The sequence below is a fragment of the Lysobacter tyrosinilyticus genome (assembly GCF_054779815.1).
Window position 1 is genome coordinate 506,745 of sequence record NZ_BAAGXN010000004.1, and the last position, 45,710, is coordinate 552,454.

General features: G+C 62.2%; 22 protein-coding genes (1 of these 22 only partly in view). 9 read left to right on the forward strand and 13 right to left on the reverse strand.

All coding sequences use genetic code 11. The features are described 5' to 3' along the window. The 4 genes from ACYVGK_RS13145 to ACYVGK_RS13160 form a co-directional block, all read right to left on the reverse strand. Positions 1 to 906, reverse strand: partial view of an XrtA system polysaccharide chain length determinant gene (locus tag ACYVGK_RS13145; protein ID WP_460734367.1) — the 5' portion only. 615 nt of this gene lie to the left of the window's left edge; the window shows 906 of its 1,521 coding nt (coding positions 1-906); it begins with the start codon at positions 904 to 906; its stop codon lies beyond the left edge, outside the window. Between the two features lie 65 nt (positions 907 to 971). Next, complete coding sequence (locus ACYVGK_RS13150) at positions 972 to 1,586, reverse strand: XrtA/PEP-CTERM system exopolysaccharide export protein (protein WP_460734369.1); 615 nt, start codon at positions 1,584 to 1,586, stop codon at positions 972 to 974. 83 nt (positions 1,587 to 1,669) lie between these two features. Next, entirely contained in the window at positions 1,670 to 2,680 is a 1,011-nt protein-coding gene (locus tag ACYVGK_RS13155; protein ID WP_460734371.1) for an NAD-dependent epimerase, read from the reverse strand. Continuing rightward, complete coding sequence (locus ACYVGK_RS13160; protein ID WP_460734454.1) at positions 2,680 to 3,957, reverse strand: nucleotide sugar dehydrogenase; 1,278 nt, start codon at positions 3,955 to 3,957, stop codon at positions 2,680 to 2,682. The genes ACYVGK_RS13155 and ACYVGK_RS13160 overlap by 1 nt, the downstream gene beginning before the upstream one ends. Positions 3,958 to 4,175: 218 nt before the next feature. On the opposite strand from ACYVGK_RS13160, the gene galE reads away from it, so the two are divergent. Further along, positions 4,176 to 5,270 (forward strand): UDP-glucose 4-epimerase GalE, encoded by a 1,095-nt coding sequence (galE, locus tag ACYVGK_RS13165; protein WP_460734456.1) that lies wholly within the window; start codon positions 4,176 to 4,178, stop codon positions 5,268 to 5,270. Positions 5,271 to 5,454: 184 nt separating this feature from the next. On the opposite strand, the gene ACYVGK_RS13170 is transcribed toward galE, so the two are convergent. From ACYVGK_RS13170 to ACYVGK_RS13210, 9 genes are all read right to left on the reverse strand, one after another. Then, positions 5,455 to 6,480, reverse strand: a complete 1,026-nt coding sequence (locus ACYVGK_RS13170; RefSeq protein WP_460734373.1) for a GGDEF domain-containing response regulator — start codon at positions 6,478 to 6,480, stop codon at positions 5,455 to 5,457. Next, positions 6,477 to 7,496, reverse strand: a complete 1,020-nt coding sequence (gene cheB, locus ACYVGK_RS13175) for a chemotaxis-specific protein-glutamate methyltransferase CheB (RefSeq protein ID WP_460734375.1) — start codon at positions 7,494 to 7,496, stop codon at positions 6,477 to 6,479. Before cheB ends, ACYVGK_RS13170 begins: the two co-directional genes overlap by 4 nt. Continuing rightward, complete coding sequence (locus ACYVGK_RS13180; protein WP_460734377.1) at positions 7,493 to 9,724, reverse strand: hybrid sensor histidine kinase/response regulator; 2,232 nt, start codon at positions 9,722 to 9,724, stop codon at positions 7,493 to 7,495. Before ACYVGK_RS13180 ends, cheB begins: the two co-directional genes overlap by 4 nt. Further along, positions 9,721 to 10,308: a chemotaxis protein CheW gene (locus ACYVGK_RS13185; protein ID WP_460734379.1), complete on the reverse strand. Its 588-nt coding sequence runs from the start codon at positions 10,306 to 10,308 to the stop codon at positions 9,721 to 9,723. Before ACYVGK_RS13185 ends, ACYVGK_RS13180 begins: the two co-directional genes overlap by 4 nt. A 1-nt stretch (position 10,309) precedes the next feature. Continuing rightward, a complete protein-coding gene (locus tag ACYVGK_RS13190) occupies positions 10,310 to 11,575 on the reverse strand; it encodes a CheR family methyltransferase (RefSeq protein ID WP_460734381.1) in 1,266 nt (421 codons plus the stop codon). Next, on the reverse strand, positions 11,575 to 12,039 hold the full coding sequence (locus ACYVGK_RS13195) for a chemotaxis protein CheW (protein ID WP_460734383.1): 465 nt from the start codon (positions 12,037 to 12,039) through the stop codon (positions 11,575 to 11,577). Before ACYVGK_RS13195 ends, ACYVGK_RS13190 begins: the two co-directional genes overlap by 1 nt. Positions 12,040 to 12,095: 56 nt before the next feature. Continuing rightward, entirely contained in the window at positions 12,096 to 13,715 is a 1,620-nt protein-coding gene (locus ACYVGK_RS13200; RefSeq protein ID WP_460734385.1) for a methyl-accepting chemotaxis protein, read from the reverse strand. Positions 13,716 to 14,233: 518 nt separating this feature from the next. Then, on the reverse strand, positions 14,234 to 15,964 hold the full coding sequence (locus ACYVGK_RS13205) for a cyclic peptide export ABC transporter (RefSeq protein WP_460734387.1): 1,731 nt from the start codon (positions 15,962 to 15,964) through the stop codon (positions 14,234 to 14,236). Then, positions 15,961 to 18,438 carry a penicillin acylase family protein gene (locus ACYVGK_RS13210; RefSeq protein WP_460734458.1) on the reverse strand — a complete coding sequence of 826 codons (2,478 nt, stop codon included), beginning with the start codon at positions 18,436 to 18,438 and terminating at the stop codon, positions 15,961 to 15,963. Before ACYVGK_RS13210 ends, ACYVGK_RS13205 begins: the two co-directional genes overlap by 4 nt. Before the next feature lie 970 nt (positions 18,439 to 19,408). Here ACYVGK_RS13210 and ACYVGK_RS13215 point away from each other — a divergent pair. The 8 genes from ACYVGK_RS13215 to ACYVGK_RS13250 form a co-directional block, all read left to right on the forward strand. Further along, positions 19,409 to 21,058: a fatty acyl-AMP ligase gene (locus tag ACYVGK_RS13215; RefSeq protein ID WP_460734389.1), complete on the forward strand. Its 1,650-nt coding sequence runs from the start codon at positions 19,409 to 19,411 to the stop codon at positions 21,056 to 21,058. A gap of 108 nt (positions 21,059 to 21,166) precedes the next feature. Beyond that, the gene (locus tag ACYVGK_RS13220; RefSeq protein ID WP_460734391.1) at positions 21,167 to 21,430 is read left to right on the forward strand and encodes an acyl carrier protein; all 264 of its coding nucleotides are present in this window, start codon (positions 21,167 to 21,169) and stop codon (positions 21,428 to 21,430) included. A 132-nt stretch (positions 21,431 to 21,562) separates the two neighbouring features. Then, positions 21,563 to 22,693, forward strand: a complete 1,131-nt coding sequence (gene metX, locus ACYVGK_RS13225; RefSeq protein WP_460734393.1) for a homoserine O-acetyltransferase MetX — start codon at positions 21,563 to 21,565, stop codon at positions 22,691 to 22,693. Continuing rightward, positions 22,683 to 23,804, forward strand: coding sequence for a homoserine dehydrogenase family protein (locus ACYVGK_RS13230; protein WP_460734395.1), 1,122 nt, complete (start codon positions 22,683 to 22,685; stop codon positions 23,802 to 23,804). Before metX ends, ACYVGK_RS13230 begins: the two co-directional genes overlap by 11 nt. Before the next feature lie 33 nt (positions 23,805 to 23,837). Beyond that, a complete protein-coding gene (locus ACYVGK_RS13235) occupies positions 23,838 to 30,251 on the forward strand; it encodes an amino acid adenylation domain-containing protein (protein WP_460734397.1) in 6,414 nt (2,137 codons plus the stop codon). A gap of 56 nt (positions 30,252 to 30,307) precedes the next feature. Further along, on the forward strand, positions 30,308 to 31,912 hold the full coding sequence (locus ACYVGK_RS13240; RefSeq protein ID WP_460734399.1) for an MBL fold metallo-hydrolase: 1,605 nt from the start codon (positions 30,308 to 30,310) through the stop codon (positions 31,910 to 31,912). An 89-nt stretch (positions 31,913 to 32,001) separates the two neighbouring features. Beyond that, a complete protein-coding gene (locus ACYVGK_RS13245) occupies positions 32,002 to 42,864 on the forward strand; it encodes an amino acid adenylation domain-containing protein (RefSeq protein ID WP_460734401.1) in 10,863 nt (3,620 codons plus the stop codon). Then, positions 42,861 to 45,710, forward strand: a 2,850-nt coding sequence (locus ACYVGK_RS13250; protein WP_460734403.1) for a non-ribosomal peptide synthetase, incomplete at its 3' end; no start/stop codon positions are given. The genes ACYVGK_RS13245 and ACYVGK_RS13250, both read left to right, overlap by 4 nt.

The window sequence follows — 45,710 nt, forward strand, 5'->3', positions numbered from 1 at the left end:
GCCGGTGACGCTACCGCTTCGCATCTGTCGCTGCAGATCCTGGATCTGGTTGCGAACCCGAACGACATCCGGGTGCTGGTCGGTGTAGCTCAACAACAAGCGACTGTATTCCGCCTGCAGACTGCCGAGCTGTACATTGGCCTGGCTGGCACGCGAGATCGTCGTGATCTGGCTCTCTCTCGACAGCATGCCAATCAGCTGATGCTCCTGAGCCCCCACGTCAGCCAGATCCATGCTGGCGTTGTCGGCGGTCCTGCGCAGCTCCGCGATGCGGGCAGCAACATCGGTATCTACGCCGGAAACTGCATCGGGATTGGCGATCTGATACTGCTGGAGTTTCCGGTCGGCTTCCGCGAGGGCCTTCTGATATTGGTCGACCTGGGCGTCAATGAATTGATAGGCGGACTGGCTCGCGCGTGCGCGTGAATCCAGGACCTGTTCGATCAGCGCCTCCGAATAGCGCTTGGTGATCTCATACGCCCGCTTGGGGTCGGAGTCGGTGTAGTTGATCTTCACCAGGCTCAACTTGGGATCCGATGAGCGCACCTGAGTACGCTCGGTGACCGTGATTTCCGTGCGATCCATGATCCCGTTTAGCAACTTTTCCTTCTGCAGCGGGCTGAGATCAGAAGGTGACCAACCACCTGCCTTCAGCACCTCCTCCATGACCCGGTGACCGAAAAGCACGTCGCGCGCGATCACCGCACGAGATGCGTCGTTCGGTGCAGCGGTCCGGCCCTCCATCAGCGGGGTGATCGTTGCGTTGTCTTGCACGAGCACGGTCGCGGATGACTCGTACGTCGGCGGGGTCAGCAACCCCCAAACCAGGAAGATGATCGCGATGGCTGCGAAGGTCGTTGCCAGCGGCAACAGGTAGCGACGGAACTCCTTCCGCGCAATGCCCAACAGCGAGAGCGTCGGCAGACGGTCCGCTGCTGGGCCTGGCAGACTGAGTTGCCGATACGAGCTATTCACAGGACGCGCTCCGGCACCGTGATCACGTCACCGGGTGCGACCTTGTAGTTGGTGCTGAGGTTGCCGTTCACGAGGATGTCATTGAGCTGGACCCCATAGGCCTCCGCGCCGCCTGTCGACTTGCGATGCAGGCTGGAGCGATTGGGTGCCGCGAACTCGGTCACCCCTCCGGCAGCGAGTACGGCGTCGAGCACGGTCATACCCTGGCGGTAGGGAATCGAGACCGGCTGGCGTACGGCTCCGGTGACCCGGACGCGCGACAGGTACTCGTGGCTGCGCAGTTCAGTCAGGATTACCGTGACCTGGGCATCGCGCACGTAGGCGCCGAGTTTTTCCTGCAGGTCCTTGGCGACCGCGTCAGGCGTGCGGCCACCGGCCACGACGTCGCCGACGAGCGGCACCGAAATCTTGCCGTCAGGACGCACGGGCGCGGTGATACCCAGCTCGGGATTTCGCCATACCGACACCTGGACCATGTCGTCGACGCCGATCAGGTAGTCCTCGGCCGGTGCCGGGGCGGGCGGATCGCCCGATGCGACGGTGCCTGACGAAGCGCAACCGGCGAACAGCAGGGGTAGGCACAAAGCCCGAAGGACAGATGCGAAGCGCATGGCGATTCTCCAATTGACCCCTCTTGAACAACGCCGTGTGCCCGGGCACCCGGCCATGAAATAGGCCTCGCAGCGCGGGCGATTCAGCTGCCGTGGTACTGCAGGTACCAGTCGACAAAACGCGCAACGCCCACCTCGATCGGTGTCGATGGCGAATAGCCGACATCCCGGCTCAGGGCCGCCACATCAGCCCAGGTATCAGGCACGTCGCCGGGCTGCATCGGCAGCAAACGGCGCTCGGATTTGCGCCCCAGGCAGTCCTCGAGCACCTCGATGTAGCGCAGCAGCTGCACCGGCTGGTGATTGCCGATGTTGTAGAGCCGGTAGGGCGCCCGCGACGTCGCGGGTGACAGCTCGGCCGAGCTTTCGTCATCGTCGGCAGGCGCGGGAATGCGGTCGAGCGTGCGCATCACGCCCTCGACGATGTCGTCGATGTACGTGAAGTCGCGGCTGTGCTGGCCATGATTGAAGACTTCGATCGGCTGCCCGGCCAGGATCCGGCGCGTGAACAGGAAGAGCGCCATATCTGGCCTTCCCCAAGGTCCATACACCGTGAAGAAGCGCAAGCCGGTCGTGGGCAGTCCGAACAGATGGCTGTACGTATGGGCCATCAGTTCGTTGGCCTTCTTGGTCGCGGCGTACAGGCTCACCGGGTGGTCGACGTTGTCATCCACCGAGAACGGCAGCTTGCGATTGGCGCCATAGACCGAACTCGAGGATGCGTAGACAAGATGTTCGACATTGCGATGGCGACACTCTTCCAGGATGTTCAGGAACCCGGTGATGTTGCTGTCGACATATGCATGCGGGTTGTCCAACGAGTAACGGACGCCGGCCTGCGCGGCGAGGTTGACCACTCGTTGCGGAACGAACGTTGCAAAGGCCTCGCCCAGCGCTGCTCGATCTTCGAGTGAACCCTGGACGAAACTGAAATTGGAGTAGGGCATCAGTCGCGCCAGGCGCGCCTGCTTCAACCTTGGGTCGTAGTAGGCGTTGAGGTTGTCGAAACCACAGACCTCATCCCCGCGCGCGAGCAGGACTTCGGAAAGCCTCGCGCCGATGAATCCCGCTGCACCGGTCACCAGGACGCGCATCACAGACAGCCGTCGACGGCGGCACGAGGTAATGCACGCTTTACGTCGAAAAGGATGGCATCCGGTACGCCGAACCCGCGAATCCGCTCGGCGCCCATGTCCACGAATTCCCGGTGCGCAACAGCAAGGACGACTGCGTCGTAGTTCCCGGAATCGGGCTTTTCGATCAGTTCGACGCCGTATTCTGAAAAGGCGTGGGCGGGACTGACCCAAGGGTCATGCACGTCAACGTGGGTGTTGTAGCAGCGCAATTCACGGATGATGTCGACCACTTTGGTGTTGCGCAGATCCGGGCAGTTCTCCTTGAAGGCAAGACCAAGGATCAGGACGCGGGAACGCGTCATGTCCTGGTTTCGCTTCCGCATCAGCTTCACCACACGACGCGCGACATGGCTGCCCATCCCGTCGTTGATGCGCCGTCCCGCCAGGATCATGTCCGCATGAAAGCCGATCTGCTGAGCTTTGTGCGTGAGGTAGTACGGATCCACACCTATGCAGTGGCCTCCGACCAAGCCGGGACGGAACGGCAGGAAGTTCCACTTGGTGCCTGCGGCCTCGAGCACTTCATGGGTGTCGATGTCGAGTCGGTGGAAGATCAGCGCCAGCTCGTTGATCAGGGCAATGTTGACATCACGCTGGATGTTCTCGATGACCTTGGCGGCTTCGGCTACGCGAATGCTGGATGCCTTGTGCGTGCCGGCCTTGATGATCTCGCCGTACAACGCGTCGACCAGCGCGGCCGCTTCAGGCGTCGAGCCGGAAGTCACCTTGGTGATCGTTTCGAGTCGATGGTGCGGATCGCCGGGATTGATGCGCTCAGGACTGTAGCCGGCGTAGAAATCCTGGTTGAAAGTCAGCTTCGACTCGCGCTCCACGATGGGCACGCAGACTTCCTCGGTCGCACCGGGGTACACGGTGGATTCGTACACGACCAGGCCGCCGGTTCGTATCGCGCGCCCGACGGTCCGGCTGGCGGATTCGAGCGGACGCAGGTCGGGGCGTTTGTACTCATCGATGGGTGTGGGCACGGTGACGATGAAAACATTGCACCCAACCAGTGCCGCGGGGTCGTGGCTGAATTCCAGCAGGTTCGCCTCGCGCAGCGCCTCGGACGATACTTCGCGGGTGTGATCGTGATGGGCCCTGAGTTCGGCCACTCGCGTCGCGTCGATATCGAAGCCGACGGTCGGAAAACGCTTGCCGAATGCGGCAGCCAAAGGGAGTCCGACATAGCCCAGGCCGAGGATCGCGACGCGGACCTGATCCAGCGCGGACAACGGGGCAGTGGTTGCCAAAGCAGACCTCCCTCTGGTCTTGAGCGATGCACTCTCCTGGCATCGACTCAATGGCTAACGCCAACCGCTTGAAATCGAGGACAAATCGCCGCGGGGAGGGCGTAAGGAGGGAAATGGACGCTCAAGGCTTCATTCCGCGTTCTCCTTGAAACTAGGCCACAGGCTCGGAGACGACGGCTGATATGACGGTGCCGGCTTCCATGTCCATCCTCGTGTGCGGTGGCGCCGGTTATATCGGCAGCCATACCTGTGTCGCTCTCTGCGAGCAGGGCCATCGTGTCGTCATTGCAGACAATTTCACCAACAGTTCACAGCGCGTGCTACTGCGGCTGCAGCGCATTACCGGTGCCCCCGTGGAATGCGAGCGGGTGGATTTGCGAAGCAAGACCGGGCTTGCCCGGCTATTCGTTCGGCATCGTTTCGATGCTGTCGTCCATTTCGCGGCTCTGAAGGCGGTGGGCGAGTCCTGCGCAAAGCCGCTGGCCTATTTCGACAACAACATCTGCGGGACGATCAACCTGCTACGGGCCATGCAGGAAGCTGGGATCAACCACCTCGTCTTCAGCTCGTCGGCCACCGTGTATGGCGACCCAACCTCCATTCCGGTAGATGAACAGGCACCTCTGCACGCAACAAACCCGTATGGCCGCACCAAGCTGGTCATGGAGCAGGTCATCGACGACGTGTGCCGGGCGCATCCTTCGTTCCACGCGGCCAACCTGCGCTACTTCAATCCGGTCGGCGCGCATCCGTCGGGACTTATCGGTGAAGATCCAACCGGCGTTCCGAACAATCTGATGCCCTACATCTGTCAGGTCGCCGCGGGGCGGCGCGACAAGCTGAATGTCTTTGGCGGTGACTATCCCACGCCCGATGGCACCGGCGTGCGGGACTACATCCATGTAACCGATCTCGCCCAGGCCCATGTGGTCGCGCTGGAGTATCTGGTGCGTGAAGGTGCGAACCTCACAGTGAATCTGGGTACCGGGCGCGGCACCAGCGTGCTGGAATTGCTGCGTGCGTTCGAAGCGGCGTCCGGGCAAAGCATTCCGTACGAAATCGTGGCGCGCCGTCCAGGCGACGCGGCCCAGGTCTATGCGGATCCCGCACTCGCGCAGCGGTTGCTCGGCTGGAGGGCCCGACTCGGCGTGGATGCGATGTGTCGGGACGCCTGGCGGTGGCAGTCGATGAATCCAAACGGGTACGAGCGCGGGAGGCTGCAGGTGCAGCCTCGCAGCCGCCCCGCAGCCCAAGCCCAATGGCATCGCCCGGGTTCGGTGCCGCCCCCTCCGTAGGAAGCCCAACTCAGCTTTGTGAAGCCGGACACCGCCGTTCCTGGAGCGGTTAACCCCATGTCGGCGGGTCGATCCAGTTGCGCCTGCTTCTCGCCGCCGCCCTCGTGTTCACAGTCCGCCGAGGAGCCGGAATCGGACGCCACTGCGCACCATGAACACAACCTTCCGCGCGAAGAAAAACGGCTCAGTCCTGGTCACTCAGGCGATAGGCTGAGCGGTTCTTGCCTGCGCGCTTGGCCTCGTAAAGAGCCTCATCCGCGATCGCCAGAAGCGGAGCATAGGAAGTGCCCCGGCAGGGTGTCGCGGTTGCGACGCCGATGCTGACAGTGACGCACACGGCCTTGGTTCCCTGGCGCGGAATGGCAAGCTCACGGACATTCGTGCAGATCTGATCGGCTACGCGTTGCGCGCCTTCCGGTGACGTGGCGGGAAGCACCAGGAGGAATTCCTCGCCGCCATAACGCGCCGCGACGTCTGCCGGACGTTGCGCACTGTGCTGGATGACCCGGGCTACGGAGCGCAGGACTTCATCGCCGGCGAGATGTCCATAGTTGTCGTTATAGAGCTTGAAATCGTCGACATCGATCATGAGGAGCGAAAAATCGGTCTGTTCTCTTACCGCGCGACGCCACTCCGCATCCATGTAGGCATCGACATAGCGGCGATTGTTCAACCCGGTAAGGCCGTCGACGTCGCTGAGGCGTCGCAGGGCTTCATTCATCTCGACCAGCTGCTTCTGCTGTTCGCTCAAGGCGCGGTACGCGGCGTCTCTCTCGACCATGTTCAGATATGACTGCGAATGATGGCGAATGCGCGCGACCAGTTCGATCGGCTCCGGAAGCTTCACCAGATAGTCGGCGGCACCGGTAGCAAACGCCTGGCTCTTGACCGCGGCATCCTCCTTGCTGGAAAGAACCAGGACCGGGACATCGCGCAGCACGGGGTTTGTCCTGTACAGATGCACCAGGGTCATGCCGTCGACATCCGGCATGATCAGGTCTTGCATGATCACCGTAGGCCGTAACGCTTCCGCCATGGGAATGGCTTCGCCGGCCACGCTGCAATAGTGGAATTCGATGTCGCTCTGATTGGCGAGGGAGCGCCGTACCGCCTCGCCGATGATCGGCTGATCATCGACCAGCAGAACGACAAGTCGGCGTTCGCCGAACAGATCCGGAGGAAGGGCGCTAGCAGAGAGGGGCTTGATCATGAGGAGATGTTCCTGATATCGCCGACCAGAACCTGGAGCCGCGATGCGATGCGGCCAATTGGAAGAATATCTATCGCCGCCCCCAGCTCCGCAGCGGCCTTGGGCATTCCGTAGACAGCACTGGTCGCCTTATCCTGGGCGATCGTGTGGTGGCCCTTCTGCCTGAGTGTATGCAGGCCGGCGGCGCCGTCGCGTCCCATGCCGGTCAGCAATACGCCAACTATCTGGCCTGACCATGCTTTGGTAATGCTCTCGAAGAACACGTCGACGGAAGGGCGATAGGAGAGTTCGACCGGCTCTTCCGTGTAATCCAGATCGCCATCTGGTTTCATCACGAGATGCTCGTTGGTGGCGGCCAGGAGAACCGTGCCCGCCAAGGGTCGATCCCCGGGCTTGGCGACATGCACGGGAACGTGCGAGTACCGATTCAACCAGTCGGCCATGCTGCCGGCGAATTTCTCGTCGATGTGCTGGACCACCACGATTGCCGCAGGAAACGACACGGGCAAGCCGCTGAGAACCTGCGCGATGGCCGCGGGACCGCCGGCGGACGCGCCTATCGCCACCAGGCCCCTCGCCGTGGCATGCCGCACTGGGAGTCTTCGTATGTGCTTGAGGCCGGAGGTGTTGATCAGTCGTTCGATCAGATCGATCTTGTCGAGCAGCTCCGAGATTCCATCGCTGGTGTTGGAGCCGAGAGCGGGAACGTCGGTTGCGTCGATCGCGCCGTAACCCATGGCTTCGAACACGAGCGAAGCGTTGCTTCCTACGCTCGCGGTAACGACCAGCACCGCGCACGGATTCCTGTCCATGATCTGACGGGTCGCCTCGACACCATCCATCACCGGCATCAGCAGATCCATCAATATCAGGTCCGGCGTTTCGTTCGCACAGCGGGCCACGGCGTCCCTGCCATTGGCGGCGGTCCAGATCACCTTGTGCTCAGGGCGCTGGCTCAACGCGCGGCGCAGGGCTTCCACCGCGATAGCGAGATCGTTGACGATTCCGATCTTCATGCGGGAGCCTCGCCGATGAGGTCGATCACGGCCTGTAGCAGCGCTTCCTCATGGAAGCCGCCTTTGGTCAGATAGAAATCGGCACCCGCGTCCAGGCCACGACGGCGGTCCTCCTCGCGGTCCTTGTAGGAAACGATCATCACGGGAAGGGAGCGCAATCGCGCATCGCCTTTGATGAGGGATACGAGCTCGATCCCGTTCATGCGCGGCATATCGATGTCGGTCACTACCAGGTCAAACTGCCCAAGGCGCACGGCATTCCATCCATCCATTCCATCCACGGCGACCTCCACGGCGTAGCCGCCGCTCTCGATCAGCTTGCGTTCGAGCTCCCGCACGGTCAATGAGTCGTCCACTACCAGGACTCGCTTGCGAGCTGCCACTTCCTTGCCATCGTCGTAGCGAACCTGAGCAAGGCGACCAGTGGAGACAAGACGTTCGACCGAACGCAGCATGTCCTCGACATCGATGATCAGGAGTGGAGCGCCATCGTCGAGCAGCGCCCCAGCGCTGATGTCCTTGACCTTGCCCAGGCGCGGATCCAGCGGTTGCACGACGAGTTCGCTTACGCCGCGAAAGCGATCGATGGCCAGGGCATATTCATGGCTCCGGTCATGGTCGCTCACTACGACGACGTGCAGTTGTTCGGGTGCCGTCATTGCGTCGGAGCCCTCGAGCACCTGCTGGGCGGACACCAGTCCAACCTGACGTCCGTTCAGGTCGAAGTGCTGGCGGCCCTCCAGCCAACGGACATCGTCACGCGGCACGGTTGTAGTGCACACGATGTGTGCGAGGGGAAACGCGTATGACTCGCCGCCAATGTCAACGATGAGTGCGCGCAGCACCGACGTCGTCAGCGGTAGGTGCAACTGGAACCTGGTGCCTTGTCCCCGTTTCGAATAGATCCGAACGCTGCCGCGCAGCTGCTTGACCATGTTCTGCACGGCGTCGAGTCCAACGCCGCGGCCGGATATCTCCGTGACGACGCGGCGCCCGGTGAATCCGGGAAGGAACAGGAACTCCAGCAGCTCCGCTTCGGTGAAGCGCTGAGCGGTCTGGTCGTCGGACAATCCCCGCGACACCACGATCTGGCGAATTTGCTCCAGATCGATGCCTTGACCGTCGTCTTCGATGTTGACTTCGAGGAGTCCTGATACGTGATGGGCCTCGACGCGGATCGTGCCCTCGGCGGGCTTACTGGCCGCGATGCGTTGGATTGGAGGCTCAATGCCATGGTCGATGGCATTGCGCAGCAAATGGCCCAGTGGAGCTTCCAGCTTCGCGAGGACATCGCGATCCACTGGGGTCTTGGCGCCAACGATTTCCAGCTTCACATCCTTGCCCAGTTCACGAGCCAGGTCGCGAACCATTCTCTTGGCGCCACGCGTGCCGTCGCCGAAGGGACGCATGTGACTGGTAAGCACTTCCTGGTAGAGGCGGTGCGCAACTCCTGCTATCCGGCGCTCGAACATGTCCAGTTGTGAAACACGATCGTTGAACAGCTGCTGCCCTTCAGCGATCGCCGCCCGAGCCTGGCCAAGCAGTTCGGCGGCTTGATGGTCGCTCGCGAGTGCGGGCACGTGCTCGGACAGCCTGTCCAACGCTTTCATGGAGCGACGCTGCAACACCTTCATATTGGCAAGCGACCGCACGAAGGGATCCAACCAACGCGATTCGACCAGCGATTCGCCGGCAAGACCCAATAGCCGGTTCAGGCTGCTCGCCGCGATGCGTAGGACGCGCTCTTCGCCATCGACAGTTTCGTTCGCGGTCGTATCGCCTACGGCTTGTGGTATCGCATCGGCGGCGGGCGTCGCTCCGTTTGCAAGTGCGGCTGCCAGCGCCGCACGGAAGCTTGCGCTCTCAGGCGCGTCATCGCGCATCCACTCCGCGGCGTCGGCGGCCGGGGTTTCCGCTATGCGACTAAGCAGGTCCACGCCGCTCAGCAGGACGTCGACAATCGAGTTGCTTAGGATGATGCGCCCGTGTTGCGCGTCCACAAGACAGTCTTCCATCGCATGCGCAATCGCAACGGCTGCGGTCAGCCCTACGATGCGCGCAGCACCCTTGAGCGAATGCGCGGCGCGCATGCACGACTCGAGTTCGGCGGCTGACGTGGGTTCTCGTTCCAACACCAGCAAACCATCGGTAAACGACGGTCGCTGCCCCTCGACTTCCATCCGGAACAGGTCATGCAGGGAAAAGTCGTGGAGGTTCTCGGTGCTCATCCCAGTCGCCTGTTGATGGCATGGACGACAAGCTCGCCATCGAGCAGGCCCACGCGGTGGTCACCCCACGCCAGTACGCCCGTGGTGAAGGTGGATATCGAGTGGGCGACGGTTGAAGGCACCTGCTTCACGGCTTTCGGGTCGTAGCGATGCGATCCATGCACCTCATCGACTTCGAAGGCGAGCCGTTGACCTTGGGACGCGATGACCACCAGGCGCCGGCCGAGCGGACCTGCGTGACCACGCACCGGCTTGGCGGCTTCGAGTTGGAACAGCGGCTCCAGGGCGATGCATATCGTCAATTGGCCCGTCACGTTCACCAGTCCGCGCACTACACCTTCGCGCCGGTGCGGCAGCGAATGGAGCGGGCGACGTTCAACCACTTCGTCGATCAGGCTCGTCGCCAAGCCGAGCCATTCCGCTCCGAGCCGAAAGATGAATGTGGACGCGCTCAACAGCGCCAGGTCGGGAGCCTTGCGTGCAACCTGCGCAGTGGTACTGCGCAGGTCCGATGCGTCCATCGCGCGATCCAGCAACGCGGCGACCGCGGTGGCTGCCTTGACGGGAGAATTGGATTTGTCCATGTCAGACCGCCTTGCTGCGTCGACGCTGGGCACGCATCCGAAGCACGCGTCCACCCGCGGTGTCACCCTTGGTTTCCAACAGCAGCGCCAGGTGCATCAAGGCCTCCTCGTGATCGGGTTCCAGATACAACGCCTTGCGGAAGTAGTCCTCGGCGCGATTCCGCCTGCCGGTTGCTCCATGGATGAGCCCCATGAGATAGAGGGCTTGTGAGGTGGGGCCGTGAGTCTTCAGATGCGCCTCGCAGGCAACCGCGGCCTCATCGAACGAGCCCACGTCCGCCTTCTGTCGTGCAATCTCCAACAAGGCCTGTTCCGATGCAGGTGCGGGTGTGGAAGTGGGCGAGGTAACAGCAGCTTTGGCCTGCTGGGGTGGTAGCGGCTTGGGTTTGATCGGCTTGGGAATCTCTTGCTTGACCTTGGAATGGCTCGTGGCTCGGGGTTTCGCGCCGACGGGAGAAAGCGCTGCTGGAGCATCTGAACGCGGCTTGAGGAATGCGAATGCCATAGGCATCTGCGCGGAAACGTAGTTGAGCGAAAGCATCAGGCCGGACTCGGCTGGTCCGACGAACAGCAAGCCATCGGGGCGAAGCAGGCGGGCGAGCGCGTTGACGACGCGCACCTGCGTATCCTGGTCGAAATAGATCAGCAGATTGCGACAGAAGATCGCGTCGTAGGACTCTGCAGCGAGGAGGCCGGTATCGAGTACGTTTCCCCGGCGAAACCCAACTCGACTGCGGATGGCATCGGACAACTGCCAACCTCCGTGCACCTTGTGGAAGTGGCGATCGCGGTATTGCAGGTCGCGTCCACGGAACGAATGGCCGCCATAGACGGCGCGACGCGCCTTGGCCAAGGCGCGTTCGCTGATATCCACGGCATCTATGGTCAGGTGTTCCGTCGGGAAACCTGCATCCAGCAATGCCATGGCCATCGTGTAGGGCTCCTCGCCGGTGGAGCAGGGCAGGCTGAGCAGATGCAGTCGTCGTCCCGGGCGCGATGCCAACCAGTTCAGGTCATAGGTGCGGATCAAGGCTTCGAATACCTCCGCATCGCGGAAGAATGAGGTTTCGGGGACGACGACAGCCTCGATCAGTTCCTGCTGCTCCACCGGGGATGCGCGCAGTTGTTGCCAATACTCGACCAGGTTTCTGCACGAGCAGAACGTCATCCTGGCTTCGATGGCGCGATCGACGACATTCGGGCCAAGGGTGGCGGCATCCAATCCCATGGTGTCCTTGAGCCATTGCTTGAAGCCGTCAGCCTCCATCAGCAGCTCTCGATGGTTTCCTGGAAGAGGAGATCGCGGACCGTATCCGGAAGCAGATGTTCGATCTGCACCCACTGGATCAGCCCATCCGGGTCGGAAGCCACCGGTCCAAGGTAGGAGGCTTCCTTGTTGCTGATGCCGCTGGCGACGAAAGCCTCGGGGACAAGTCGCATGGTTTCGACCACCTGTTCCGCGATCATGCCGAGCTTGCGCGTCGAGCCATCGGGTAACGGGTAGTGCGTCACGATGATGCGGGTGCTCAATTGGCGACGCGCGGACCGGCCAAGCGTCAGCCGGCTGAGGTCTACAAGAGGTATGGCTTCGCCATGAAGCGTGAATGCACCGGCGATCGCCGCGGGAGCGTGCGGAATTTTCTTGGCCGTTACCAAAGGTAATACCGAAGAAACCTTCTCGGCTTCTATCGCATACCTGTCGTCATCCAGTTTGAAGAGAAGGAAAAGCACGTCTGTTGCTCTCCCATGCTGTCTATCGACGGATTTCTGCGGCGACTACGCTTCGTTTAAGCAAGCAGCTTGAATTTGGACACGCCATCACGTAACCCGGCACTGACGTGGTGAAGCTCGTCGATGGCCTGGTTCGATTGCTTGAGTGCGTCGACAGTCTGCTGCGCCGCTTCGCTAAGCTGGGTCAGCGCCAGGTTGATCTGCTCGGCGCCGGCCGACTGGGCCTGAACACCCTCATTGGCTGCTTCGAAGCGTGGGACCATGGCCTGGACGTGATCGATTACCTGCGACAACTGCGCGCCCACCAGCTGCACATCGTTCGTTCCGCGGCGAACTTCCTCGGAGAATTTGTCCATTCCCATCACGCCAGCGGAAACCGCTGACTGGATCTCGCGAACCATCTGCTCGATATCGAGCGTGGCTATGGCGGTCTGGTCAGCCAGGCGGCGAATCTCGACGGCGACCACCGAGAACCCACGGCCGTACTCGCCGGCCTTTTCCGCCTCTATCGCCGCGTTGAGGGAAAGCAGGTTCGTCTGGTCGGCAACCTTCGTGATGGTCGTGACGACCTGGCTGATGTTGTCGGCCTTCTCGGCCAGAACCGCGAGCTTCGCGCTGATGGCAGCCGTCGCATCGATCATCCGATGCATGGTTTCTTCCATCTGCACCAGACCCGTTTGTCCACTTCCGGCGAGTGTTCCGGTCTGCTCCGCCGTGCTGGCCACACTGTCCATGGTGCGTGCCAGCTCCTTGGAGGTGGCGGCGATTTCCCTGGAGGTCGCGCCGATTTCCGTCGTCGTCGCCGCGATCTGTGCGGCTGTCGCCTGTTGTTCGCGCAGCGTCGCGGTGATTTCGTTGATCGAGGAGTTGACCTGGATTCCCGAGGTCTGGACCTGGCCGACCAGTTCTGAAAGATCGTCGGTCATGCGGTCGTACCCTTGCGCCAGCGTGCCGAACTCATCGGCGCGTGCGAATGCGAGTCGCTGGCTGAAATCTCCCTTGGCCATCGTCTCCACGGCACGCGCCAGGCGCTGCAAGGGGTGGGTGATGGCTCGCAACAAAAGGAAGCCCGCCAGTCCTGCAAGCGCCAGTGCGCCGACGAAGGTCACCGCGATGCCGATCTTCGCCGCTACGACGGCCTCGGCAATGCGTCTCCCGCTTTCCACTGCGTTGGCATGGTTGTGATCGACGATGACCACGATGGCTTGCTGGGCCTTCTCGAAGGCCGGATCCACACGCGTTCGAAGGTACTGCGCATTCGCTCGGGAGTCGGAAGCCTCCGGGCGGACCAACTCGGATTCAAGGGTGAAGTATTGCTGGCTCAGGCGCTTCACCGTCTCCAGGTTCTCCCGGTCCGCGCTTGTTCGCACGGTGGCTTCATAAGCCGTCAGGGTCTTCTCGAATTCTGCCCGGCGCGTGCGAAGCTGCGTCTGGGCTCCGGCGATTCCGGCTGCGTCGGTCGCTGTCAGCGCATGCAGGGCGACATAGTTTGCGTGCCATGCCGATTCCATCCGGCCGGAGACATACATGCCGGGCAGGGCATCCAGACGCAGGCGATCCTCTTCGGCCTGGATATGGAACAAGCGCTGTAGCGCGATTCCCCCCATCAGAAGCATGACCACGATGATCACGGCAAAGCTGAGCAAGATGCGCTGACGAATCGTAATGTTGTTCATGCCATTACCCCTGAAAAGGTGGCCATGCATTGATCGACAACTCGCGGGCGTGCGAACTCGCGCCTGGGTCGCAGACAGGCGGAAGAAGTAAGTAAGGGGATGGGAGCGCTGGGTGTAACGACAGAGGTGCCGGACCGAGCCGGTCGGCCATGTGTGCGAATTCCATGCGATTCCAAGCGCATATTCGCTCCGATTTCTTCCGTGAGACGTCGACTCGATGCTTCAGGCAGTCATTGCGAACCGGCCGGCGTCCAAGCTGAATGTACACCTAGATAGGTGTCGGAGTGATGGCGATTGCAGGATCTCGTGCGCCTGGTGATCCCCACTGGCTATTCACCGTTTGGCTCCGCGCAGGGACAAATTGAATCAATCGTCTGACGTCGGCTGCGCCTATTGCCCTAATTTAATCAATGGGTTACGAAGAAATTGCAGCCGCCAGCGTCCCTCGAGAGCATCGGTGCAGCCCGGTAAGTGCCGGGCTCTGGGGCCAGATAAGCGGAGACCCGCGGGTCAGACCGTCAGGCGATCATCAAGAAGTCGTCCGTCTTCGCCCGGCCCGCCGCGTGCTCGGTCGCCGCTGCGGACCGGCGTTCGATCTTCGCGATCCGGCCCTCTTCCAGCACGATCAACTGGTCCGCGAGATCGAAATAGCGGTCGTCATGAGTGATCGCGATGATCGCCTTGTTCCTGGCCCGCAACGACGGAAGGATCTCGTTGTAGAAGACGGCCTTGAAGGTCGGGTCCTGGTCGGCAGCCCACTCGTCGAACAAATAGAGCTCCTTGTCGTCGATGATGGCGGCCAGCAGCGCCATGCGTCGGCGCTGACCATCCGACAGGGCGAGCGTCGAGAACTTCCCGTCCTTGTAGGTGACCTTGCGGTCGAGGTGCAGCGCGGACAGGTAGTGATTGACCGCTTCGTCAACGTGTTCGTGATGCGCGCCAAGCAACTGATCGAAGAGATGGTAATCGGAGTAAATGGCGCTGATCGATTGCCGATAGGTACCTATGGTCTGCTCGGTGATCGCTTCGCTCCCAAAATAGATCTGTCCGGCAGCCGCGGGATAGTGGAGCGTCAGTAGCTTGCTCAGGGTGGACTTGCCAGAACCGTTGCCGCCGATGATGAAGGTGATCTCGCCCTTCCTGATCTCGAGATCAACCGGCCCGACACTGAAGCTGTCGTCTTTTCCGCCCTTATTGTGGTGGCGATAGCAGACTTGCTCGAACCGCACCGCGTTCCAGGGCAATGCAGGCTTCTGCGCACTGTCCATGGCTTCCGCCGGGATCTCGTTCAGCAACGTGGCGACGCGCTGCATCGAAACCCGCGATACCGAAATCATGGGCAGAACATGCAACAAGGCAGAGATCGGGCCCGAGATGTACAACAGGGCCATGATGATGCCGACGAGCTCCTGGTTGCTGATCACCCGATAGTTGACGACGATGAACACTATCGAGCCGATCACGAAGAAGCTCAGCAACTCCCCGTAATTGTTGGCAGCCTGAATGATCGTGTGTCCGGCCTTCTCGTTGCCCTGCACTGATTTTTCGTGATGCATCAAAACGGAGTCGAAGAAGGCGGCGCGCTTGGCGTCGTTCAACTTCAGCTCCTTGATGCCGTGGATCAATCCCTGGATCGAGGCTTGCAGGTCGTCGAAGTGCGAGCGGGCGCGCTGGAAAAATCGGCGGCCGGCCATCATTGGCAGCTGGAAGCTCACTACGCCGAAAGCGATGCATCCGAGAACGAACCAGAAGACGTCCGAGTTCAGTATCAGAAGGAATCCCAGCATGCCGATCAGCATGACAAGGTTGACCAGGGCGTCGGGCAGCGTGCGGGCGCCTTGCACGATCCTCGGGACGTCGGAAGTGAGTGCGGCGATCAGCCGTGCAGAACCGATACGTTCAAGAGAGGACAGGGGCGCATTGGCAATTCGCGCATACATCTGCGTTCGCAGGTTCGAAGCCACATCGATGGCGACGCGCGTCAAGAATATCTGGGACAGGGTTCTGGTCGTCAGAACCAGCAGGCACACGACGGTAAACACCAGCGCCAAGGGCGCATTGGCGATTTCGAGCGAAAAAAGGTAGGTCGGGGCAACCGCGACTGTTTTCAGGTTTGGGTTGCCCTCATCCAGGACCGACAGCACCAGCGGGATCAACAAGGAATACAGAACGCCGGATACGCCGCCGAGCACGATGGATACCGCGACCTTGTTGGGTGCGCGCTGCGAAAACTGGGAGAACAGATTCATTGCGCCACTCCGCCATGGCCGGTTGCGGCATGGGATACGGTTGGTCTGCGACCGCCGGGTGCGTGGTCGTAGGATGCTTCCAGCGGGTAGTACGTCACGTTCCGGAACGGTTCGACCATGTCGTCGTAGTGCGGGCTGAAGATGTTTCCGGACTGTCCCGTCGAATTCATGTAGATGTGTCGGATCCCATCCGGCTTCAGTGAGAACACCTGACGGAAGCCGGCGCCGAAGCTCTGCAGATAGCCTTCCGACCCAGCGTACTTGGACGCGGCGACGCTGATGGAGTTTGCGGATCCGCCGTTGCCGATTCGCCTTTCGAAGATCTTCGCAAGGGCCTTGGACTGACTGAAGGGCACGTGTTCATATAGGGTGGCCTGCATCGTTCCCCAACCCCAGCTCTCCATGCTCCAGTCGCCCTTGAGCTTGTGCAGTTCCCACAGAGCGCTCTCCAGAGACGATGCCAGCAACGCGTCGCAGTTTTCGACCGATGTCGTATTGCGGTCGTCACACCAGCGCTGATCATCCTTCTGCGCAATGGCAAGCAATTGGTCCGTCTCGACGCTGTCGGTCAACGATTCCATCAGCTCGGTGGCCTGTTCGTTTCCCCAGTTCGAGCGCAGGCGGTTGCTGAATATGGCCTGCCTGAAATGACGCATCCAGGTGTGGAAGATCGCGGCAGCCTGGCTGTCTGCGCGCATGTCGCCGTCCCAGGACTTGAGGTATCGCGCCGCCGTGGATTGATGCTCGCCCTTCGGCAATCGCGTCCGCAGGAACCGCATCATCGCAGCGGCCTGCAGGTCGATGGTGTCGCCCTGCATGCGTTGAATGTCTTCGATCGTGAGACGCTTGCCGTCTGCGATGGAGCGATTCAGTAGTTGTTCGATCCGTTGCGCACGGGCGGGCGGGGCCCAGTCATCGGAAATGAAGTATTGGTAGGACGGCCCGACCACCTTGTTGTTGGCCGTGACGATGTAGCCCGAGGGTGGGTTGTATGTCTGGGGCCACTCGCTGGGCGGAACATATCCAGACCAGCCGTATGCGTCATCCCATCCGGGCGAGGGCAGGGTGCCCTGGCCCTGCTTTCGAATGGGAAGGCGGCCTGCGCCGATATAGCCGATATTTCCCTGGCGATCGGCATAGACGATATTCATGGCCGGCGCGACATGCCGCTGAAGTGCTTCGGAGAATTCCGTCCAGTTGCGCGCGTAGTCGAGCCGGAAGAAGGATTCGTAACTCGTATCGTTCGAGTCCAGACCCGTCCATCGCAGCGCGACAGGTTGGTTGAACACGCCATATCGATCGCTGATCACGGGGCCATGGCGGGTCGATCGAACCTGCAACTTGATCGGTGCGTATTGCTTTCGCAGAGTCTGCGGGAAGTCGGCTCGAACCTGGATGACTTCCTCCCGCGTCTGGAATCGCTCCCAGCGGCCATTGATTTCATAGCGCTGGCCGGTTTCATCGACTCTTTCGAAGAAGAGGTCCTGGGTATCGGCCATCATGTTGGTGCCGCCCCACGCGATGCTCTCGTTTCTTCCGAGCACGACGAGAGGTAATCCGACCAGTCCCATGCCGGAGGTTTTCAGTCGGGGCGTTTCGATGCTTATGGCATACCAAAGCGATGGAATCTTCAGGCCCAGGTGCGGATCGTTCGCCAGCAGGGCGGCGCCATCCCGGGTGTGTCGTCCCGACACCACCCAGGCATTGCTTCCTGTCCGTGGCATCGCCAAACCGTAGTCGCGCTGCAGCTGATCCTGTAGCTCCAGCAGTGATGCGAGCGGGGCTGTATTAAAGGGGTGCCCTGGTTCGATCGTGGTTGGCGCATCGCTCGGATAGGTCGGGAAGAAAGCGGAAAGCTGTGTGTCCGACAGCGACTGCCTGGCGATGTAGTGGCGCATTTCCTTGCTGAAGTTTCCGCCCAGGTCCAGTGCGAACATCTTGACCCAAGCCAGGGAATCCCGCTCCGTCCAGCGAGCGGGCGAGATGTGCAGAATCCGGAACTCGATGGGGAGCTCATGCCCTTCGGCGATCCAGGCATTGATGCCGGCGGTGTATGCGGTGAGCGATTGCTGCGCCTGCGGAGTCAGCGATTGCCATGCAGAGGCGGTCGATTCGTATATGCCCAGCGTGCGCAACCAGGCATCGGTGTTGATGGTCTTGTCGCCGAATACCTCGCTCAGGCGACCGCGGGCAATGCGGCGTTGTAATTCGAGCTGCCACAGGCGGTCCTGCGCATGGGCGTAGCCGACCGCGAAGAAGGCATCGGCATCGGTGCTTGCCCGGATATGGGCCACTCCCTGTGCATCGCGCCGGATGGTTGCCGGCGCCGACACACCATCGTTGTGCAGGGTAATGGTGCCTTCTGGAGGAAGGCTGGCTCGAAGAATGCCGTGCAGCCAGATCGCAAGCGCGATTACCGGAACCAGGACGACTACCACCAGGCGCTTCGTTAGCGGAAACGAACGTTGTGCCATCAGTGGCACCGGCTGGATCGGAGGGACGAGGTCAATTCCATGTGGTTCGCCTGATGCATTGCGTTGGCGCAATGCCTAGTGTTGTTTGGCCGGGTAGCGGGCATGCACGCATCGAACCGATCGGAGTGCGATCGGTTTGAATTAGGAGTCGCGGTGCGAGCGACGGCATTGCCGCAACGGGCAACGCGCGCAGTAACGGATTCCGCTCGACTTACACGAATAAAGGGGGCTTATCAGGCCGCGCTGCTGGATGCGAAAAACTCGTCGTTCCAGGGCCTATGCGCGCGATGCAATGAAGGTTCGCGATTGGCGATCCGCTGCTCCTTAGCAATAAAAATCCATTCCATGGGTGTGCTGCGCTGCGGAATCTATCGGGTGAATGCTACCCGCCGGTTACCGCGAAACCGGCCGGAGGCTAGATGAGCTGAAATATCCTGTCAAGAAGTCTGAAACATCCGGCTTGCACAGTACCAGTGAAGGGCTCACGGCAATAAAGCCCTACATACCCGGTCGTATCGAAAGTTTGCTGCTGACTTCTCATTTCAAAAAAATGAACGGCTGTTGACTTTTGTGAAGAAAGTGTTGAGCCTGTCCCTGTTGGAATTGACAGTCGCGGCTTCGATGTAACTGTGATAGCGCCGCAAGGCGCGATTTCGCGGACGAAGAACGACGCATGCTGATTCGACGCGTTCGTGGCCAGGTCAAGTTGTCCAGATTCATGAAGCTGCTGGGACTGCAGTTGACTGCACGGCCGCGTCATTGATCCAGCTCCCGGAAGGCTGCCCTTCGAAAGATTGGCCGCCACGGGTGTCTGTTGACGTAATGGTTTGAACGATGGTGTTCAGGAGGCCATGCAGGCTTCTGGTAGTGCTGCAGAGCGCGCGTAGAAAGTCGCGATCGCACTGCATATGGAGTTGTAAGTCGATGCGTGAAAGACCGCATTTGTGCTGGGACTACGGAAGGGATAGGGATGTCGAGCTTCGCCGAACTGATGGTGAGTCGTGCGCAATCCACGCCAAACAAGATTGCCTGTCGCTTTTTCAAAGGCGCGTTGCTCCAGCCGGAAGATCTGACTTTCGGCGAGCTATATGCGCGGGCGAAGATCCTTGCGGCGCACATGGATGCGCTCGGGCTTCGGGACAGCCGCGTATTGCTGATCTGCAAATCGCAGAAGACTTTCGTCATCGCGTTCTACGCCTGCCTGCTGGCAGGAGTCGTTGCCGTACCCACGGCGCCGCCGCGCCGACAGATCATGCAGGCACGTCTGCAGGTCATCGTCGGCGATGCACTGGCCAGCGGAATCCTGTTCGACGCGGATGAGTTGGTGGACGTCGAGCTCGATGGCGCAAACGGCTCGATGACCAAACTCGATCTGCGTGAATTCTTCGAGAAGAGCGAACTGCAGGCGCTTGCCGAAAGCTGGCAGCCCGCTTTCCCGCAGCTCTCCGCGCCTGCCTTCCTGCAGTACACGTCGGGTTCGACGGGCGATCCCAAAGGGGTGGTGGTCAGTCACGGCAACCTGGTGCACAACTGTGCGGCAATCCAGGAGGCGATGGAGATCGACGGCGATTCGGTGCTCTTCACGGCGCTGCCGCTGTTCCATGACATGGGACTGGTCGGCGGGGTCCTGCAACTTATGTATTCAGGGTGCACCGCCGGATTCCTGTCGCCGTCGGAGTTCGTCCAGTACCCGGAACGCTGGTTGCAGATCATTTCGCGCTATGGGGTGACTGTCAGCGGCGGCCCGAACTTCATGTACGACCTTGCCGCCAGAGCAATCAAACCTGAGCAGATCGAGAGCGTTGATCTTTCCTCCTGGCGGGTTGCATTCAGCGGTGCCGAGCCGATTCGTTCGGATACGGTCCAAAGATTCGCCGAACGTTTCGCCGAGCATGGTTTTCGGGGCGAAGCGTTCTATCCGTGCTATGGCATGGCCGAGTCCACCTTGTTCATTACGGGTACCCAGTGCGGCGTCCAGTACAAGGTGCATCGTCAGGAATCCAGCAACGTTGTCGGGTGCGGTAAACCCCGGCGCGATACGCGTGTGGAAATCGTGGACCCGGAAGCACGCCGTCGCGTCCCTGAAGGAACGGTGGGCGAAATCTGGGTTCGCGGATCCAGCGTTGCGCAGGGCTACTGGATGCGTCCGGAAGTAACCGAGCGCGTCTTCCGCGCGCGTATCGAAGGCAGCGAGGGCGAGTACCTCAGGACCGGAGATCTCGGCTTCGTTCAGGACGGCCAGCTGTACGTGAGTGGGCGTCTCAAGGACCTCATCGTGGTGAATGGGCGGAAGTACGCGCCCCAGGACATCGAGAACGAATGCGAGCAAAGCCACGTTGCCCTGCGACAGGCTTCAGGTGCCGCCTTCGATGTCGACGATGCCGATAACCGGCGGCTTGTCGTGGTTTTCGAGCTCAAGCGCGAATGGCTGCGTCGCCACCCGGAATGGGACGACGTGATCGGCTCGATGCGCGCCTCGGTCAGTGCAGCCTACGGGCTGCCGGTGTCCGACGTGGTGCTCATCAGGCCCGGTTCGCTACCTCGTACCTCCAGCGGAAAGGTGCGGAGGAGCCAGTGCAGGGCGGACTACCTTGCCGGGGCATTGGAGCGGGCCGGCTAGTGAAGTTGGAAACGGGTTTGGAATGCCCGTAACACCGAGAAATCGGTAGCAGATGATTGCGCAGTGATCATGACGATCGAAGCACACGGAGTTGCAGGAGCAAGTGCAGTGAGCAAGCGTGAAATTTGGCTGGCAGCAGCCCTGGCAGAAGTCCTTGAAGTGGATGCATCGCAAATCTCGGCGACGGAGACCTTCGCCCAGATCGGCGTCGATTCGCTATTGGGCCTGCGTCTGACCCGCAAGCTGGAAGACCAGCTCGGCGTCGAAGTCGAGCTCGAGTGGGTCTTCGACCATCCAAGCATCCGTGAGTTGGCCGGATTCCTTGATGGCCGTTTCGGCGAGATGACAGGTTCCGTTCAAGCAGTCTGTTGACGACAGCCTTTGCCTGAAGACGCTGCGCTTCACGGGCGGCGTTGGATATCACTTTGTCAGAAGTACCTGAAGTTCATGCATGCGGGGATTGCCAGACATGGCAGTCGCTGCAGATCAAGGATGCGAAATGCTATGAGCGATTATCCGATTTCCCCGGTTACCCGATTCTGGACGAGCGAAGCGCCGCTGGCATTGGAGCTTGGTGGCGAGTTGCCGGCGTACACACTTGCGTTTCGAACTTGGGGCGAGCTTTCCGCTCAGGGCGACAACGCAGTAATCGTCTGCCATGCACTGACAGGATCCGCCGATGCCGAGACATGGTGGGCGGATCTGTTTGGCGCGGGCAAGGCAATCGACCCAACGCAGGATTTCGTGATCTGCAGCAATACGCTGGGTAGCTGCTATGGCAGCACCGGACCCACGTCGTCGGATCCTTCTGGTCGACGTTGGGGTGCACGGTTTCCCCGTCTGACGATTCGTGATCAGGTGCGAGCGCAAATGGCACTGGCCGATGCGCTTGGCGTGCGCCGAATCAAGCTTGTGATCGGTGGCTCGATGGGTGGCTTGCAGACGCTGGAGTGGGCGTTGTCGGATGCGACCCGGGTCGAGTCAATCGTCGTAGTCGCCGCCAGCGCCTCCCATTCCGCCTGGTGCGTCACCTGGAGCGAGACACAGCGGATGGCCATTCGCTGCGATCCAAAATTCCGTGATGGTGACTACCCGCAGCACGACGCGCCGCATGACGGTCTCGGGGTTGCCCGCGCCATTGCGATGGCCACGTACCGTAGCGCCGGTGCGCTGGAGCGAAGGTACGGGCGAAACAACGGTGCACAAGTATTCGGCTCGCAGGCGAAGGCTCCCGAGCAGTTCGCGGTGCAGAACTGGGTTTCGCACCACGCGGACAGCTTCGTTCGGCGATTCGACGCGAACAGCTACATCGCTCTGATCAATGCCATGGACCAGCACGATGTCGGGCGTGGTCGCGGTGGAATCGAAGCGGCGCTGGGGAGCATTACCCAACCTGCATTGGTCGTCTCGATATCGAGCGACGCGCTCTATGTTCCGGCCGAGCAGGAATATCTCTTCGACATGCTGCCCAACGCGCGACTCGTGGAAGTCGCGTCCCCGCACGGGCACGACGGATTCCTGATCGATGCAGTGCACATGGAATCGAGCATCCGCGAGTTTCGCGGTACCCCGATGGCAGGACAGCACCACGCCATCCTCAACAACGTCGCCGAGGTCGCCACTTATGCTGAATAACACCGCGACGGCACGAATCGATGCCCGATTCGCGCCCGCCCAGGCCCAACGGGTCGACCTGATTCTGATCGGCGCGCGAGGAAAGGTCGGAACCGCATTCCGTCAATTGCTTGCACGTCGCCAGGAAGCGCTGCTTGCGGAAGCCAATCTTGACTTGCGGCTCCTCGCCAGCTTCGACCGGCGCGGCTTTGCCTTCGATGCGCATGGACTGTCCCCGGAAGCCATCGACCAGCACATCCCCGAACGTAACACCAGCGATTTCGACAATCTTCTGGCATTCGTTTCCGGGCGCGACGGCGCGCGTACGCTCGCGGTCGACTGCACCGCCAGCGAAGAAGTTGCGGATTGCTACCCGCAGCTCCTAATGAACGGAATGGGTATTGTCGCCGCGAACAAGCGGGCCAATGCGCGCAGTCTCGCCCACTACCACAACCTGCAGCGCACATCGCGCGACCAGGGCGTTCCGTATCGCTACGAAACGACCGTGGGTTCGGCGATCCCGTTGCTGGGACCCCTCCGCGATTTGCGCCTGCGCGGTGAGGAAGTGATTTCCATCCAGGGCGTGCTCTCCGGTTCGCTCAGCTACATCCTGCATCGCATGCATGAAGGCTGCGCCTTCTCGGCCGCCGTGGCCGAGGCACGCATGCTGGGATACACCGAGCCGGATCCGATGGAGGATCTGCGCGCCATCGACCTGAGTCGAAAGCTGCTTGTGCTGGCTCGCGAAGCGGGCTTCAGCCTCGGGCTGGACGAGCTGGTGATCGAGCCGCTGGCGGACCTGGATATCGATACGGACGATCTCGTGTCCACGCTGCAGTCGGTCGATGCCGGCTGGAAGGCGCGCATCGACGCGGCGCTGGCGCGCGGTGAGCGCTGGGTGGTGCTGGCCGAGGCCTCGCACCATGGCGGAAAAATCAGTCTCCATTCCGTGCCCGCGCATTCCGCGTTCGCGCAGCTCGAGCCGGGCCAGAACCATATCGAGATCCGTACCCGGTTGCAGGATCGGATGCCGCTCAAGGTAAGCGGCCCAGGAGCCGGTGTGGAAATCACGGCCGCTGGTGTGCTTAGCGATGTCGTCACCGCGGCCACGCACTGGCCAAGTCGCACCTGATTCGCGTTCCAGACCCAAGCAGGATGCTTAACGATGAGTCTTGATCACGCTGCCGAAGCCTGGTTTCCACTGTCTGCTTCGCAGCATGCACGCTGGTTCCTGTATCACTTCGCGCCGGAAGGGCGGGGGAGCCACAACAACGTTTTCTGCGTCGGACTTCGTGGAGAAGTTGATCCGGCGATGTTGTCGCGTGCGCTCGACCGGCTTGCCGAGCGGCATCCGATGCTGCGTGTACAAATCCGAGCCCTGGATGGCCGCGTGCCGGAGCAACGCGTGCTCGATAACGTGCGCGTGCCATTCATCGAACACGATGCGATCGGGTTGGACGACCTGGTGCTGCGAGAGCGGATCGGCAAGGATGCGTGGGCTCCATTCGAGTCCGCGCAATCGCCGTTGATCCGGGCAGGGTTGTATCGCCGTCATGAGCGCGAAGCCGTGCTCCTGCTCGTGCTTGATCACCTGATCTGCGATGGCTGGTCCTACTGGCTGTTGCTGGACGAATTGTCGGCCCTGATGCGCGGGGACACCGATCTGCCGGAGCCGCAGGCCGACGCGCGGTGCTACCGCGACTACGTTGCGTGGCAGCAGGACTGGTTGGAAGGCGCGCAGGCGGAAAAGCAGTTCCAGTACTGGAACGGAGTCTTTGGTGGCGAGACATCGCTCCTCAGTCTTCCAATCGATCGCCCCAGGTCGCTCGAATCCACCGGCGCGCAGGGCGTAGTTTCAGTCGATATCGCCCATGGAATGCTGGCGGGGCTCCACACGCGCGCGAAGGAGAACGCCGGCACGCTGTTCACGACGCTGCTGACGGCATTCCAAATCCTGCTCCACCGCTACTCGGGCCAGACCGACATCGCGGTCGGTTCGCCGATGCCGGGTCGAACCGACGAGCGCTGGAGCCAGATCGCCGGCGACTTCGTGAACATGGTGACGCTGCGGGCGGACTTCAGCGCCGATCCGAGCGTCGCCGAAGCCATGCGCCAGGTGCGCAATATCGCGCTTCGCGGCATGGCCAACCAGGACTACCCGTTCGCGCGCGTGGTCGACCGGCTGCACGCGCCGCAGGCGCTCGGCGAGCACCCGTTCTTCCAGGCGACCTTCGTATTCCAGAACGCGCGTAACTCCGTCGCAATGCGCGATCTGTGGCGCACCGGCTCGTGCAGCACCGTTGGACACTGGGGTGCGATTGAGCTCGTGCCTTTCTCGATTCCGGCGAAGGTGGCGACCGATCGCGTTCCGCTGACCCTGCAGGTCCTTGAGTTCAGCGACAGCCTGCGTTGCGACTTCCACTACGACGCAGATCTTTTCGACACCGCGACCATTGAGCGGATGGTCGACAGCTTCCGGCTTCTGCTGCAGGGGATGACCGACGATGTTTCAGCGCCGATCAGCCGATTGCCAATGCTGAGCGACGAGGCGCGTTCCCGCGTACTCACCGGATTCAACGATACCGGCCTCGATTACGCGCGCGACGTCCTGCTTCACCAGTCCTTTGAAAACCAGGTAAGGCGACAGCCGGATGCGATAGCGCTGCGCGATGGCGATCTGGTGCTCAGTTATGCGCAGCTGAATCGTCGCGCCAATCGCATTGCGCATCAGCTGATCGCGCTTGGCGTGCGCCCCGATGACCGTGTCGGGGTGTGCATGACACGCGGTGCCGCGATGGTGGCAGGTGTACTTGGCATCCTCAAAGCGGGCGGCGCCTATGTGCCGCTCGATCCCAAGTACCCATCCGATCGTCTCGCCTACATGCTGGCGGACAGCGAGCCGAAGGCTTTGCTGACCCAGTCGTCGCTGCATGTGTTGCCCGAATCGGACGTGCCGGCGCTGTACCTGGACCATGAAAGCACGTGGGGTCATCAGGAGGAGGGTGATCCTTCGCCGGTCGGCCTGAGAAGCGAGCACCTCGCCTATGTGATCTATACGTCCGGTTCGACCGGGCAGCCCAAGGGTGTGGCGATCGAGCATCGTAACGCCGCGAACTTCATCGCCTGGGCGACCGCCAACTTCGGCCGTGAGGAACTGGACAACACGTTGTTCGCCACTTCGATCAACTTCGATCTGGCGGTCTATGAAATCTTCGCTCCCCTGGCCGCTGGAGCCACCATCACCATCGTGGCGGATGTGCTCGCGGCGGATCGGAACACTCTGGTCTCCCTGATCAACACCGTGCCCTCGGGCATCCAGGCACTGGTGCAGGCTGGTGGTGTCTCCGAATCGGTGCGCACCATCAACCTCGCCGGCGAACCACTGAAGCGTGCGCTGGTGGAGCGCATCTTTGCCGAGACCGGAGTGGCTAGCGTCGCCAACCTCTATGGTCCGACCGAAACTACGACCTATTCGACCTGGGTGCGGATGCCGCGCGAGCGCTCCTTCGTCGCGCACATCGGACGTCCTATCGCCAACACCCAGGTCTACGTGCTGGACAAGCACCTCCAACCGGTGCCGGTTGGAGTCGTAGGTGAGTTGTACATCGCTGGCGAAGGCGTCGCGCGCGGTTATCTGAATCGCGACGAGCTGACGGCAGAGCGATTTCTTTCCGATCCGTTTGCCGCCGCGTCCGGCGCACGGATGTACAAGACCGGCGACCTGGGGCGCTGGCGTTCCGATGGCAACATCGAATATCTCGGACGCAATGATTTCCAGGTAAAGATCCGCGGTTTCCGGATCGAACTCGGCGAAATCGAGGCCAGGCTCGCCGGTTGTTCGGGCGTTGCCGAAGCCGTAGTGGTCGCACGGGAATCCGCAGCCGGCGATCAGCGTCTGGTCGCATACGTCGTGCCTAAGCCCGGCGTCGCACTCTCAATCGCGGGATTGCGCGAAGCATTGGCAAAGACGCTGGCCGAATACATGGTTCCCAGCGCCTTCGTGATCCTTGAAGCATTACCGCTGACGCCTAACGGAAAGCTGGATCGAAAGGCGCTGCCGGCCCCCGATGATTCCGCGGTCATTGCCCGCGAGTACGCGGCGCCGGAAAATGAAATCGAACGCGCGATTTCCACGATCTGGCAGGAGCTGCTGGGCCTGAAGCGCGTCGGTCGCAACGATCACTTCTTCGAGCTCGGCGGAAACTCGCTGATCGCTTTGCAGCTGGTATCGCGTCTTCGCCAGGTGTGCGGCGTCGAGATCAGCCTGAGGGATCTGTTCGCGCGGCCGATCGTGGCGGCGCTCGCCGAGCTGGTCCAGATGGGCCAACGGTTGGACGACGTTCCGCTTGCCGCACGGGATCGTGACGGCCCGCTGGAGCTTTCCTTTGCACAGCGACGCCTGTGGTTTCTCGATCAGCTGGATCATGCGGCGGGCGCGGCCTATCACATGCCCGCAGCCATGCATATCCAGGGCGCGCTGGACCGACAGGCGTTGCGGGCGACGCTGGATCGAATCGTTGCGCGCCATGAAGTGTTGCGGACGTGCTTTGTCAGCGAACGGGGCGAGCCAGTCCAGGTAGTCGCACCGCACGCCGAGTTCCATTTGAGCGAACACGACCTGCGCGGGCTGGAGCCCGGCGCGCGTGCCATCGCCATTGCCGAGCTCAGTGCCACCGAAGCGGCGGCTCCATTTGATCTCGCGACCGGGCCGCTGATCCGTGGTCGCTTGCTTCAGCTGGATGCGGACGACCACATCCTACTGATCACCAAGCATCACATCATTTCCGACGGCTGGTCTGTTGGTGTGTTGTTGCGTGAGTTTTCAGCGCTGTACGCGGCTTTCAGCCAACAGCAAGATGATCCGTTGCCGCCGTTAGCGGTGCAGTACGCCGACTACGCCGGCTGGCAGCGGGAGCGGCTGCAGGGAGACTTCGCGCAAACCCAGATCGAATTCTGGCGCTCGCATCTGACCGGTGCACCTGCATTGCTCGAGTTGCCGACGGACCGGCCGCGTCCGCCGGTGCAGAGCTATTCCGGCGCCTGCTTGCCGGTGGAAATCCCGGGCGAATTGGTACGTGAGCTGCGAGCTCTGTCGCAGCGTCACCAGACCACGTTGTTCATGACCCTGCTGGCGGGCTGGTCGGTCACGCTGGCGAGGCTGAGCGGGCAGGACGAAGTAGTCGTCGGCACCCCTGTCGCGAATCGCCTGCGCCCCGAGATCGAGTCCCTGATCGGACTGTTCGTCAACACGCTGGCCATTCGCACGCACGTTCCAGCCGATCAGACTGTTCGCGAGCTGCTGGCGAAAACCCGCGCCACTGTTCTGGAAGCCTTCGATCATCAGGAGCTGCCCTTCGAGCAGGTCGTGGATGCGGTTCAGCCGACCCGCAGCCTGGGCCACAGCCCGCTGTGCCAGACGCTGCTGACGCTGGACAACACTCCGAATAGCGATGCACTGGCGCTGCCGGGGCTGGCGATGTCGCCATTGCCCGTCCCCCAGGACAGCACTCGCTACGACATCGCGCTTTCCCTGCGCGACACTGGTAACACGCTCGGCGGTGAGCTTGAATACGCCACTGACCTGTTCGATCAGGCCACGGTCGAACGATACTTCGGACACTTCCTGACCATGCTCGAAGGCATGGTTGCCAACGAAGCTTGCAGGCTCGGCGAGCTTGCACTGATGACGGGCGAGCAGCGCGAAGAAGTCCTGTCCGGGTTCAATCCGCCGGCGAGCGGTGAGTTGCCCGAACAACTGGTTCATCGTCGCTTCGAGCAGCAGGTCGCAACGCGACCGTATGCAGTGGCGGTAATTGCGGAGGACGAGTCCGCGACCTATGCGGAGCTGAACTGTCGCGCCAACCAGATCGCACACCGCCTGCTTGAACTCGGCGTCAAGCCCGAAGATCGCGTTGCGATCAGCGTGGAGCGGGGCATCGGGCTCATTGCCGCGGCATTGGGTGTGCTCAAGGCCGGCGCCGCCTACGTGCCGCTGGATCCGAGCTACCCGCCGGAACGGCTCGCGTACATGCTGTCCGATAGCCGGCCTGCAGCGCTGGTGACGACCACCGGTTCGAATCTGTTGGGCACCGCGGCGCACAAGCTTCCTCCGGTGGTCCTGCTGCAGGACGTCGAGCTCCTGACGCAGCCCGACGGCAATCCTGAGCCGCAGGCGATCGGCTTGCGACCGGATCATCTGGCGCAGGTGATCTATACCTCCGGTTCGACGGGAATGCCCAAGGGCGTGATGGTCGAGCACGCGAACATCGCCCAGCTGGTCGAAAACCACATCGCGCAGTGCGGCCTCGAGCCGGGCGATCGCATGTTGCAATTCGCTTCGTTCTCGTTCGACAGCTCGGTTGTCGAGATCTTTCCGACACTGGCGGCGGGCGCGACGCTGGTGCTGCGCCCCGTGCAACTGGTAGCGCCCGATCAGGCGTTCGCGGAATTCATCACGGCCCATCGGATCACCATTGCCGACTTGCCGACGGCGTTCCTGCATCTGTGGGCGCAGGAAGTCAGCGAAGGCCGCAGCCTGCCTGGCGATAGCCTACGTTTGGTGGTCGTGGGAGGTGAGGCACTGGAACGTCGCCATCTGGCTACGTGGCTGGAAACGCCGCGCGGCCGCAGCATTCCCGTCTTGAATACATATGGCCCGACCGAAGCGGCCGTGTATGCAACGGCCGCACTATTCGACGATGCGAATCGGCTTGGTCCCGGTGAGCTGTCGATCGGCCGTCCGGTTCCTAACAGCCGCGTCTATCTCTTGGATAAGGCGGGGCAGCCGGTACCGCCAGGCATCACCGGTGAGATCTGCATCGCCGGCGCGCAGGTCGCACGGGGCTATTTCATGCGCCCGGATCTGACCGCGGAGCGATTCGCCAGCGACCCCTTCCATGTGCCCGCGTCGCGAATCTATCGCACCGGCGACCTGGGGCGTTGGCGTCTGGATGGAACGATCGAGTACCAGGGCCGAAACGATTTCCAGGTAAAGATTCGCGGCTTCCGCATCGAGCTCGGTGAGATCGAAGCCAGGCTCGCTGACTGCGACGGGGTGAAGGAAGCGGTTGTCCTGGCGCGCGCCGATGCGATGGGTGAGAAGCGTCTGGTCGCCTACGTGGTTCCGCATCCGGGTGTGGAGATATCCGCGCCGGTACTGCGCGACGCGCTGGCGGAAACGCTCACGGATTTCATGATCCCCGGTGCTTTCGTCAGTCTGCCGGCAATGCCATTGACACCCAACGGCAAGATCGACCGCAAAGCATTGCCTGAGCCGGATATGTCGGCCTTGTCGCTCCGGGAATACGTCGCGCCGGTCGGTGAGTACGAAGAACGCATGGCCCGTGTCTGGCAGGAACTGCTTGGCCTGGAGCGCGTCGGTCGCAACGACCACTTCTTCGAAGTCGGTGGCAATTCGCTGGCGATTACCCGGCTCAGCTTCGCCGTCAAGGAACATTTCGGCGTCGTTGCAAACGTGAGCCAGCTCTATGGCAGACCGTCCTTGCGGGAGATGGCTGCCTTCCTCGAGGAACAGGCCGAGCGATCGGCTGCGGAAACCACTGTCGTCCTCGAGTTCTAGCCGGGCTATCCACCCGGCATGTTCAAACCTTCTTATTCAGTACGAGAGATCAACCAATGACCACGGACAATGTCAGCTACTACCTGAAAGAGAATGCCTACTTCGAACCGCTCATTCTCAAGTGGTATGCCTGGCCATACCTGTTGCCGCCCGTAAGCGCGGCGATGAATCTCACCGGTCGCAGCATGCGCCTGATGAAGTCCTTCGTGGCCAACCATCAGCTGCACCTCGCGGCGAGCCAGAACTCGGAACTTTCCGGTGGCGACTTCGTGAATTGCAGCGCCGATCAGGTCGATACGGTACGCAAGCTGATCGAAGAACTGCAGACTCATCATCAGGACTACATGGAGCTGCGCAAGGCCGTCGCGCATTTGAATGAAATGCTGGAGCAGTGCAAGGGCCTGTCGCTGGAGTCGCTCTACGACTCGATTCCGGAGCCGCTTCGCGGCCTGGTCGAGTTGACCTACGACATGAACCATAACGCCTCGTTCCGTCTGATCGAAGGACTGATCTACGAAAGCAGCCTGTACAAGCCCGACGCGCAGAGCGTGTCGCTCGGATTGCTTGGCGACAAGGTGAAGGAGCGTCCGTTTGTGCTCAGCTCGCCGCGTCTCCCCGACGAGAACCACATGCACCTGACGGTTCCGTTCACCGACTCCTTCATCGACAAGTTGTTTGCCGCCCGCACACAGCCGATCACGCGCGAGGCGATCGATGCCTTGTTCGAAGGTGTAACCACCGAGGGCGGACTGAGCGTGGACGAACTGTTCACCACGCAGGCGCCGAAGCGCGTCCGCCAGGAGCTCGAGGGCGGATTGCGGGTCAGCTACCTCGGTCATGCCGGTCTGCTCATCGAAAGTGCCAAGACCAGCATCCTGGTCGACCCTGTGATCGCAGTGCGCGACGAGTCGTATGGCGACAAGGTGATCAGCTTCAGCGAGCTGCCCGACGTTATCGACTACATCTGTCTGACCCACACCCACATGGACCACATCTGCGTGGAGACGCTGCTGCAGCTGCGCCACAAGACCCGCATGGTCCTGGTTCCGAAAAATGGCAGCGGCAGCATCGTTGACCCGTCCGTGAAGCTGATGCTTCGCAAGATCGGCTTCGATGTGATGGAGTTCGAAGACATGGAGACGATCCAGTGCGCCGATGGCCTGATTCGCGCCATCCCGTTCCTGGGTGAGCACGCGGACCTGCATATCCGTTCGAAGAGCGCTTGGTACTTTGAGTTCGCCGGCAAGAAGATCTTCTCCGGCGCGGACTCTTCCAGCCTCGACGAGCGCATGTACGAGCGCATCCACCGCATTACCGGTGACGTCGACCTGCTGTTTATCGGCATGGAATGCGTCGGTGCGCCGATGAGTTGGCTGTACGGATCGCTTTTCACCAAGCCGATTCCGCGCGACATCAACGAGTCGCGTCGCTTCAACGGTTCCGACTGCGCTTCGGCGCGGAAGATCGTGGACATCTTCAAGCCGTCGCAGCTCTACATCTACGCACTCGGCCTGGAGCCGTGGTTCAAGTACTTCATGGGCATGGACTACACCGAAGACGCCAGGCAGATCCAGGAGTCGGGCCAGCTCCTGCAGATCTGCGCCGACAAGCAATTGCATGCGGAGCGTCTCTTCGCGAAGCACGTCTGGAACTTCGCCTAACACGCCCATTCACTTCGCAGGAATGCGGTGCCCAAGCAAGCGGGGCGGGGCACCGCTGCACCCTCATAAAGACAGGCAGGAAAGCCGGAATGTTTCTTTTTGAACTCGTCCAATACTTTGAACAGCATGGAATCGGCGTCGAAGTCGACAACGGAAAGTTGCGCGTCACCGGCGACCAGTCGAAGCTGACCGCCGAGGTCACCGATGCCATCAGGCGTTACAAAGGCGAACTCACGGCGCAGGTCGCGCGCGAGTCCGGAAGGATCATTCCGCAGGGCGGTTCGAACAGCTATCCGCTGTCGTATGCGCAGCAGCGCCTGTACTTCCTGTATCAGTACGACCCGAGTGTCACCAGCTTCATCCTCCCGCTCGAGCTGGAACTAAAGGGCGCGCTCGACGCCGAGGCTTTCCGCCGCGCCATCGTGACGGCGGTGCACCGGCATGCCATCTATCGCACGACCTACTTCACCGAGGGCGGCGTGGCCCGTCAGCGCGTCGAATCCGACCGCACGTTCGAGGTCGAATGGCTGGACATGTCGGGTCAGGCGGAGGCTGAGCGGGCGGCGATGCTGGCCCGCAAGCGTGATGAAATCTCGCAGCGCCCCTTCGATCTGCAGCGCGATCTCCCACTTCGCGTCTGCCTGGTTCGCCAGGGAGAGGATTCCCACCGGCTGATGGTGGGCATCCACCATATTGCAACGGACGAATGGTCGATCCAGCAGTTCGTTCGCGAAGTTTCCGAGGCATATCGGAATGGATCGACCAACAACGAGGCGCCAGCGCTCTCGTACCCCGATTACGCGGCATGGCAGGTTGCGCAGTACGAGCAGGGCGGGTACGAGGTTTCGCGTTCCTATTGGAAGACGAATCTCGACGGCATCAAGGGCGTGCTTGAGCTGCCGCTGGATGCGCCGCGTCCGGCAATCCAGAGCTTCAACGGCGCCACGGTACGCCGCCGCCTGTCGGCCGTGGCCGAGTCGGTCGCCGCCGCCTCCCGGCAAATGCGCATCTCGGAATTCACGTTCTACCTGGGCGTGTTCAACGTGCTGACGAGCAAGCTCACCGGCGATCGCGACATCGTGGTCGGCACCGACGTGTTCGGTCGCGATCACGCCGATCTGGAGGCAATGGCCGGCTTCTTCGTCAATCAGGTCGCCTTGCGCAGCCAGGTGGATCCTGAGCAGTCGATTGCCGAATACATGGCTCACCTGGGCGAGTCCACGCTGGCCTCGTTGCGTTATCAGGACATGCCGTTCGACAAGGTGGTGGAAGCGCTGAATATCGAGCGCGACACGGCCTATTCGCCGGTATTCCAGGTCAAGTTCCTGTATGACCGGACTCCGCATGGTATCGATCTGTTCGACTCGATCGACGTGAGCGAGGGGCATGTTTTTCCGACCAGGTCGCAGTACGACATCACGCTGAAGATCGAGGGCGAAGACGCTGTCTTCTACTTCAACACCGACCTGTTCAAGACGGAAACCATCGAGCGCTGGGCCGACCTCTACCTGTCGCTGACCTCCAAGGCCATCGAGGACACGCAGGTCCCCATATCGACGGTTCTGCAGGACGAGTTGAAGGTACAGCTGGCGCAGTACACCCAGGGCGAAGAGCAGGAAGTCCGCGCCGGCGAAATGTTCGCCCAGATCGATCGCGCGGCGAAGTCGACGCCCGACGCCATTGCCGTTCGCACCGGTGACGCGCAGATCTCCTACGCCGACCTCAACGACCGCGTTGGTCAGATCGCCACCCGGCTGATGAGTCTTGGGGTGAAGAAGGGCGACAAGGTTGCCGTTTACCTCGAGCGATCGATCGCGATGGTGGCGGCGATCGTCGCCGTCATGCGTTGCGGCGCCGTATTCGTCCCCCTGGATTCCAGTTATCCACGCGAACATATCGATTACACGCTGTCCGACAGCGAGGCGACGATCGTCATCAGCGACAGCAGCCTGTCGGAAACGTTGTCGGAGTTCTACGGCTTCGTTCTCGACATCGAAAGTATTCCGGCGAAATCGGGCGCTGAACAGCCGTCATATCCGGCAGTTGACGGAAGTGACCTGGCCTATCTGCTGTACACCTCGGGATCGACCGGGCGCCCCAAGGGTGCACTGATCTCCCACGCCGCGTTCTCCAATCTCTGCGACTGGTACGTGCGCTTCTGCGGGTTGAATGCCAGCAGCAACGTGCTGTTGATGATCCCGATCGGCTTCGATGCGTCGATCAAGAACATCCTGTGCCCGCTCATGGTCGGCGGCACCGTGGTCCTGGCAAAGCCGGGCATGTTCGATCCGGACGGATTGCTGCAGCTGATCGCGCAAGCGGGTGTTTCGCTGATCAATTGCGCTCCGAGCGCGTTCAACGCGCTGGTGAAGACCGACGCAAGCAACGATTACCAGCGTCTCTCCAGCCTTTCTCTGCTGGCACTCGGCGGCGAAGCGCTGGACGTTTCCGCGCTGAAGCCCTGGCTGACCAGCGCGAACTGCCGTGCCGAGCTGGCGAACATCTATGGACCGACCGAGTGCACGGACATTTCCGTTGCGCATAAGGCAAGGGGTGCTCAGTGGCTGCAGCGCGAGCAGGTCGTCATCGGCCGGCCGATCCAGAACGCGCAGGCGTACATCGTCGACGCCAATCTGGCCCTGTGCCCTCCGGGCGTTGCCGGTGAACTACTGATCGCAGGGCGCGGCGTCGGATCCGGCTACCACAATCTGTCTGACGCTACGGCACGCAGCTTTGTTTCCACGACCTTGTCGGATGGCCCGGCGTACCGCACCGGCGATATCTGCCGCTACGACAGCGAAGGCCAGATCGTGTATCAGGGGCGCCGGGACGGCCAGATCAAGATTCGCGGCAAGCGTGTCGAGATCAACGAGATCGTGGCTCAGCTGGCGCAGTGCCTGCCGTCGCGGAAGATCAGTGTGCAGCTCTACACCGCGGGCGAACTGGAAATGCTGGTCGCCTTCGCCGACGGCGGGGCAGGCGGCATGTCCGCCGACGACATCAAGCGTCAACTGACGCTGCGGCTGCCCCGACATATGGTGCCAGCGCAGATTCTCTTCGTGGACCAGCTTCCGTTGACTCCGAACGGCAAGGTGGACGCGAAGTCGCTGATCGCCACTTTCGAAGCCCAGCGTGCTCTCAGCGTGTCCGAGGGCGACGTGCTCGACGAAGTCGAACAGGCCATCGCGAACATCTGGGGCCAGTTGTTGAGCGTCGATGGGCTTCAGAAGACATCGGACTTCTTCTCGCTGGGTGGCGATTCGATCTTCTCCATCCAGCTGGTCGCGGAACTCCGCAACCAGGGCATGAATGTGTCGGTCGCCGACATCTTCAAATATCCGACCATCGAACAGCTGGCCGAATACGTGCGTGGCGGCGGATGCGTCGTGTCCGCGGCCACCGACGAGGCCGCGGAACGCCGGCCGTTTGCACTTGTTCCACAAGGCGATCGTGCATTGTTGTCGGCGGGGCTGGAAGACGCCTATCCGGTCACCACGCTGCAGCACGGGATGATCTTCCATGGCCTGATGGACGAGGAAGCCTCCGCTTACCACGATGTGTTCTCTTTCGAGCTGACCTTCGACTACGACGAGGCCAGCTTCCTGCAGGCGCTCGAGAAGGTGGTCGCCTTGCACCCGGTGCTGCGCACCGGCTTCGATCTGGGTACCTATTCGGTTCCGTTGCAGCTGGTCTATGCGCAGGTTGCTCCGAACGTCGAGATCGCCGACATCCGCATGCACGACGCGGAACGTCAGGATGTCCTGGTCGCCGAGCATATCCGCCGGTTAAAGGATCAGGGCTTCGACATCAAGGCCCATACCCTCATCCGCTTCTCGATCCTGCGCAAGGCCGAGAACTGCATCCAGTTCGTCATCGATGCGCACCATGCCATTCTCGACGGTTGGAGCATGGCGACGCTGCAGCGTCAGGTCTTCGACTACTACCTGCAGATCAAGGCCGGGCAGACGGTTGTGGATCGCTACGATCCGGGGCAGGCGCGCTTCGCGGAATATGTCGCCCAGGTTCTCCAGGACGAACGCAGCCAGGAAAGCCGCATGTTCTGGACCGAGTACTGCAAGTCCTCGGTCAACGGTGCGATCTCCCAGGTATGGCCGACGTCACAGGCCATCGAGAATCGCGAGATCCGCCTGGATCTGGCACTGGGACAGCAGCTAGATGGCGTCGTGGCGCGTGAAGGCATCCCGGTCAAGACGCTGATGCTGATGGCGCACGCCTACATGCTATCGGCACTGACCGGCGAGAGCCGCATGGTGACCGGCAATGCCGACAACGGTCGCCTGGAAGCACTGGGTGCCGAGAATGTGCTGGGGCTGTTCCTCAACGCGCTTCCCTACAATCTGGATGTCGGCAACACCACGTGGCGCGACCTTGGCCACGCGTTGCTGCAATCCGAAGGCGACCGCAAGCCGCACCGGCGCTATCCGTTCTCGACGATTCTTCGCGAGAACCCGAATGTCGTCATCGATTCGCTCTTCACCTACACCAATTTCCGAATTTCGCGCGAATTGACCCGTGACGAATCGCTGAAGGTGAAGATCGGCGAGCTGTTCGAAGAGCTGAACTTCAAGGTTTCCACCCATGTCAGCGGCAACCGCGACGACGGGTATTCGCTGCTGCTGCGCTCCAAGATCCATCTCTCCGACGACTACATGGATCTGTTGCTGGGCCGTTATATCGATGCCCTGAAGGCGATGGTCGCGGACTTCGGCGCGGTCGTTCCGGCGCCGCACTCGGGGTGGATGCCGCTTGTCACCGATAACAGCGGAATGCCGCTGTTTGCACACGTTCGTCATGCCGGCTTGCTGGATGGGCCGGCGCTGGTGGAGGCGGCGAAGGAGCTTGCTTCTCGCGCCGTCGGCGAGGCGTCAAGGTCAGTCGACTTCGAACCCATTGAGCTGAAGCAGGTCCAGATCGCCGCCGATGCCAGCGATGCGCAATGCGAGCAGGCCGCGCTGGCGGCGATTGCAGGGATGAAGGGACTGTTCCGCATCGCGCATTTCGTGCGCGCCGATGGACAACACCTGATTCTGTCGAGCGAACCCGCCGAGGCGAAGTTGGGGCACCTGAGCGTTGGGCGGCTGCTCGCTCGCTACCAATCGCTGCGTAGCGGCTCCGACGCCCTGTGGGTCAGGCTCGAACGAGGTGGCGAATGGATCGATGCCGGCCGTATCGAGCAATCGGTTGCCTTCTGGTCCCAGCATCTTGGTGCGGCGCCCATTGCGTTCGCCTTGCCTTTGGAGCATGCACGACCCGCGGCGTTGGATGTCGCGAAGACGCGGCTGCCCCTGCAGTTGCCGAAGGCGCTCGTCAGCGGACTTGAGGCGCTGGCGCAGCGCAACGAATCGTCACCGGACGATGTGTTGCTCGCCGCATGGGTGAGCCTGCTTTCGCGCTTGAGCGGTCAAGCCGAAGTGGTCATCGGCACGCGCTCCGCCGATGGAAAGCATCTTCTGCCGCTCCGGATCGATGTCGCCGCCGACCCCTCGATCCCGGTCCTGTTGCGGCAGATCAATGCGACGAAGCGGGCTACCGGCGCACATCTGGCATTGCCGCTGTCGCAATTGCGCGCCGCGCTTTACCCCGAGGTTGCTGGCGCGGAGCAGTGGATTCACAGCGCCATTCTCGCGGAGGATGGCAGCGAGTCATCCGACGTTACGCAGGTGGCACTGACGCTGCTGTGCGGAAGTGACGGGTTGCCGAGCGCGCTGGCTTTTGCCACAGAGGTTCTTGACCAGGGCACGGTCGAGCGTTTCGCCCACCAGCTGTCCGTGCTGCTGGCGAGCATCGTGGCTGAAGAGAGCTGCGCGGTCGGCCGACTCAATCTGCTGCCGCTGGAAGAACGCGAGCAGGTCCTGATCGGCTTCAACAGCAATCGCACCAACGACGCGCACGACCGCACCATCCACAGCCTGTTCGAGGCCCAGGTTGCGGCGCATCCGGATGCGGAGGCACTGCGTTACGAAGGCGCCTCGCTCAGCTACGCCGAACTCAACCGTCGCGCCAATCAGGTCGCGCACAAGTTGCTGGCCCTGGGTGTGCAGCCCGACGAGCGCGTCGCGGTCTGCACCGAACGCAGCCTGGCAATGATCGTGGGTGTGCTGGGCGTGCTGAAGGCCGGCGCGGCCTACGTGCCGGTGGATCCGAGTTATCCCAGTGATCGCATCGCTTACATGCTGTCCGACAGTCGTCCGAAGGCGGTGCTGACGCAGGCCGCATTGGTCCCGACGTTGCCGGGTAGCGATGCGCCGGTGCTGGTGATTGATGGCAACGCCTTGGAAGGCGAGGCCAGCGACAACCCGAGCGTCGCCGGCCTGACCTCGCGTCATCTCGCCTACGTGATCTACACCTCCGGCTCGACCGGCCAGCCCAAGGGCGTGATGGTCGAACACCGTTCGGCAGTGAACTTCTGGCGCGTGATGGGCCAGACCACGCATCGCGAACTGGCCCCGCATTCGCGCGTGGCGTTGAACGCCGCGTTCTCGTTCGACATGTCGCTCAAGGGCATCCTGCAGTTGCTCTCGGGCCACTGCCTGGTGCTGATCCCGCAGGAACTGCGTGCCAACGGCCCGGCGATGGTCAGCTTCCTCGAAGCCGAACGCATCGCCGCCTTGGACAGCACGCCGTCGCAATTGGAAGTGCTGCTGTCGGCCGGCCTGCTGGAACCGACCGGCCCGCGTCCGGTGAGCGTGTACCTCGGCGGCGAGCCGGTGGGTCGCGTGCTGTGGGAACGCCTGAAGACCTCGCCGGTCATCCACTTCCACAACATGTACGGCCCAACCGAGTGCACGGTCGACGCCACCATCGGCAGCATCCGCGAGTCCGCGGGCGGTCCGGTGATCGGCCGTCCGATCGCGAACACCCCGGTGTACGTGCTGGATACGCACGGTGAACCGGTGCCGGTGGGCGTCGCGGGCGAACTGTTCCTCGGCGGCGTGCAGGTGGCCCGCGGCTATCTGGATCGTCCGGAGCTGACGGCTGAGCGCTTCGTTCGCGATCCGTTCTCGAACGTCCCCGATGCCCGGATGTACAAGACCGGCGACCTGGGTCGCTGGTTGCCGGACGGCACGCTGGAATACCTGGGACGCAACGACTTCCAGGTGAAGATCCGAGGTTTCCGCATCGAGCTGGGCGAGATCGAAGCGCGTCTGCGCGAATGCAACGGCGTGCGCGAAGCGGCGGTGCTGGCACGCGAGGACAACGGCAGCGAGAAGCGCCTGGTGGCGTATGTGGTGGCCGAAGACACAAACACGACGTTGTCAGTCAGCGAGCTACGCGAACAGCTGTCGCGCGAGCTGGCGGAGTTCATGGTCCCGAGCGCCTTCGTGCAGCTGGAGAAGCTGCCGCTGACGCCGAACGGCAAGCTGGATCGCAAGGCCTTGCCGGCGCCGGATCAGAGCGCGGTCGCAAGCCGAGCGTACGAGGCGCCGGTAGGCGAGGTGGAGCAGGTCCTGGCCGGGATCTGGCAGGAGCTGCTGGGTCTGGAACGCGTCGGTCGCCACGACCACTTCTTCGAGCTGGGTGGCCACTCATTGATCGCGGTGCAGCTGGTCACGCGAGTGCGTGAGCTCATGGGGCTCGAGCTTGGACTGCGTGACGTGTTCGCGCGCGCCACGTTGCAGGACATGGCCGGTGCGCTGGTCGATTCGGATGCGGTGGCGATGCCGCCGATCGTGCCGGTAGATCGCAATTCGGACCTGCCGTTGTCGTTCGCGCAGCAGCGTCTGTGGATGCTGGACCAGCTCGATCATGCGGCGGGTTCCGCCTACCACATGCCGCTGACGCTCAAGATGACCGGTGCGCTCGATCGTGCCGCACTGCAGACGGCTCTGGATCGGATCGTTGCAAGGCATGAATCGCTGCGCACCCGCTTCGAGAGCGTGAACGGTGTTCCGCTGCAGCGCGTTTCGGAGCAGGGCACGTTCTCTCTGGTTGATTACGACCTGCGCAATCTCGACGCGGCGGCGCAAAAAACGGCGATCGACGAGCACAGCATTACTGAAGCACACGAACTGTTCGATCTCTCGACGGGTCCGATGATCCGCGGACGCCTGCTGCGACTGTCCGAGCAGGAGCACGTACTGCTCGTCACCCAGCACCACATTATTTCGGACGGCTGGTCGCACGGTGTGCTGTTGCGCGAAGTGAAGGCGCTGTACACCGCGTTCTCGCAGGGACAGCCCGATCCGTTGCCCGAGCTGGCCATCCAGTACGCCGACTACGCGACCTGGCAGCGTCAATGGCTGCAGGGCGAAGTCATCGAAGGGCAGGTCGACTACTGGCGCGAACACCTGTCTGGAGCACCGGCGTTGCTGGAACTGCCGACCGATCGTCCGCGCCCGCCGGTACAGAGCTATTCCGGCGATCGTATCGACGTGAATCTGTCTGCCGCTCTGACCACGGGCCTGCGGGAGCTGTCGAAGCGCCACGGCACGACCATGTTCATGACCTTGCTTGCGGGCTGGTCGACCTTGCTGTCGCGACTGAGCGGGCAGGGCGAAGTGGTGGTTGGCACGCCGGTAGCGAATCGCCAGCATTCTGAAACCGAGCCGCTGATCGGCTTCTTCCTCAACACGCTCGCATTGCGTGTGGGCTTGAATGCGAATCTCACGGTGGCGGAGCTGCTGGAGCAGATCAAGTCGACCACGCTGGGCGGCTACGCGCATCAGGACCTGCCGTTCGAACAGGTCGTGGAAGCGCTGCAACCGACCCGCAGCCTTAGCCACAACCTGCTGTTCCAGGCCATGCTGACGCTGGACAACACGCCGCGTGGCGGCAGCTTGTCGCTGCCCGGCGTGGAAATGACCCAGCTGGACCTGCTGTATTACAAGGCGCACTTCGACCTGGGTCTGTTCTTCGCCGACGAAGGCCAGGCCGAGTTGTCGGGCGAACTGGAATTCGCAACCGACCTGTTCGATCGCAGCACCATCGAACGCATGCTGCAGCAGCTCATCACGCTGCTCGAAAGCATGGTGGCGGACGACACGCAGAAGGTTGGTGACCTGCCGCTGATGTCCGCGGCGGGCCGCGAACAGGTACTGGTGGAGTTCAACCGCACCGATGTTCCGTATTCGGCGGATCGACTTGCCCATTCCTGGTTCGAGGAACAAGCCCGTCGCGCGCCGGATGCTACGGCGTTGTTGCATGAAGGCCGCGCCTGGAGCTTTGCCGAGATCAACGACTGGGCCAACCGCATTGCGCATCGCCTGATCGCGCAGGGCGTGGCGCCGGATGATCGCGTGGCCCTGTGCGCGCGTCGCAGCCCGGAAATGGTGGCCGGCCTGCTGGGCGTACTCAAGGCGGGCGGCGCCTACGTCCCGCTGGAACCGAGCTATCCACAGGAGCGCCTGGCCTACATGCTGGACGACAGCGCACCGGTGGCGCTGCTGGTGCAATCCGAGCTGCGAGGAATGATCCCGGATACGTTCGCGGTGCCGGTACTCGCGATTGACGAGGCCCGGACCCAGGACGTGCCCGCGACAAATCCGACCGTCGCAGGCCTGGCTTCGCACAACGCCGCCTATGTGATCTACACGTCCGGCTCAACGGGACGCCCCAAGGGTGTGCTGGTTGCGCATCGCAACCTGGCCAACTACCTCGAACACGCATCCCGCGAGTATCTCGACGAAGAAATCGCCGGCGCGCTGGTCGCCACGCCGCTTGGCTTCGATGCGACGCTGACCACGCTCATGGTTCCGTGGATCAGCGGCAAGCCGGTCGTGCTGCTGCCTGAAGACACGCACGAGTGCCTAAAGCAGTTGCTTGTCTACACTCGTCATGCCGAACGCTGGCTGTTCAAGCTGACGCCTGCGCATCTTGACGCCTTGGCCAACCTGGCCGATGAAGGGGCGGTCGATACCAGGCATGTGCTGGTTGTCGGCGGCGAGCAGCTGACTACCCGCGGGCTGAAGAAATTCCGCGAACGCGTGCTTCCCAACGCGGTGGTCATCAACGAGTACGGTCCGACCGAAACCGTGGTGGGCTGCACGACCTATGTCAGCGATGGCAGTGAATCGCTGGCCGGCGAAGCGGTGCCGATTGGACGTCCTCTCTCGAATACCCGCATTTATCTACTGGATTCGCGGGGCGAGCCAGTTCCGGTTGGCGTTCCGGGAGAAATCCATATTGGTGGCGTGCAGGTCGCGCCGGGTTATCTGCATCGCCCGGAACTCACGCATGAGCGCTTCGTCACCGATGTGTTCGGAAGCAAACCGGACGGACGGCTCTACAGGACGGGCGATCTGGCTCGCTGGTTGCCCGACGGCAATCTCGAATACCTGGGACGTAACGACTTCCAGGTCAAGATTCGCGGCTACCGCATCGAGCTGGGTGAGATCGAAGCGCGCATCGTCGATTGCGATGGTATTCGTGAAGCCGTGGTCGTAGCGCGCGAATACGACAATGGCGACAAGCGTCTGGTGGCCTACTTCGTGCCCGAAGAGGGCGCGGAGCCTGCGGTGGCGGCACTGCGTGACACGCTCTCGCAGATGCTGGCGGAGTACATGGTTCCCAGCGCTTTCGTGCGTCTCGAAGCGTTGCCGCTGACGCAGAACGGAAAGATAGATCGGCATGCGTTGCCCTCTCCAGAGATGGCAACGACGGATACCGCCGGCTTCCAGGCACCTGTCGGGGAAATCGAAACGATCGTGGCCGAAATCTGGCAGGGCCTGTTCGGCGTGGAACGCGTCGGACGCACTGACAACTTCTTCCAGCTGGGCGGGCATTCGCTGCTGGCGATCAGCCTGATCGAACGACTGCGTCAACGCGACCTCAAGGCCGACGTCGGCATGCTGTTTACCGCGCCGACGCTTAGCGGATTTGCGGCGCAGCTGGCCAAGCCGGTAGCCCCCGAATGGGAAGTCCCTGCCAACCTCATCCCCGAGGCGTTTGGCGAGACAGAAGGTGAAACGGATATGGAGGAGATCAGCCTGTGAGTCTGTCTGCGCTGATGGAACGGCTGCACGAGAAAGGGATCGCCGTGCATGTCCGCGAGGGCGAGCTGGTGGTGCGTGCGCCAAAGGGTGCAATGGATCCGCAGACCCTCGAGCTGCTGAAGCAGCACAAGGCTGCTTTGCTGGAGACGCTCCCGCAAGAAGGCGAAGTCGTGAGCGGCGTCGGTGCGGTCCGCAAGATCACGCCCGACCTGTTGCCGCTGGTGAAGCTGACCCAGGAAGAGATCGACAGCGTGATCGCGCAGGTGTCTGGTGGTGTGTCCAACATCCAGGACATCTATCCGCTGGCTCCGCTGCAGGGCGGCATTCTCTTCCACCACATGCTGCAGGATGACGCCGCAGGCGACACGTATCTGTTGCGATCGGTAGTGGCATTCGATGGTCGCGATCGTCTCGATGCCTTCCTGGGCGCTTTGCAGAAGGTGATCGACCGTCACGACATCCTGCGCAGTGCGATCCACTGGGACGGACTGCCGCAACCGGTACAGGTGGTGCAGCGTCGTGCGCCGCTGCCGCTGCATGAGCTGGATGTGCCCCCGGATGCCGAGGCCCTGCCGCACCTGCTGGAGCGTGCTGATCCGCGCCGGATGCGGCTGGATCTCCGTCACGGCCCGCTGCTCGCGGCCCATGTCACGCAGGACCGGACGTCCGGCGAGTGGCTGCTCGCTCTGCTCAGTCACCACATCGTTTGCGACCACGTCGCCATGTCGCTGGTGATGGGAGAGATCGAGCAGTTGCTGCTGGGCAATGGCGACCGGCTCCCCAAGCCGCTGCCGTACCGCAACTTCATCGCGCGCACGCACGCCGTGCCGGATGCGGAGCACGAGAGCTACTTCCGGGCGCAGCTGGGTGATATCGATGCCCCCACGGCGCCGTTCGACGTGTTGGACGTGCAGGGCGACGGCACCGTGGTCGCAAAGACCGGCATGCGCTTCGACGATTCGATGTCGCAGCGTATCCGCGATGCCGCACGCAACCAGGGTGTGGCGCCGTCGGTGTTGTTCCATGCCGCCTGGGCCCAGGTCTTGGGCCAGTGCACCGGGCGCGACGATGTGGTGTTCGGCACCGTGCTCACCGGCCGCCTGCAAGGTTCGGAAGGCGCCGACCAGGTGGTCGGCATGTTCCTCAACACGTTGCCGATCCGCATGTCGCTCTCGCAGCTGTCGACTGGCGATGCCGTTCGCGATGCTTATCAGCGCCTGAGTGATCTGCTCGTACACGAGCAGGCCTCGCTCGCACTGGCGCAGCGTTGCAGCGCTGTCCAGTCGCCGCTGCCGCTGTTCACCACGCTGCTGAACTACCGCCACAGCCACGGCGCGGACTCGGCTGAAGCCGAAGCCGAATCGGCGGGCTCCGCCTGGAATGGCGTTCGCATGCTGAGCGGAGAGACCCGCAACAACTATCCGCTGACGATGTCGGTGGAAGATTACGGCTGGCGTTTCGGTCTCACCGCGCTGTCGGTGCCCGGCATCGACGGCCCGCGTGTGGTGCGTTACATGGCCACGGCCGTGGAAGCGTTGGTCGCGGCCCTGGAAGCAGGTGGCACGACGCCGCTGCAGCGCCTGTCGGTGCTGCCACTGGAAGAACGCGAACAGGTCCTGATCGGCTTCAACAGCAATCGCACCAACGACGCGCACGACCGCACCATCCACAGCCTGTTCGAGGCCCAGGTTGCGGCGCATCCGGATGCGGAGGCACTGCGTTACGAAGGCGCCTCGCTCAGCTACGCCGAACTCAACCGTCGCGCCAACCAGGTTGCGCACAAGTTGCTGGCCCTGGGCGTACAGCCCGACGAGCGCGTGGCCGTCTGCACCGAACGCAGCCTGGCGATGATCGTGGGCGTGCTGGGCGTGCTCAAGGCTGGCGCGGCCTACGTGCCGGTGGATCCGAGTTATCCCAGCGATCGCATCGCTTACATGCTGTCCGACAGTCGTCCGAAGGCGGTGCTGACGCAGGCTGCATTGGTCCCGACGTTGCCGGGTAGTGATGCGCCGGTGCTCGTGATTGATGGCAACGCCTTGGAAGGCGAGGGCATCAACAACCCGACCGTCGCCGGCCTGACCTCGCGTCATCTGGCTTACGTGATCTACACCTCCGGTTCGACCGGTCAGCCCAAGGGCGTGATGGTCGAGCACCGCTCGGCGGTGAACTTCTGGCGTGTCATGGGCCAGACCACGCACCGCGAACTGGCCCCGCACTCGCGCGTGGCCTTGAACGCCGCGTTCTCGTTCGACATGTCGCTCAAGGGCATCCTGCAGTTGCTCTCGGGCCACTGCCTGGTGCTGATCCCGCAGGAACTGCGTGCGAACGGCCCGGCGATGGTCAGCTTCCTCGAAGCCGAACGCATCGCCGCCTTGGACAGCACGCCGTCGCAATTGGAAGTGCTGCTGTCGGCCGGCCTGCTGGAACCGACCGGCCCGCGTCCGGTGAGCGTGTACCTCGGCGGCGAGCCGGTGGGCCGCGTGCTGTGGGAACGCTTGAAGGCGTCGCCCGTCATCCACTTCCACAACATGTACGGCCCAACCGAGTGCACGGTCGACGCCACCATCGGCAGCATCCGCGAGTCCGCGGGCGGTCCGGTGATCGGCCGTCCGATCGCGAACACCCCGGTGTACGTGCTGGATACGCACGGTGAACCGGTGCCGGTGGGCGTCGCGGGCGAACTGTTCCTCGGCGGCGTGCAGGTGGCCCGTGGCTACCTCGATCGTCCGGAGCTGACCGCCGAACGCTTCTTGCAAGATCCCTTCAGCGCCGTCCCCGATGCCCGGATGTACAAGACCGGCGACCTGGGTCGCTGGTTGCCGGACGGCACGCTGGAATACCTGGGC

Coding starts and splice junctions, on each gene's coding strand:
- ACYVGK_RS13150 (WP_460734369.1), bottom strand. CDS start 1,586: ATGCGCTTCGCATCTGTCCTTCGGGCTTTGTGCCTACCCCTGCTGTTC.
- ACYVGK_RS13155 (WP_460734371.1), bottom strand. CDS start 2,680: ATGCGCGTCCTGGTGACCGGTGCAGCGGGATTCATCGGCGCGAGGCTT.
- galE (WP_460734456.1), top strand. CDS start 4,176: ATGTCCATCCTCGTGTGCGGTGGCGCCGGTTATATCGGCAGCCATACC.
- ACYVGK_RS13170 (WP_460734373.1), bottom strand. CDS start 6,480: ATGATCAAGCCCCTCTCTGCTAGCGCCCTTCCTCCGGATCTGTTCGGC.
- cheB (WP_460734375.1), bottom strand. CDS start 7,496: ATGAAGATCGGAATCGTCAACGATCTCGCTATCGCGGTGGAAGCCCTG.
- ACYVGK_RS13180 (WP_460734377.1), bottom strand. CDS start 9,724: ATGAGCACCGAGAACCTCCACGACTTTTCCCTGCATGACCTGTTCCGG.
- ACYVGK_RS13185 (WP_460734379.1), bottom strand. CDS start 10,308: ATGGACAAATCCAATTCTCCCGTCAAGGCAGCCACCGCGGTCGCCGCG.
- ACYVGK_RS13190 (WP_460734381.1), bottom strand. CDS start 11,575: ATGGAGGCTGACGGCTTCAAGCAATGGCTCAAGGACACCATGGGATTG.
- ACYVGK_RS13200 (WP_460734385.1), bottom strand. CDS start 13,715: ATGAACAACATTACGATTCGTCAGCGCATCTTGCTCAGCTTTGCCGTG.
- ACYVGK_RS13205 (WP_460734387.1), bottom strand. CDS start 15,964: ATGAATCTGTTCTCCCAGTTTTCGCAGCGCGCACCCAACAAGGTCGCG.
- ACYVGK_RS13210 (WP_460734458.1), bottom strand. CDS start 18,438: ATGGCACAACGTTCGTTTCCGCTAACGAAGCGCCTGGTGGTAGTCGTC.
- ACYVGK_RS13215 (WP_460734389.1), top strand. CDS start 19,409: ATGTCGAGCTTCGCCGAACTGATGGTGAGTCGTGCGCAATCCACGCCA.
- metX (WP_460734393.1), top strand. CDS start 21,563: ATGAGCGATTATCCGATTTCCCCGGTTACCCGATTCTGGACGAGCGAA.
- ACYVGK_RS13230 (WP_460734395.1), top strand. CDS start 22,683: ATGCTGAATAACACCGCGACGGCACGAATCGATGCCCGATTCGCGCCC.
- ACYVGK_RS13235 (WP_460734397.1), top strand. CDS start 23,838: ATGAGTCTTGATCACGCTGCCGAAGCCTGGTTTCCACTGTCTGCTTCG.
- ACYVGK_RS13240 (WP_460734399.1), top strand. CDS start 30,308: ATGACCACGGACAATGTCAGCTACTACCTGAAAGAGAATGCCTACTTC.
- ACYVGK_RS13245 (WP_460734401.1), top strand. CDS start 32,002: ATGTTTCTTTTTGAACTCGTCCAATACTTTGAACAGCATGGAATCGGC.